Here is a 51,599-nt window from a genome sequence, read left to right on the forward strand (position 1 = left end):
ACATGAACTACCAGCGGTTCTTCGAAGAAGCGATCGACCAGCTCCATGCGGAGCGTCGCTATCGTGTCTTCGCCGACCTCGAGCGTATAGCGGGGAAGTTTCCGCGCGCCATATGGCGTTCCAATGGCCGCGCCGAGGAAATCACCGTCTGGTGCTCCAACGATTATCTCGGCATGGGCCAGCACCCCGATGTCATCGCCGCGTTCCAGAACGCGGCCGGCAAAATGGGTTCGGGCGCCGGCGGCACCCGCAATATTTCGGGCACCTCCAACCCGCTGGTCGAGCTCGAGCATGAGCTTGCCGACCTGCACGGCAAGGAAGCGGCACTGGTCTTCACCTCCGGCTTCGTCTCCAACGAAGCCTCGATCTCGACCATTGCGCGGCTTTTGCCCAACTGCCTGATCATCTCGGACGAGTTGAACCATGCCTCGATGATAGAAGGCGTGCGGCGCTCGGGCGCCGAGAAGAAGATCTTCCGCCACAATGACATCGCGCATCTGGAAAGCCTGTTGCAGGCGGCGGGACGCGAACGCGCCAAGCTGGTCGTCTTCGAAAGCGTCTATTCGATGGACGGCGACATCGCACCGATCAGAGAGATCGTCGAGCTCGCCGAACGCTACAACGCCATGACCTATATCGACGAGGTCCATGCCGTGGGCATGTACGGCCCACGCGGTGGCGGCATCACCGAGCGCGAGGGCCTGGCCGACCGCATCGACATCATCCAGGGTACGCTGGCCAAGGCGTTCGGCACGCTGGGCGGCTACATCACCGGCACCAGCGCGGTGATCGACGCGGTTCGCTCCTATGCGCCGGGCTTCATCTTCACCACGGCGCTGCCGCCGGCGATCGCCGCCGCCACCACCGCCTCGATCCGTCATCTCAAGCAATCGCAGGCCGAGCGCGACGCGCAGCAGCAGCAGGCGAGCCGGACCAAGCAGATCCTTTCGGCCGTCGGCCTGCCGGTGATGGAGTCGCCAACCCATATCGTGCCGGTGCTGGTCGGCGACCCCGAGCTTTGCAAGATGGCGAGCGACCGGCTGCTTGGCGTGCACGGCATCTACATCCAGCCGATCAATTATCCGACCGTGCCGCGCGGCACCGAGCGGCTGCGCATCACGCCGACGCCGTTCCATTCCGACGCGTTGATCGCGGGATTGCAGGACGCGCTGGTCGAGACATGGGATGCGCTCGGCATCCCCTACGGCTCCGCCGGCCGTCCGCCCGTGGCCAAGAGCGACCGGATCGTGCCTCTGCTGGTACCCAAGTCAGGCGGCTGAAACCCACCACCCGCTCAAGCGGTCGTCGTCCCCTTGGCCAGCCGCTGGTCGGTTCCTCGAGTTGATCGAGGCGGCGGTGGAAAACCAATCGGGAGGGGCACTTTTGGACGATTTGATCCTGCTCAATGCCCAAAGCTTCCCGATGCCCGAGGATGGAGTCAAATCTTCGAGGAGCATCGCCATGGGCCACATGTCCCACACGTCCTTTGGTAACTTCACACACGCTGGCCAGCAGGCGCAACAATGGGTCAAGGAGCTCGCCAAGGACCTCTACTGGAGCGAGCCGAGTGCCTGTCGTCTCTTGAGGTCAGTCCTGCACACGGTGCGCGATTGGCTGTCGCCAACGGAAATGGCCGATCTTGCGGCGCAACTGCCCGTTTTGGTTCGCGGCATCTATTTCGAAGGCTGGAACCCATCGATGCCTGTGCATGAGCGCACGAAGCGCGATTTCATCATCAGCGTCAGAAACAGTTTCGGCTATGATGACGATGTCGATTTCGATGTCGCGATCAGTGCCGTGTTCAATCTTCTCGACCATCACATTTCGCATGGTGAGATCGTGCAGGTTGGAAACTCGATGAAGAAGTCGCTTCGAAAACTGTGGCCGGTGGATTGACCGATGTTCCGCGACCGCGATGACGCTGGAGTGAAGCTTGGGCTGGAACTGAGCAGGCTTCAACTGCATCAACCCATCGTGCTGGCATTGCCGCGTGGCGGCGTGCCAGTCGCAGTGGAAGTGGCCAAAGCCCTCCACGCCCCTCTTGATCTGCTAATCGTTCGCAAAGTCGGCGCCCCGGGTAATCCCGAATTGGCTGTTGCTGCAATCGTCGATGGCGACCCTGGCGAAGTCGTCTTAAACCGAGAGATCGTCGAGACCTACGCACTCGGCGAAGGCGAGCTACGCGTCTTGATCGCAAACGAGCGTCCAGAACTTGAACGCCGGCGCGCTGTCTATCGAGGGAAGGCCAAACCGATGTCGATTGCTGGAAAGACCGCGATAATCGTCGATGACGGCGCTGCGACCGGTACGACAATGAAAATCGCGATCCGCGCCGTCAAGCGCCGGTCACCGCGGGAGATCGTCGTGGCAGTTCCCGTTTCACCGCAAGAGACGGTCGCCGCGCTAGAGCAGGAAGCGGACCGTGTGGTCTGCCTTAGTCAGCCAGGACAGTTCCGTGCCTTGGGCCATCACTATCTGCGATTCCCGCAGCTCTCTGACAACGACGTTCTCTGCGCTATGGACGAGGCTGCCCAGCTGTACAAGCGTAGTTCAAAAGCCTTGAAAAACAGGAGATCGCTCTGATGCAGATCCGCACCCTTTCTGCTTTGGAATGTACCAAATTGCTCACGGCCACTCGCGTGGGCCGCCTGGCATGTGCAAAGGACGGGCAGCCCTACGTCGTGCCCTTCTACTTCGCCCATTCGGATGCTCATCTTTACGCGTTTTCAATGCCGGGCAAGAAGATCGAATGGATGCGGGCCAATCCGCTGGTGTCCGTCCAGGTCGATGAACATGGCCAGGGGCGAGGATGGAAGAGCGTCATTGCCGACGGCCGATACGAGGAACTGCCTGACAGGATCGGCCACAAGCTTCAGCGGGATCATGCCTGGTCGGTCTTGAGCAAGCACACCGACTGGTGGGAACCCGGTGCACTCAAGCCGGTTCTTCCTCCCACAGCCGATAGTGCGCCGCACGTTTTCTTTCGGATACTGATCGAGCAAGTGTCCGGACGAGAAGCAAGCGAGTAGTCGCCCCGTCAAGTCTTGCGAGAAAAGGAAAGGGCCGGCGCAATCTGCACCGGCCCTGTCCTCTTTGACGTTGAATTGCTATCGCGCCATCAAGACCGGCAGCGATTGGCCCGCAAGCATCGACTTGGTGACCCGGCCGGCGGCAACTCCTGATTTCTATGAAGGCCAGTCGTGGTTCCAGCCATTAGCGAGGCCGCCAGATGCGTTCATTGCGCTGGATCAAGCGTCGTTACCGCAAGGGCATTTGATCCGCATCAACGCACCGCCGAACCAGGGCTTTAGATTTCAGCCGAACAATCGGGGAAATACATATGAGATTCCTGATCACATTGGCTCTGGCAGGATTGGCCTGCAACGCGGCCAGCGCCCAGGAACTCGGCGACGGCAAGGCCGAATACATGAACTCCTGCGCCGTTTGCCACGGTCCCGAAGGCAAGGGCGATGGTCCGTTGGGGGACGAGTTGTTGAAGCGGCCGAGCGACCTGACGCGCCTTTCAAGGCGCAATGGCGGCGAATTTCCTTACTGGCGCGTTTATGCCCTGATCGACGGCCGCGCCATGGTGCCGGCGCACGGCGAGCGCGACATGCCGGTGTGGGGCAGCCAGTTCCTGCCTGGCGACGTGAAGAAATACGGCCCAAACGCAGGCGAAATCGTCACAAGGGAACGGATCCATGATCTTGCCGGATATGTCGAGACGCTCCAGCAATGACAGCGAATGGTGCAAACAGTCTCCGCAAGACCCAGGCATTGAGGAGGCCGGCCATGGTTGTTGACGACCAACAACGCGTTACCGCATTCCTGCTTGATCCTGCCTCACATGGCACGACCGGACCGGTAGAAGCGATCGAAACCCATATCTCGCGCATTTTTCTGACTGGCGAACGCGCCTACAAAATGAAGCGGGCGGTCAAGCTGCCCTATGTCGATTTCTCGACGCCGGCACTGAGGCTGGCCGCTTGCGAGAAAGAGGTGGAACTCAACTCGAAAACCGCTCCCGGCCTTTATCTGAGGGTGCGCCGCATCACGCGGGAAGACGACGACAAACTGACTTTTGACGGTACCGGCCAAATGCTCGACGCGGCGATCGAGATGGTCCGCTTCGACCAGTCGAAGCTTCTCGACCGTATGGCCACCGCAGGAGAATTGACGCCGGCGCTGATGACCGCCGTCGCGCGGATGATCGTTGGATATCACCGCTCGGCGCCGGAGGTCCACAATGGCACCGGCTCGTTCAACTTGATGGGCGTGCTCGACATCAACGAAGCCGGCTTTGGCACCAGTCATGTCTTTACGAAACGGGAGATTGAGACGTTTGCCGGAGCCTTCCGCACCGCGCTTGCTCGGCATGCCGGATTGCTGGACAGCCGGGAGGCCGCGGGCAAGATCCGCCGGTGCCATGGCGATCTGCACCTGCGCAACATCTGCCTTTTCGATGGCGAGCCTCGCCTCTTCGATTGCATCGAATTCAATGACCAGATCGCCAGCATCGATGTCCTGTACGACCTCGCCTTCTTGTTGATGGACCTTTGGCATCGCGGGTTCCCAGAGCTCGCCAATCTCGTGATGAACCGTTACCTCGACGAAGCCGACGATGAGGACGGTTTCATCCTGCTGCCCTTCTTCATGGCCGTGCGGGCTGCCGTGCGCGCCCATGTCACCGCAACGCAGGTTGAGCAAGGCAACGCCGACAGCGAAAAGCTGACTGCCGAGGCGAGATCCTATTTCGAACTGGCCCTGACATTTCTCCAGGAGACCGAACCTCGGCTCGTTGCCATCGGCGGCCTCAGTGGTTCCGGTAAGACGACGATTGCCGAGGCGCTCGCTGCCTATGTCGGAGCGCCGCCCGGCGCACGTATTATCGAAAGCGACCGCATCCGCAAGGCAATGCACGGCGTGGCGGCCGAGACCAGGCTGCCGGACAAGGCCTATCGACCCGAGGTGTCCGAACGGGTCTACAACGAGATGGCATGGCGCGCCGGCCTCATCCTCTCCGAGGGCGGCTCGGTAGTAGCTGATGCGGTTTTCGACAGACCGGCCGATCGTGAGCGGATTGAAAAGGCAGCGCGAGATCGAGGTATCGCGTTCTCCGGTTTCTGGCTGGAGGCGGATCCACTCGTCCTTTGGCGGCGGATAAGTCAACGCAGAGGCGGTCCATCGGACGCCACGGTCGATATCCTGTCGCGCCAATTGGAGCGCAATCCCACACACGTGGAGCGCAAGCCCAGCCACGCCAGCTGGTGCAAGATCGACTCCGATCGAAAGCTCGTGGACATCGTTGCCGAATTGAAGGGATTTTGCGACCGCAATGCCTCCGAAGTCCTTCGCACAGCCTCCTGATTGGCTGAGCAATTCCCAACCCAGCCCGTGCCCCTGCAAGTCGGTCCGCACTACCGCCGCCCGCGTGCCCTTTTCAGCCAGGTCGCGCACCATGCCGGGAATTATTGTCTCAGGCTGAGTGACGATGACAGCAAGGTCTCGACAACATCGTCAGCGCTGCCTTCGAGGGCGAGATCCGGCCGGTCAACCCGAAATATTGCCAGATCGCCAGTCGGCAATGCTATGCCCAAGCGGCCAAGCCCTGATGTCCCGAAACGACCGACGGAGCCTTCGCGCACCGATGCACAGCGATGATCGCCCGCCGATCTTGCCCGTTCGTTGCGTTGGATCAAGGCGCTCTCCGGGTCTCGCTATTAGCTTTTGCCGAGTTCGGCGCGCCTCGTCAGCGCTGGCGATAATTGACGAGCATCGATCAAATCGGAAGGCATCGCATGAACGAGTCCACCCTGCGACGCGCATTGCTGGTCATTGCCATCCTGGGTCTGGCCATTGGGATCGGAGCGTGGCGAACCGGGCTCGGCCCGCTTGAAGCCAGCACGATCTGGACGGTGGCGACCTTGCCCGTGGTCGCGGCTCTCGCCATCTCCATCCTGCGCGATTTCTGGATCGGCCGCTTCGGTGTCGATGCGATTGCGCTGGTGTCGATGTCCGCCGCCCTGCTGCTCGGGCAACCCCTGGCGGCGGTGGTAGTCGCTATCATGTATGCAGGCGGGACCGTGCTTGAGGACTTCGCCCGCGGCCGCGCGGAACGGAACCTCAAGGCCCTCACCGACCGGTCGCCGCGTGTCGCACATCGCAAGTCGACACATGGGACAGAAATAATCCCCATCGGAGAAGTCGCTGTCGGTGACGCTCTCCTGGTGCGTGCCGGCGAACTGCTTCCCGTCGACGGTATACTGCTCGATGCTTCGGCCTCGCTCGACGAGTCGGCGGTCTCTGGCGAGCCATTGCCGGTGCTGCGCAGCGCCGGCGAGACGCTTCGTAGCGGCACGGTAAATGCGGGCGAAGCCTTCAGCATGCGGGCTTCTGCCCTGGCGGACCAGAGCACATATGCCGCGATCGTGCGCATGGTTGCGGCGGCGCAGACCGTCAAAGCGCCCTTTATTCGCATGGCCGACCGTTTCGCTCTGTTCCTGTTGCCGGCCACCTTGCTTGTTGCCGGCATCGCGTGGTTCATCTCCGATGATCCGATCCGGGCGCTTGCCGTGCTGGTCGTCGCAACGCCCTGCCCACTCATTCTCGCTGCCCCCGTTGCCTTCATCGGCGGTGTGTCGCGCGCCGCGCGCGCTGGCATCCTGATGAAAGGCTCGACCGCGCTGGAGGCCCTTGCGCAGGTTCGGACCGCGATCTTCGACAAGACCGGTACGTTGACCATCGGTGGTGCCGAGCTCATCGAGATCGAAGCGGCACCTGGCTGCGGCACCGATCATCTGCTGCGGCTTCTGGCATCCTTGGAACAGGCCTCGCACCATGTGCTTGCCGACTCGATCATCCGGGCGGCGCGCGGCAGGCAGCTGGTGCTTTCTCATCCACATGATGTCCGCGAGCATCGCGGTGCGGGCCTGAAAGGGCGCGTCGAGAACATGTCGATCGCGGCGGGATCGCGGGCTTTCGTGTTCGCCGACAAACCCCTGCCCAACTGGGCGAAAAACGGCGAAGATCGGTATCGGGACGTGCCGGTGTTGAGGGTTTTTGTTACGCTCGGAAAACATCTTGCCGGCGTTTTCACCTTCGGCGATGCACTGCGCGCCGATGCGCACGGCGCGCTTGCCAGCCTGCGCTCGGCCGGCATCACCCGCATGGTCATGCTGACAGGTGACGATGGTGCGGCGGCAATGCGTATTTCCTCCATGCTGGATCTGGATGTCATCGTCGCCGATGCTGTTCCCGCAGACAAAGTCGCGACGGTCGAGGCCGAGAAGACGACGGCCCCAACAATGATGGTCGGCGATGGCATCAACGATGCACCCGCGCTCGCCGCAGCGACGGTCGGCATAGCCATGGGCGCGCGGGGGGCGACGGCCTCTTCCGAGGCTGCGGATGTAATTGTTCTCGCCGACCGGCTGCAGCCTGTGGCCGAGGCGGTGCGGATAGCCCAACGCACGCGCGCGATCGCTCTGCAAAGCATCGTCGTCGGGCTCGCGCTCTCTGCCGCAGCGATGGTCGCGGCGGCCATGGGGCAGATAACGCCGGTGGCAGGCGCATTGCTTCAGGAAGGGATAGACGTGGCGGTTATTCTCAACGCGCTGCGCACCCTTGGCGATGGACGTCTCGGGCGCGCATAGTAGGCGACCGAAAATCGGGGAATGGTCATGGCACAGCAGAATCTGGTGGTTTGCAGCAAATGCGGCGGTGTCAACCGCCTGCCGCCGGGCCGCGCTCCCGGAGAGGCCAAATGCGGAAAGTGCGGGACCAGATTGTTTTCTGGGCACCCCCAGGATGTTGACGCCGAGATGTTCGATCGGCAGATCGCACGCAGCAGTATCCCCGTTGTCGTCGACGTCTGGGCACCATGGTGTGGTCCGTGCAAGATGATGGCGCCGGCATATGAGGCGGCGGCGAACGACCTGGAGCCGCTTGTTCGCCTGATCAAGCTCAATTCCGACAACGAACAGGCTGTGGCGGCAAGGCTCGGCATTCGCGGCATCCCGACGATGATCCTCTTTCATGGCGGGCGTGAAATCGCGCGCGCATCCGGCGCAATGACGGCAAGCCAGATCGTCAGGTGGGTTCGCGACCGCTTGCCGACGGTCGCCGCCTGAAGCCGCCTTACCATGGATCCGCTCATTGCCCGGCTCGGACTGGCGCTGGCCATTGGCCTGCTCGTCGGACTGGAGCGCGGCTGGCGAGAGCGGGATGCACCCGATCGCAGCCGTACAGCCGGCATTCGCACTTTTGGCATATCCGGCCTGCTCGGTGGGATTCTGGCCGCACTCGCCGAAGCGCTCAATACGGTGTCGGTTCTGGTCGGCGGGTTTATCGCATTCGCCGCGATCTTCGCCTGGTACAAGGCGCGCGAGGCTGCCCATGACGAGGATTTCAGCGTCACGAGCGTGATCGCCGGTCTCGGTGTTTTCGCACTTGGCGCGCTTTCCGTAGCAGGCAATTACACAGCAGCGGCGGCCGGTGGAGCGGCGTTGGCTGCAATTCTTGCCAGTAGAGAAATCTTGCACGGCCTCCTGCGGCAACTGACTTGGATCGAGCTGCGATCGGCGCTGATCCTGGCGGTGATGACGGCAATCGTGCTGCCCTTGCTGCCGAACCGAACGTTGGATCCCTGGAGCGGTTTCAACCCCTGGGAGGTCTGGTTTCTCACGGTGCTGATGGCCTCGATATCGTTCGCCGGCTATGTCGCTGTCCGCGTGCTTGGCGCCAAGCGCGGTCTGCTCGTCAGTTCGCTTGCCGGTGCACTGGTCTCTTCCACCGCCGTAACCGTGGCGCTGGCCCGCAACGCCGCATCGGCAAGCAATCCCCTGCCGCTCGCAGGCGCGGCATCGCTCGCGGCAATGGTTTCGGTGCTGCGCGTTTGCTTCGTGGTTCTGCTCATCGAGCCAAGCGTGTTCGTTTCGGTCGGCGTCCCGGCGATTGCCGCGGCGCTCGCCTTCGCTGTCTTCGGCATATTGCTTGTGGCTCGCGACAGCGGGAATCGCGAAGGCGACACGATCGCGCGCAATCCATTCGAGCTAGGCCCGTTGCTGCTCTTCGCCTTGCTCTTTGCCGTCGTCGCGACCGCAAGTGCCGCGCTGGCCGGTCAATTCGGCGGGCGCGGCCTTCTGGCGAGTTCGGCATTTGCAGCCACGTTCGATGTCGATGTCTCGGTGCTCGGCGCGTTGCGCCTCGTCAAACAGTCGGTCCCTGTGGGCACGGTGGGCCAGGCGGTGCTGGTGGCTCTGGCGGCAAATGCGATTGGCCGCCTGCTGCTCGCAATTTCCGCCGGTCCAATCAGGTTCTGGTTGTCATTGGCCGGCGCAACCCTGAGCGCCGCGACCGTGGGCGTCTGCGCCATGCTGTTGACCAGCCTTTGATGGAAGCGCGGTTCTCGAGCCTCCTTTGATGCGGATCAAGGGCCAATGCCTGCCCCCGTTCTATGGAACTCCCTGAAAGGAGTTCTCCATGACCGATTTGAAGGACCTTACCCCGAAATTCCGCAATGTCCGGCTGCTTCTCGCGCGCGAGAAAGGCCATCCGGAAGGCGACCGCGAGGAGGGCTATGACGTGCTCGCTCCCGTAACCGGCGAAGGCCGGCTCGATGCGGAAGAGTGGAAAACGCACAAGGCGGCTTGCCGTGTTCGCCGGTTTCGCACCGGGGAGGCCGACCTGATCGGCCGGCTCCGCCGCAAGCCTGGCGGACAGTGGTTCTTTGACTACGCCGAAGGAGATCGGGACGACGAGATCGGCTTTCATCTGGGCGACGAACGATTTGTGACCGGCGAGTATGTGTCGATCGAGCGCAATGGCACCATGCATACATATCAGGTTGCACGCGTCGAGAGGCCGTGACGCCAACGCTACAAGCGATCAGGCAGCGCCGACAGAGGGCGGACCAAGAAACAGAGCCCGCCGCGCCTATTGGCGTGGCGGGCTCCGTTGTCAGCCCAGATACTACTTGACCAGGATTGTCGCCCACATTCCATTCATGAAATGACCGGGGATATTGCAGAAGACGGCATAGCTGCCCGGCTTGAGGTCTAGTGTCAGCGATCCGATCTTGCCCGGATCAAGTTCGGACACCTCGCCGAGATGGCCCGCGGCATCCTCGTTGACACGATTTTCATTTGGCACGTATGGCAACGCCGTTTTCTTGGCATCCGTGACCGGCACAACGATCATCTCATGGACAGTGTCCTTGGAGGTATTAAAAACTTGGAAGGTGACCTCACCTGCCGGTACAACGGTCTGGTCCAGCTTAATCCTCATGCTTGCCATGCTCATGTTTGCAGGCATGCCCATTCCCATTTTGGCGTCGGTGTTCACGGTTCCGTCCTTGTCCCATAGTTTGACATTCACGGTCGTGTTGGCAAAGGCGGGCGCCGACGCGGTTAAGAGGACCAAGACCAGTCCGGACTTGAAAAGCTGCATGTTTAAAAAGCTCCTGTTCGCATGCGGCGACCCCGCAAACGATGGTTTTGGAGAATCATTCTGGTCGCGGTGCTCGGCTAGGACAGCCAGGCTGACAACACGCTGACAGAGAAAACAGGCGACCAAGGATGAGGCGGGGAACAGTGACCCCCTGAGAGGCAGCCTGCTTTGGCGCGTATCCGAGCCATCATCCTGCCGGCGTCGTCACCCACCGTCCTTGCGCCAGATCCAACCAACCGGCGGCAAGCCGATCGACAGGGTCGATGCCGCTGTCAGCCAGTTGTCAGGTTGAATTGGCTATCTCCCACCAATGACGGTCCTACCGCCGTCTGACCGAAACGGTCGAAATCCACCCTCGAGGCGCAAGATCCGCGCCCAACCTCCCGAATGGAGCCATCATGTATCGCACACTCGTCCTCGCCGCTCTCGCCGGCATGATTGCGGGACCGGCGCTCGCTGCTGGCGGCAGCTGCAGCACCGCCCCGAAATCACAGTTCAAACCCAAGACGACGCTCGAGGCGCAATTGGCCGGCGAAGGTCTCACCGTCCGCCAGATCAAGGTGGAAAAGGGTTGCTATGAAGTCTACGCCGTCGACAAGGCCGGCAAGAAAGTCAATCTGGCTTACAATGCCGAGACCCTTGAAAAGCTCGACAATGCCGAAGCCGGCGAAAACTGATCGGGCCGTTTCAATAGCGGCGGACGCGCAACCATCAACGGAGATGGTGCGCGTCTGGGATCGAGTCGTGCGGGGCTTTCACTGGGCGCTGGTGCTCAGCTTCATCACGGCCTGGCTCACCTCCCATTCTTCGGAGGACATTCACCATTGGGCCGGCTACGCCGCTGCCGGTCTGATCGTGACGCGGCTCTTATGGGGCGTCCTGGGCACGCCATATGCGCGCTTCTCGCAGTTCGTGCGTGATCCGGCGACGGTGCTGCGCTATCTTTGGGCGCTGCTGCTCGGTCGCGAAGCCCGCTACATCGGCCACAACCCGGCCGGCGGCGCAATGGTGGTCGCGTTGATCGCGGCGATGGGTTCAACCGCATTGACCGGTTGGCTGATGACGACAGACGCCTATTTCGGCGTGTCGTGGGTCGAAACGGCGCACAGCCTCAGCGCACATGGTCTGCTCGTGCTGGTCCTTTTCCATATAGGCGGCGTCGCGCTGGCAAGCTTTCGCCATCGCGAAAACCTTGTACGCGCAATGATCACCGGACGAAAACGCAGAGCTGAGCCGGCCGACATCGCCTGACGACCTATCAATAAACCAAAACCGATTTGCGCCCGCACGATTTCGGCAGCGCAAGTCGGTTCGTTCCCCGTTCGGCATGGCCCTGGCAGCGCGCGATGTGACACGGGCGAAGCGGTGCAACGACCCAGAAACCGGAACATCGACGCCACCCTTTTTCAGCAAACGCTTATTGACCCGCGTCAAAGCGGCCAGTCCTGGCTTGCTGTCTATTGCCTCCCATCAGAGCCTTCAAATTGGGGAGAGCATCATGACTACGGCTGATATCAACATCACTGCTCGGAAAGTCTCGACCGCGGCGCCAGCAAGGCTTCGTCTAGGTGCTCTGACCGCACTGGTCATTGGTTCGATGGTTGGCTCCGGTGTGTTCAGCTTGCCGCAGAACATGGCGGCTGGTGCTGGGCCCCTCGCAATCCTGATCGGTTGGGCGATCACCGCGGTCGGCATGCTGGCGCTGGTGTTCGTCTATCAATCGCTGGCGACCCGCAAGCCCGAGCTCGACGCCGGTCCCTATGCTTATGCCAAGGCCGGCTTCGGCCCCTTCATCGGCTTCAACAGCGCCTGGGGCTACTGGATCAGCGCCTGGGTTGGCAACGTTTCCTACGCGGTGATCGTGTTCAGCGCTCTGTCCTATTTCTTTCCAGCCTTCGGTGATGGAAACACCTGGCAGGCGGTGCTCGGCGCATCGATCCTGCTATGGCTGATCCACATCCTGGTTCTCGCCGGCATCCGGCAGGCCGCGGTCGTGAACCTCATCGTCACGGTGGCGAAGATCGCGCCGATCGTCCTGTTCGTCGGGGTGGCGGCCGTCGCGTTCAAACTGCAGGTCTGGTCCCTCGACTTCACAGGTCTCGGCAACGTCAGTCTCGGCTCAGTCACCGCGCAGGTGAAGAGCACGATGCTGGTGACGTTGTGGGTCTTCATCGGCATCGAGGGCGCCAGCGTCTTCTCCGGTCGGGCCGAACGCCGCAAGGATATCGCCACGGCGACAGTACTCGGCTTCTTCACTTGCCTCGCTCTCTATGCCCTGGTGTCGTTGCTGTCGCTTGGCATCCTAAGCCAACCCGAACTCGCCGCGCTGAAGAACCCATCAATGGCGGGTGTGCTGGAGGCGGTTGTCGGCCCCTGGGGGGCCATCCTGATCAACGTCGCGCTTGTCGTGTCCGTGGTGGGCGCCTTCCTCAGCTGGACGCTGCTGGCCGCCGAAATCCCGCATGTCGCCGCCAAGGATGGCACGATGCCCAAATTCTTCGGCCATGAAAGCGAGCGCGGCGTGCCGTCGACCTCGCTTCTGATCACCAATCTGCTCGTCCAGGCCTTTCTGGTAATCACGCTGTTCGCCCAAAGCACCTACCAGGCGCTGTTCTACATCGCGTCGGCCGCGATCCTGGTTCCTTACATCTTTTCCGGAGCCTACGCGGCCAAGCTCGCGTTGACGGGAGAGAGCTACGCGAGCGGCGAGCAGCGCGCCGGTCCGCTTTTTGCGGGATTGCTGGCGACGGTCTACGGGCTGTGGCTCGTCTACGCGGCGGGGCCGGCGTACCTGTTCATGTGCGCGATCCTCTATGCACCCGGCATCATCTTCTATGTCTGGGCGCGCCGCGAAACCAATCAGCGGGTCTTTCACCCTGCCGAGGCAGCAATCGCCGGAACCCTCGTCGCTGTCGCCATCCTTGCCGTCTACGAGATGTGGACCGGCGCGGTCAGCGCGCTGTGAGAGGATTTGCGAGATGATGAAACTGGGCGTCCACTCCGAGGTCGGTCGGCTGCGCGAGGTGATGGTCCATCGTCCGGACCTCAGCCTGCGCAGGCTCACACCGGAGAACTGCAAGGCGCTGCTGTTCGACGATGTGCTGTGGGTCAAGCGGGCGCGCCAGGAGCACGATATGTTCGTCGATGCATTGCGCGAACGCGGCGTGCTGGTGCATTCCTTCGGGGAGCTCCTGGCTGAGACAATGAGCCTGGCCAAGGCCCGCGACTGGCTTCTCGACCACCGGGTCCATCCCGGCGTCGTCGGGCTCGACATGGTCGATGAAATGCGCGGATGGCTCAAAGAGATGCCGTCGGAGCAATTGTCGTCTTACCTTGTGGGCGGCATTGCCCGGGCGGAGCTTCCTTTCGAACCCAAAGGGCTGACCGGAAGGACACTCGCGCCCCAGGATTTCGTGCTGCCGCCTTTGCCCAACCAGTTGTTCACCCGCGACAGCTCCTGCTGGATTTACGGCTCAGTGTCGGTCAATCCCATGTACTGGCCCGCGCGGCGCCCGGAAGCGGCCAATGTCGAAGCCGTCTACCGCTTCCATCCCCGCTTTCGCGATAGCGGCATACCTTTCGTGTCGCCAGACCTCGGCACCGGCACCAGCCTCGAAGGCGGCGATGTCATGCCGATCGGGGGCGGAACGGTTCTCGTTGGCATGGGCGAGCGGACCACGCCGCAAGCGGTAGGCGATCTCGCGCGCAACCTGTTCGCTGCCGGCGAAGCCACCCGCGTGATTGCCGCACTAATGCCCCGCGACCGCAGTTTCATGCATCTCGACACCGTCTTCACCTTCTGCGAGCGCGATCTTGTCACCCTGTATCCGCCGGTGGTCGACCGGCTGCGCACATTCTCGCTGCGGCCGGGCGACGGCGAGGTGTCGGTAGAGGTCACCGATGAGACAAAACCGTTCACGGCTGTGGTTGCCGAAGCTCTTGGACTGAAGGCGTTGCGCATCATCGCCACTGGCGGCGACCGCTACGAGGCCGAGCGCGAACAATGGGATGACGGCAATAATGTCGTTGCGGTCGAGCCCGGCGTAGTCATCGGCTACGACCGCAACGTCTACACCAACACGCTGCTGCGCCGTGCCGGAATTGAAGTGATCACGGTCGAAGGCGCCGAACTCAGCCGTGGCCGCGGCGGCGGGCACTGCATGACCTGTCCGATTGTCCGCGATCCGATTTGACCCGAAGGAAATCCTATGTCGATCAATCTTCATGGCCGCTCCGTCCTGACCCTGGACGATCTCACGGCAGAAGAAATCCGCTTTCTTCTGAAGCTGGCGGCAGATCTCAAGGCGGCCAAGCTCGCCGGACATGAGATTCCGCGTCTGGTCAGAAAAAATATCGCGCTGATCTTCGAGAAGGATTCGACGCGCACGCGCACAGGGTTCGAGGTAGCTGCCTATGACCAGGGTGCCCACGTCACTTACTTCGGCCCCAGCGGCAGCCATATCGGCCACAAGGAATCGATGAAGGACACCGCCCGCGTGCTCGGCCGCATGTACGACGCAATCGAATATCGCGGCTTTGGCCAGCACCAGGCAGAACTGCTTGCCGCGCATGCCGGCGTGCCGGTCTACAATGGTCTTACCGACGAGGCGCATCCGACACAAATCCTCGCCGATTTCATGACCATGCGCGAATTCACGCACAAGCACCTGTCGGATGTGACCGTCACCTTCGTCGGCGAGGGTCGTGACAACGTTGCGCTGTCGCTGGCACTTGGAGCAGCCAAGGTCGGCATAGACATGCGCATCGCTTCACCGAAAGAGCTCTGGCCGGACGAGGAATTCTGCGCCCATGTTCGCGACCTGGCGGAGCGCAGCGGCGGCCGTTTCCGCCTCGACGAGGATGTGACGGGCTGCGTCCAGGATGCTGATTTCATTTACACCGATGTCTGGATGTCGATGGGCGAGGACAAATCCGGCTGGACCGAACGTATCCGCCTTTTGACGCCCTACCGCGTCACGAGCGAGGTCATGGCTGCCGCCGGCAATCCGCACGTCAAATTCATGCATTGCCTGCCGGCGTTCCACGATACCGATACGGAGATCGGCGCCTTCGTTGCGAAGGAATACGGCATCGACTGCATGGAGGTCACCGACGAGGTGTTCGACTCGGCTGCGTCCATCGTCTTCGACCAGGCCGAAAATCGCATGCACACGATCAAGGCCCTGCTCGTCGCCACCATCGGCAGCTAAGATGCGCATCGTCGTTGCCTTGGGCGGAAACGCGCTGTTGCGGCGTGGCGAGCCGATGACAGCCGACAACCAACGCCACAATGTCAGGCGGGCCGCATCGGCGTTGGCAGCATTGATCGGCGAAGGCCATTCGATCGTCATCACGCATGGCAACGGCCCCCAGGTCGGGCTGCTTGCACTCCAGTCCGCCGCGGCCTCGGACGGCGGCTCCTTCCCGCTTGATGTCCTCGGCGCCGAGAGCGCCGGCATGATCGGCTACATGATCGAACAGGAACTCGGCAACCTCGTGAAGAACAGGTTGTTCGCGACCTTGCTGACTCAGGTCAGAGTCGACCCCGGCGATCCTGGGTTTTCCCATCCCACGAAACCGATAGGCCCCGTCTACAATGAGGAGACGGCTCGACACCTTGCCTCGCTGAACGGCTGGGCGATCGCACCCGACGGCGGCAAGTGGCGGCGAGTCGTGCCCTCGCCGCGGCCGCTTGAGATCCTGGAGGCCTCGGTCATTTCTTATCTGGTTGATCACGATGTCATCGTGATCTGCACCGGCGGTGGCGGGGTGCCGGTGATCGGGCGAGACGACGGCAGCCTCCGCGGCGTGGAAGCGGTCATCGACAAGGATCTGGCGAGTTCTCTTCTGGCATGGCAATTGAAAGCCGACATGCTGCTCATGTTGACTGACGTCGATGCGGTTTATCTCGGCTATGGCACCCCGGACGCGCGCGCGTTGCGCCGCGTCAGGGCAACGGAGATATCGGGGCGCGATTACGCAGCCGGCTCAATGGGACCCAAGATCGACGCCGCGATCGAATTCGCTCAGGCGACCGGCAAGTCTTCGGCCATCGGTCGGCTCGAGGATGCCGTCGAGATCGTCAATGGCCGGAAAGGCACCTGGTTCGAAATCTGAGCCGGTATGCGGTCTCTGAAACCAAGGCGGACGTCACCTGTCAGTTCGATCGAGGCTTTTGATATAGGCAATGATGCCGTCGATCTGAGTGGGGGTGGCGACAAACTCCGGCATATCGGGATGGCCGGTCGAAATCCCCTCGCCGAGCGCCTCCTCCAGATCCTCTATCGGGTAGCGGCTGGACAATGAGCGGAATGGGGGAGCATCTGGATGCGTACTCTTGTCCGTCAGGCCGACCGCATGACAACGAGCACAGTTCGTCTGCACAATCTCCTTGCCGCGCGCGATCTGCAGATCGTCATCCGCCCGTGCCGACGTCGCACAAGAAAGCGCCAAGGCAAACATGAAGGTTCCAGATTTGGGTAGCGCTTTCATCATCAATGCATAGGCGATGCGTTGACGCAGCGTTTTGATCTGGCGCAAGCCTGTCGCACGATCGCCTCAAAGGCCGACGCGCACAAACGGCAGGCGCTCGGCTGCCTTCGGTCGTCGCCGGCTGGCTGCGTGAATTTCTGCATTCCCCTTGGCAAAGGAAGCAATTCCATGACGCGAAGCTCTGCATTTGACGGCTGGAATTGGGTCTCCCACCACAAGTCATCATCTTCCTGCGAGGCTTGGCGTGCCGGGCTCCTCCGGTAGGGTGCCCGCGTTGTTGCGGGCGTGTGCCCCGTACGTAGTTTCCCTTAGGGACATAACCGAATTTCGCCAGATCCCAATTCGCGCGATTGCTGTTGTCACGGATCAACCGGGAACGCAGCCATGTATGCTCAACAGATCGCCCACATTGACGTGCCAGTGACGCAGAGCCCTTTTGCCCTCCTCGATGAGGGTTGGGCGCAGCCAGTCAGCTTCTTTCCGGCCGGTACGGAGATCTACGCCCAAGGCGAAAAGGCCGGACCTCTTTATCACGTCGAATTCGGCGCCGTGCGCGTGTACCGCCTGCTGGCTGACGGTCGACGGCAGATCAGCGCCTTCCATCTGGCTGGTGAGACATTCGGCTTCGAAGCCGACGCGACCCACCATTTCTTCGCCGAGGCGATCAATGCGACGGGTGTCCGTGTCTTGCGGATTGCCGGGGCCGCCGACATGTCCCGACAGTTGCTGCCACTGGCCCTCAAGGGCCTGATCAGAGCGCAGGAACATCTGCTGGTGCTTGGCCGCCAGAACGCCATAGAACGCGTGGCGGCCTTCCTTGTCGACATGGCCGAACGCCAGGGTGGATTGCGCCAGGTCGAACTGCCGATGTCTCGGATGGATATCGGCGATTACCTCGGGCTCACGATCGAGACGGTCTCGCGGGTCTTCACCCGTCTGAAGGACAAGGGGGTTATTCGGCTGCTCGGCCTACGCAGCCTCGAGATCCTTAAACAGGACGTGCTCCTGGACATGGGCGAATAGCGCCCACATCACCCTAGCGACACCGGGCAACGACGCCCAAAAAAGGCCCAAATATGGATCAGATGACGATGAGCAAGACCCTGACCACTCACACCGGATTCTGCTTTGAAGTGCGGACCGCACGACCTGAAGACGAGCCAGCATTGGCAGAGTTTTTCACCCATGTGACGCCTGAAGATCTGCGTTTCCGCTTTCTCGGCGCCGTGCGCGAGGTTTCGCACGAACGGCTGGTTGCGATGACCCGTTCCGACGACGCCCATATCCATAATTTCCTGGCGTTCGCACCGGGAGGAATGTTGATCGCGGTGGCGACGCTCGCCAGTGATCCGGCTGACCGGCGTGGCGAGGTCGCAGTCTGCATTCGCGACGATCGCAAACATTTGGGGGTCAGTTGGGAATTGCTCGGCCACATCGCGCGCTATGCGGATGACCATGGTCTGGAATCGATCGAATCGATCGAAAATCGGGAAAACCGTGCAGCCATCGAGCTCGAGCGCGAGATGGGCTTTACGGTCACCGCTGATCCGGACGATGCGACGCTGGTGCTGGTACGGCGCAAGCGAGGCGCCAAGTTGCCGCGGTAGAATGCCGGCAGCCGTCATAGTCACGGGCAACCCTCAGAACGTGAGCATGCTGCCCGGATGCATCGCCGATGACGTGACCGCGACAACGCGCGGTCACTCAATCAGCCTTCATGATCCGGGAAGAAGCAGATCACCCAAATCTGTCGCGGCTTAGCCGCTCGTTCCGGGGCCACCTTCCTGCAGCGTTCCAAGCCGAGATTCTTGTCGGGACAGTCACCACCTCGGCATCCACAAGCAGCGTCCCATGGCCTGGCGTGGCTTGCATCAATGCCTTTGACGCATCCTATGGATGACGATGGCGCCTTGCCGCAGCCGCCGATTGGAAGCGCAGTGATCGGGGTCCGCGCAGTTCACCCCACGTTGGTCAGTTGAAATTCGTCGGTAAGCATGCGCTCGTTGGGGTCTATTGGACCCAAGTTCTTTACGACCCGGAAGCGACTGCCATGCGCCTGCGCGATGTACATGTTCATGCGAACATGGTGCTGGCCGGGAACCATCTCCGCCGGGCCGCCCGGTCCCTCATTGAGCCGAGCGTGATCGAGCGCCCTGATGACCGCGTCGCGCTCAACCGTCCCGGCTTCCCTTACCGCAGCTTCCCACATCTTGATCGCCCGGTAATGCCCGGTGCAGCCGCTGCCCGCGGTCAACATCGCGCCGCCGGGGAAGCGACCATCGTAGCGGCGCAAGAGCTCGCGTCCAAACTGATCGTCGATCTCCTGGTAGTAGTCGAGACAACTGTAAAGGCCCTCGATCTGCTCGGAAGGCACGAGATTGAAGAAGTTCTCGTCGAAATAGGTGCAGACGATCTTGCCGCCGCGCTTGCCGAAACCGGCCTTGTGCAGTTCGTCGAAGAATGGCGTTAGGCCCGGCGGAACGATGGTATTGAACACGACCTCCGTGCCGCTAGCCATAATTTGCTGCACCGTCCGCCGAAAATCGACGGTGTCCAACGGAAAATATTCTTCGCCGACGATCTCGCCACCATTGGCGCGCACCAACCGGCTCGCGGCTTCATTCAACAAATGCGGCCAGATGTAGTCCGCGGACGGCAGGTAGAACTTTTTCGCTCCTGTGGTCTTCATCAGCCATGGGATCAGCGGCTCGACCTGCTGTGCCGGGACGGGGCCAGTGCAGAATATCAGCGGATCGTTTTCCTGCCCCTCATACTGTTCGGTATAGATGTAGAGCGTCCTGCCCCGGCTGACCGCCTCGCTCTTGATGGCCAGGCGGGTCGAACTGTAGATGCCGCCGATGACCACATCGACCTTGTCGGCGTCGACCAGTTTCGCGGCCTTTGCCTTGGCGACGCCGTCGATCGTCTCTCCATCCTCGATGACGAGTTCCACCGGCCGGCCGAGGAGGCCGCCCCGGGCGTTGATATCGTCGACGAGGATGGTGGTGAGGTTGGCGTTGGCGATGCCCATGAAAGACAATGGGCCGGTAAGTTCAGCGATGAGGCCGATCTTGATAGGTTTCGGGTCCATCTGATTTCTCCAATTCTGGGGTTTGTTCTTCTGGCGATTGTCGGGCGCGCCGCCGCCGACGGCAGGCGGCGCACAGCGTGGACGTCAGGCCTCGTAGTGGCCGAGCAGCAATGCCGCCTGCGGTTTGCCGACATGACCGGCTTCCTGCAGGATCGCGGGCACTTCAGGATCCGAAACGAAGTTCTTCCAGCCCTCGGCGTCCCAGTCGAAGATCGCCCAGACGCGGTCGGGCTCGCTGGGGTCGCGGAATACGGTCGCACCGTTCGAGCCGTGCAGCCGGCGCTTGTCGGCGCCCTTGGTCGAAAAGATACGCATGAAGTGGTCGACGTCCGCCACCTTGGTCGTTGCGAGAAGCATCGGATTTCCTCCTGTCGGTCGCGGCCACGATTGGTCCGTCGACAGGATCACGATGCGCGCGCCCGAGCGGGCGCACATGGGGTGGATTCCCTATGCCGGCGTTTCGCCCGGCCGGACAAGGCCATGCTCGACTGCATAGAGCGCGGCGGCGGCGCGGGTGGCCACGCCGATCTTGGCGTAGACGCTCTGGATGTGGTGGTCGGCGGTCTTGGGAGAGATATCGAGCTTGCGAGCCGTCTCCTTGGCGGTCAGGCCGGCGGCGATCAGGCGCAGTACCTCGATTTCGCGCGGCGTCATGCCGGCCAGCGCCCGCGGCACAATCCGGCGCGACTGTTGCCCGGCGAAGGACAATACGGCCTCGGCGGCGTCGGGGCAGACACAACCGTCGCGAACAGCCCCGCGCAACTGCGTCGCCGCCGCCTCGCTGGACAGCGCCTTGCGGTGCGGACGTTCCTCCCGCGATGTCTGGAAAGCTTCGGCGGCGGCGAGGATCCGTGCTGCCGGCGACAGGTCGAAGCCACCGACCTTGCGGTGATATCCCGAACCGTCCAGGCGTTCGTGATGGCGCAGCACGAGCGCACCCATCGCATCGCCGTCGTGGCCGAAGGAAGCCAGCGCCCGCTCACCGTAATAAGCGTGTAGCTGCGCCGCGTCGCGCTCGCGCACCGACAGCGGACCGTTGCGCATCCAGGTCGCCACCGGCACGACGAGCTCGCCGATATCGTGGATGCAGCCAGACCAGCGCAGCGCGCGTACGTCGGGATCGGGCAGCCCGATCCGTTTCCCCGCCCCCACGGCCAGTTCCGACACCATGCGCGAATGGCCCTGCGTGAACGGCATGCGCATGTCAATCATGTCGGCAATGGCGAGGAACGCCTCATCGCAAGCCGCCTCGTCCAACATCACCGGCGGATCGGGTTCCAGCGCCAAAATCGTTTCGCGGTCGACCGTCGCGCCGATGCCCTCCATGAGCACGGCAGCGTTGGCGGCGACGAGGCGGGCCAAGTCCGCTTCGTATGGACCATCGCCGCGGCTGGCGATGGTTTCGGCCATCGCATCGATCCCGGCCGCGTCGCTGAGCGCAACTACGTCCTGCGCCAATGTGATCAGTCGCACGGCCGGCAAGACATCCTCGCCGCTTAGCCCGTGCGGCAGACCCTTGCCGTCCCAGCGTTCATAGATCTGGCCAAGGTTGCGCCGGATATCCTCGGACAGGCCAAGCCGCTCGCCAATCCTCTGGGCGACCTCGCAATGCGCGGTGAGCACCGGGCGGGCCACAGCGAGCGCCTGCGACATCGCAGCCTCGATCGCCTTTCCCTGCGCGTCAGGCTCGAGATCGTAGTAGAACCGCTTGAATGCCTGTACGAAGACCCTGCCCAGTTCCGCACGATTGCCCATGTCGAGGCCGACGAGATCCTGGCGGAGCGCGATCTCATCACCGAAGGTGGCGGCCAGAAGGTCCGTGTCGGCGTTGCAGCCGACATAGCGCAGCATCGACTGGTGGTACGCATTGCGCCGAACGTGTTCGGGAAGGCCCGCAAGCTGGGCGATCCGCATTGCAAGCACACATGATTTCAGTGCGAAGTCGCGAGAATGGCCTGTAGCAAGGTCCGACGCATAGGCGAGGACCATCATGAAGTCCGCACGGCGTATCGAGACTTCTGCCATCGCACATCCCATCTGGCACATATGCTATCTCGGCGCGCCGCGAATACCTAGGGCAAAAAGTTGGAAGCCGGATTTGCAGCCATGATCCAAGCTGCGAAAGACGCAATTGATCGTTGCATCTGCGACGAAAAGGCCGTCGTCAGATGAGGCACCCGTCCGACAGCCTGCGACCCCAGCAGGCAGCAAAGCGCTTGTGTATTTGGTATGCTGGTATAATATGTACCTGACATGGCGTGATCCTCAGCAGATGCGCTACGTCCTATGGTCTTTCTGGGAGGAGATACAATGAAACGTTCAATCATGGCGGCGCTGGCCAGCGCCGCGCTGATCAGTGTTGTGACGCTGCCAGCAATGGCGTCGTCGGACAAACCGGTCATCGCGCTGACCAATGCCTATTACGGCAACACCTGGCGCCACCAGATGGTGGAAGCGTTCGAAGCCTCGGCCAAGGAAGCGAAGGCGGCCGGGCAGATCGACGATTACATCGTCATGAACGGCGATGGTTCGGTGGCGCAGCAGAACAGTCAGATCGCCGAACTGATCCTCAAGAAGGTCGACGTGCTCGCCGTCGACGCTGCCTCGGAAACCGCGGTCAACGGTATCATCGAAAAAGCCTGCAAGGCCGGCATCATCGTCGTCTCCTTCGATTCAGTCGCCTCTGCACCCTGCAACTACCAGCTCAATTTCGACTTCAAGGGCTACAAGGCGACCCAGGCCGAAGCAGTGTTCAAGATGCTCGGCGGCAAGGGCAACGTCATCCAGGTTCGTGGCGTCAAGGGCTCGGCGCCCGACAATGACATGTTCAACGCGCAGCAGTCGGTCCTGGCAAAGTATCCGGACATCAAGGTGGTCGCGACAGTCTACGGTCAGGCGACCGCCTCGGTGGCGCAAGCGGCGATCGCCAATGTGCTGCCCTCGCTGCCGCATGTCGATGCGGTGCTCGGCCAGGGCGGCAGTGACGATGTCGGCATCGCCCAGGCCTTCGTCCAGTATGGCGGCGAGTACAAGGACAAGATGCCGATCATCGAGGGCGGCGGCGGTACCGACTTCGTCAAGTGGTGGGCCGACGAGAACGCCAAGAACGGCTACCAGACCGTCTCCATGAACACGACGCCAGGCATTGGCGGCGCCGCTTTCTGGCTCGGCCTCTCCCTGCTCAAGGGCGCCAAGGCGCCCAAGATGATGATCATGCCGGTGGCAACCGTCGATGCGAGCAATCTCAAGGAATACGCCAAGCTGCCGGGCGGCCAGATCATCAGCCCCAGCTATTCGCTCGACTGGGTCAAGCAGAACCTGTTGAGCAAGTAACGCGACCAGCAATGGGTCGGGCGCCGAACGGCGCCCGATTCTTTGCCGCGAAGAAACGGAGGACGAATGTCCCACCTTGCCGTTGCCGATCAGAAGAGCGCGGTCGCAATGGCGCCCGCCATGTCGCTCCGGCAGGAAATCGTCGCGCTTTCACAGATCACCAAGAGCTTCGGGCCGACGCTGGCGAACGCCGAGATCGACCTCGCCGTTTCGGCCGGCGAGATTATCGGCCTCGTTGGCGGCAACGGCGCCGGCAAATCGACGCTGATGCGCATTCTCTGCGGCGCCATGTGGCCGACGCTGGGCTCGATCTCCTTCGCCGGCCAGACGATAGGCTTCGTAACTTACGACACGGCGGAAGCGCAACGGCGCGGCATCCGCATGGTGCACCAGGAACTGTCCCTGTGCACCAACCTGTCCGTCGCCGAGAACTTCTTCCTCGAAACGCCGGCGGACGCGGCGAGCCGGCCGGGCTGGCGTAGGCTTTACAGAACCCGCGCGCGCTCGGCGCTGGATGCCGTCTTTCCCGGCAACGGCATCGATGTGGATGCCGACGTCGGCCATCTGTCCATCGCTGAACGGCAGATGGTCGAGATCGCGCGCGCCGCCGCCACGCCGGGCGTCAGGCTCATCGTTCTCGACGAGCCGACCTCCTCGCTCGATCTGGATCGCTCCAAGCAGTTGCGGGCCTTCATCCGCGAGCGAGCCAAGGCTGGCCTCGCTTTCATCTTCATCAGCCACAAGCTGAAGGAAATCATCGACATCGCCACGCAGGTGGTGGTGCTGCGCAATGGCCGCACCTCCTGGCGAGGTGACGTCGCGGACACGTCGATCGACCGCTTGGTGCAGCTCATGGGCGGTGACGCCAATCCGGTCCATCAGCATGGCGCCGCCGTCGCCGGCGCCGGAGATGCCGTGGTCCGGCTGTCCGGAGCGCTGACATCCGAACTTGGCCGCGACGTCGAGATCGCGCGCGGCGAGATCGTCGGACTGGCGGGGCTCGAGGGCAGCGGCCAGAAAGATCTGCTGCATGCCATTTTCAAGCCTGGAAAGGATGGGCCCGTCACCCGGACCGGTGAAGCCGGCTTCATCGCCGGCGACCGCCAGAAGGAAGGCGTGTTCCCGCTGTGGAGCGTGCTGGGCAACATCTCCATCGGCAGCCTTGCGCGTCGTCCGTCGCTGGGCCTGGTCTCGGACCGGCTCAACCGTACGGCCGCGGGCGACGCCGCCGGCCGGCTGCGGCTCGACGAAAGCCGCTTTGGGTCCAACATTCTGGAGCTGAGCGGCGGCAACCAGCAAAAGGCGCTGGTTGCCCGCGCGCTCGTCGCCGATACGCCGATCATCCTGCTCGATGATCCGACGCGCGGCGTCGACATCGCCACCAAGCAGGATTTCTACCGGCTCTGCAACGACATCGCGCGCAGCGGGCGGACCCTCGTCTGGCACACCACCGAGGATGCCGAACTGCTGGCCTGCGACCGTGTGCTGGTCTTTGCCGGCGGACGGATAGTCAAGGAACTGAGCGGCGAGGCGATCACTGAAGCGGCTGTCGTTGGGGCGTCTTTCGTTCATCAAGTCGACAAGCGCGCCGACACGACGCACCGCACGGCCGGCGCGGCGGGGCTTGCCCGCCGGCTGGTGAACGCTGCCCCCTTCATCGGCCTTGCCGCCGTGCTGGCGGTGATGATCACGGCCAATCCCGCGGTCGCCTCGATCTTCGGCCTCGACCTGCTTTTGATGCCGGCGCTGTCGCTGGTGATGGTGACGGCGGCGCAGATGTTCATCGTGGGCGGCAGCGAAATCGACCTCGGCGTCGGCGCCTTCGCCGGCCTGGTCAGCGTGCTCAGCGCCACGCTGCTATACGATCAGCCGTGGCTTGGGGCGTTGGCGCTGTTGGCGGCGGTGGCTGTGTATGCCGGGCTCGGCGGATTGATCCAGGCACGCAAGATCCCGGCCATCGTCGTCACGCTCGGCGCCTCCTTCATCTGGGTGGGGCTGGGCTATGCGCTGCAGCCGACGCCAGGTGGCGCCAGCCCTGAATGGCTTACGGCGCTGTTCGGCTGGTCGCTCGACTTCCTGCCGACATCCATCATCCTCATCGCGGCTGTCGCCCTGGTGGTCTTGACGATCGACAGGTTGCCACTCGGCGTGGTGCTGCGGGGTTTCGGCAACAATCCGACGGCAATGATCCGCTCGGGCTGGTCGCCAACACGCTACGCGCTGATGCGCTATCTCATCGCTGGGCTGTTCGCCGCGGCCGCCGGCCTGTCGCTGACGGCGATCAACACGGCGAGCGACATCAATTCCGGCAGTTCGTTCACGCTGCTCAGCGTCGCCGCCGTGGTGATGGGCGGCTGCTCGCTGCTCGGCGGCGTCGTCTCGCCGGTCGGCGCCATCGCCGGCGCGGTGACGCTGTCGCTGATCGGCGCGCTGCTCGGCACGCTTAATGTCAGCAGCGACTACAACGCCGCGACGCAAGGCCTGATCCTGATCGCGCTGCTGACGCTGCGCGGCCTGACTGCCGACCGCGGGAGCGAACAATGAATACGCTGTCCGCCTTCACCATGTGGGCCCAGAAAAACCGCTGGATCTGGGCCGCGATCGGCGTGCTCCTGCTCTGGCTGGTGCTTTCCGTGGTCACCAATCGCTTCAGCCTCTCCAGCCTGTCGGGCATCATCCTGTCGGCATCGTTCCTGACCGTCGTCGGCATCGGCCAGATGTTCGTCGTCACCACCGGACGCGGCAACATCGATCTTTCCGTCGCTTCGGTCATCACACTCAGCGCCTTCGTCGCGCTGCTCACCATCAAGGGGCAGGACGCCAACCTCGCTATAGGTGTCGTCGCCGCTGTCCTGCTCGGCCTCGCGGTCGGCCTGCTCAATTCGCTGCTCGTCGTCGGCCTCGGCATTCCGGCGATCATCGCGACGCTCGCCACCGGCTATGTGCTGGCCACCGCGACGCTGCTTTCGAACAAGGCGATCCCCGGCTTCGCCGTCAGCCCGGCGCTGAAAGATCTGGCGACGGGCCGCATCTCGGGTGTTCCGATCATGGCCATCATCGCCATATCAGGGGTCGCTGCGACCTCCTTCGTGCTGCGCTACACCGTGTTCGGTCAGCTGCTGTCGGCGGTCGGCCAGAACCGCGCGGCCGCCAGGCTCGCCGCCATCAACAACGGCCGCGTGATCGCGGCGGCCTTTATCATCTCGTCGGTGCTGGCCTCGCTCGACGGCCTGCTGCTCGGCGCTTACATCGGCGGCGCCTTCCTCGAAATGGGCCAGCCCTATCTCTTGCAGTCGATCGCCGCCGTGGTGCTCGGCGGCACGCTGATCTTCGGTGGTTCGGCCACAGCGCTCGGCACTTTGCTCGCCAGCATCCTGCTCATCCTGATCGTGACGACCATGCAGATCATCGGGCTGCCGCCCGGCGCCCAGGACATCGTCCAGGGTATCGTCGTCATCTTTGTCCTGGCCCTTGCCGGTCGACAGGCATTGACGCGGCGAACCACTGCCGAGCCTGCAGATGGAGCGACGCCGAAGACGCAGGCAAAGGCGGCCGCGTCGTTGCCGGAGTGACCAGCAGGCCGACAATTCCACTTGCCAAGTTATGGTAGAGTGATCATACCAGTATATAAGATGACGATCGCGCGACGATCACCCAGGGTTCAAGGAGCAAGGGTCAGATGACAACGATTGCACTGTTCGGTGCGGGCGGGAAAATGGGCTACCGCCTGTCGACCAATTTTCGCGGATCGGACTACACGATCCGCCATGTCGAGATCAGCGAGGCCGGCAAGGAGCGGCTGAAAACCGGCCTGGGCTTCGATGCGGTCGGCGTCGATGAGGCGCTCAACGGTGCTGAGGTCGTGATCCTGGCGGTGCCGGACACACATATCGGCAAGGTCGCCGCCAGCATTGAAAGCAAGCTTTCGCCCGGCACGATGGTGATCGTGCTTGACGCGGCGGCCCCGTTCGCCGGCCATCTGCCCGATCGTCCCGACCTTACCTATTTTGTGACCCATCCCTGCCATCCGCCGATCTTCAACGACGAGACCGACATGGCCGCCAAGAAGGACTTCTTCGGCGGCGTCAAGGCCAAGCAGCATTTCGTCAGCGCCCTGATGCAGGGGCCGGAGGAAGACTACGCCAAGGGCGAGAAGATCGCGCAGATCATCTGGGCGCCGGTAATGCGCTCGCACCGCGTCACGGTCGAGCATATGGCGCTGCTGGAGCCCGGCCTTTCGGAGACAGTGTGCGCTTCGCTGCTCGTCGTCATGAAGGAAGCGCTCGACGAGGTCGTGGCACGCGGCGTCGACCGGCAGGCCGCCCTCGATTTCCTGCTCGGCCACATGAATGTGCTCGGCGCCGTCATCTTCGGCGAGACCAACGGCGTGTTCTCCGATGCCTGCAACAAGGCCATTGAATTCGGCAAGCCGGTACTGATGCGCGATGACTGGAAGCGTGTCTTCGAGCCGGAGGAGATTGCCGCCAGCATCCGTCGCATCACCTGAAGCGCGCATTTCCCTCCGCTGCGGTAAGGCGCACGGTTAGATACAGATCATCTGAATTAGTCGTTGACTCATCATACCAGTTGGCTAAGCTGCTGACGCACTCGAACTGATCATCCTCCACTAGGAGAGGGGATTGGAACGAGCGGAGAATGGCGGGGAACGGGCGCGAAAATAAGGTTAGGTCGAAAGCCGGCAAACGGCTTTGCCGATCCAGGCGGCGTTTTGCCCCGCCCTGTCTGACGATTTCAAAGGAGACAGTGGCCTCGACTGGTCGAGGCCCATGTTCTTAACGGGAGGACTTAATGAAACTTACTCGGAGAATGACACTTGCGGCTTTCGCCGGCGTACTGGCACTGGGCACGGCGGCGCCGGCCTTCGCGGCCGACCTGATCGCGATCATCACCCCCTCGCATGACAATCCGTTCTTCAAGGCCGAAGCCGTCGGCGCCGAGGCCAAGGCCAAGGAGCTCGGCTACGAGGCCTTGGTGCTGGTGCATGACGACGACGCCAACAAGCAGTCGCAGTTGATCGATACCGTGATCGGCCGCGGCGCCAAGGCCATCATCCTCGACAATGCCGGCGCCGACGCCACCGTCGCCGCTGTGCAGAAGGCCAAGGACGCCGGCATCCCCTCCTTCCTGATCGACCGCGAGATCAATGCCACCGGCGTCGCCGTGGCGCAGATCGTCTCGAACAACTACCAGGGCGCCCAACTCGGCGCGCAGGAATTCGTCAAGCTGATGGGCGAGAAGGGCAACTTCGTCGAACTGGTCGGCAAGGAATCCGACACCAATGCCGGCATCCGCTCCAAGGGCTATCACGACGTCATCGACGACTATCCGGACCTCAAGATGGTGGCGCAGCAGTCGGCCAACTGGAGCCAGACCGAGGCCTATTCCAAGATGGAATCGATCCTCCAGGCCAATCCCGATATCAAGGGCGTGATCTCCGGCAACGACACGATGGCAATGGGCGCCTATGCGGCGCTCGCCGCGGCGAACCGCAAGGATGTCATCGTCGTCGGCTTTGACGGCTCGAACGACGTGCGCGACTCCATCACATCAGGCGGCATCAAGGCGACAGTGCTGCAGCCGGCCTACGCCCAAGCGCAGATGGCGGTCGAGCAGGCCAACGACTTCATCAAGAACAAGAAGTCGCCCGAGAAGGAAAAGCAGCTGATGGACTGCGTGCTCATCAATGGAGACAATGCCGCCAAGCTGGAAACCTTCGCGCTGAAGAACTGAGCCGGCGCAACGCAAACAGCGAGGGGCGAACCTTGGGTTCGTCCCTCGCCTCCATTTCAATGGGAAGCTTTGACCGCCATGCTCAGTAAGCCGACCTGGCCGATTAAGGCAACTTGGCCGATCCTCGCGCTGGTCGCCGGCATCGGCCTCAGCGCCTGCAAGATCCTGCCGACACCATCGGCGCAAGGGGTTGCGGGCAACGCGTCGGGCTTCAACCCGGACAAGATGGTCGAGGAGATCTGGGCCTCGAAGGTCATCCCCTATTTGCAAGAGAAGGCCGGGCCATTTGCCGAGGTCCATGCGCTGGCGAAGACCGACCAGGCGGCGGCCGGCGCCAAATACGGCAATCCCAAGAAGCAGGCGAATTCGCCATGGACCTTCGCGGTCCGCTTCGAGGGCAAGATCGTCGCCGCCAACACGCAGTCGCGCGCGGCGACGATGGATATCGACGTCGACGGCGACGGCAAGGCGGATGCGCGCGTGCAGATCGGGCCGGCGATGCGTGGAACCGCACTGCGCGACAGCCTCGATTTCGTTCAATTCAACGATTTCACCAACCAGATCGACTTCGCCCAGTTCGGCAAGGCGTTCAACGCCTATGCCGACAAGACCGTGCTATCCAAGCTGCCGCGCGAAGCGCTGGAGGGCCGCACCGCCAAGGTGCTCGGGGCCTACACGATCGAAGGCGGCCAGGACCTGCCGTTGGTGACCCCGGCGGAGGCCGAGATCGGGCCCAAGCCATGAGCGCGGCGCTTGATCACGACGTCATCCTGAAGCTGGAAGACGTCTCGAAAGTCTATGCCGGCACCGTCGCGGTCAAGCAGGCCACTTTCGAGGTGCGCAAGGGCGCGGTCAATGTGCTCGTCGGCGAAAACGGTGCCGGCAAATCGACACTAATGAAGATCATCGCAGGCGTCGAGCAACCGACGGCCGGGCGCATCATGCTCGACGGCAACGAGGTTTCCTTCTCCTCCTCCGGCGATGCCGTGGCCCGTGGCATCGGCATGGTGTTCCAGGAGCTGAACCTGTTCGGAAACATGACGGTCGCCGAGAACATTTTCGCCACCCGCGAGATCACCAACCTGTTTGGCAAGATCGACCGCAAGACGCAGGAACTGCGGGCCGGCGAATTTCTCGATCGGCTCGAAGCCGGTATCCGGCCGGACACGCTGGTTGAGGATTTGCGCATTGGCCAGCAGCAGCTGGTCGAGATTGCCAAGGCCGTCTCGCTCGATGCGCGCATCCTGATCATGGACGAGCCGACCTCGGCGCTCAGTGCGGCGGAAGTCGAGATCCTGTTCAAGGTGATCGCCGACCTCAAGGCGCGGGGGGTGGCGATCGTCTACATCTCGCACCGGCTGGAAGAGCTGATCCGCATCGGTGACTACATCACAGTGCTGCGTGATGGCCGCATCACCGGCCAGGAGGAAGTGAAGAACGTCGACACGCAGTGGATAGTGCGGCAGATGATCGGCTCGGACGCCAAGGATTTCGCCAAGGCCGACGGCCATCAGCCGGGCGAGGAGATCTTCCGCGCCGAGGACATCTGCCTGCCGCGCGTCACCGGCGGGATGGCGGTCGACCATGTCTCACTGTCGCTGCGCGCCGGCGAGATTTTGGGTATTTACGGCCTGATGGGCGCCGGGCGCAGCGAGCTTTTCGATTGCATCATGGGCCGCCACGGCCATGCCAGCGGCGAGATTTTCATCGACGGAAAACATATCATGGAACGCGACACGACGCGGCGCATACGGCGCGGGCTGGCGCTGATTCCGGAAGATCGCCAACGCGAGGGATTGGTATCTATCCTATCCGTTGCCAGCAACCTGACGCTGGCCAGCCTGTCGCGCTTCGTGCGCCTGTTCCATATCCGTGGCGGCGCCGAGCGGCAGGCCGTGACCCAGATGGTGCGGGAGCTCGCGATCAAGGTCGCCGACCCGACGCAGGAAGTCTCATCGCTTTCCGGCGGAAACCAGCAGAAGGTGGTGATCGGCAAGGCGCTGCTCACCGGGCCGAAGGTGCTTCTGATGGACGAGCCGAGCCGCGGCATCGATGTCGGCGCCAAGGCCGACGTCTTCCGCACCATGCGCAAGCTGTCGCGCGATGGGCTGGGCATCCTGTTTGCCACCTCCGACCTCGACGAGGTGATGGCGCTGTCCGATCGCATCGCGGTGATGAGCAATGGCAGGCTGACCGGCATGTTCGACCGCACCGAGGCGAGCGAGGCAGCGATCGTCGCCGCGTCAGCGCTTGGCCATGGACCTGCCCCCGCACACCCTGCCCCGGTAAATGGAGAGCAAAGCCGATGACTGACATTCCAGCCAGGGCGGCTCCCACTACAGCCTCCGGCGGCTCCGCGCTGCTGACGCTGATGAAGCTCAGGACCTTCATCGCGCTGATCGCGGTGCTGGTGTTCTTCTCCATCGCGGCACCGAACTTCCTTTCGGCGGCGAACCTCATCCTGATGGCCAAGCATGTGGCGCTCAACGCCTTCCTCGCCATGGGCATGACCTTCGTCATCATCACCGGCGGCATCGACCTGTCGGTCGGTTCGATCGTCGGCCTGTGCGGCATGGTGGCCGGCTATCTCGTGCTCAACGGCATCGACCTGCATGTCGGCTACACCATCTATTTCAACGTGGTGGAGATCGCATTGATCACCCTGGCGGTCGGCATATTGATCGGCGCCGTCAACGGACTGCTGATCACCAGGCTCAACGTCGCACCCTTCATCGCCACGCTCGGCGTGCTCTATGTGGCGCGCGGCCTGGCGCTGCTGTCATCCGACGGCCGCACCTTCCCCAATCTGGTCGGCAAGCCGGAACTCGGCACCACCGGTTTCGGCTTCCTCGGCGCAGGGCGGCTCGCCGGCCTGCCGGTGTCGATCTGGATCCTGATCGTGGTGGCGCTGGGTGCGGCCTATCTCGCCCGGTACACGCCGCTCGGCCGCCACATCTTCGCCGTCGGCGGCAACGAGCGCGCGGCGCGCATTTCGGGCGTGCGCGTCAACATGGTCAAGATGTTCGTCTACATGTTCTCCGGCTTCTGCGCAGCTATCGTCGGCCTGATCATCTCGTCGGAACTGATGGCATCGCATCCTGCAACGGGCGAAAGTTTCGAACTGAATGCCATCGCCGCGGCGGTGCTTGGCGGCACTTCGATGTCGGGCGGTCGCGGCACTATCGGCGGCACCATTGTCGGCGCCTTCGTCATCGGCATCCTGTCGGACGGGCTGGTGATGATGGGGGTGAGCTCCTTCTGGCAGATGGTTATCAAGGGTCTGGTGATCATCGTCGCCGTCGTCGTCGACCAGGCGCAGCGCCGGCTTCAGCAGCGCGTCACGTTGATGCAGATGGCAAAGGCGGGTTGATCGTGGCGACTTTGAGTGGAGCGCTGATCGGCTGCGGCTTCTTCGCCGTCAACCAGATGCATGCCTGGCGCGATATCGAGGGCGCCGCGATCGTCGCCATCTGCGACCGCGACCCGGAGCGGCTCCGGATCGTCGGCGACCAGTTCGGCGTGGCGCGGCGCTATACCGAAGCCGAGGCGCTATTCGACGCCGAGACGCTCGACTTCGTCGACATTGCCACCACCGTGGCCAGCCATCGGCCGCTGGTCGAGATGGCGGCCGCCAACCGCGTCCCGGTGATCTGCCAGAAGCCGTTCTCACCGACGCTCGCTGACGCCAAGGCGATGGTCGCGGCCTGCGCCAAGGCCGGCGTGCCGCTGATGGTGCATGAGAATTTCCGCTGGCAGTCGCCGGTCCAGGCTGTGCGCGCCACGCTCGACAGCCGCGAAATTGGCACGCCCTTCTTCGGGCGTATCTCCTTCCGCTCGGCCTATGATGTGTTTTCCGGCCAGCCCTACTTGGCGACGGGGAAACGCTTCATCATCGAGGATCTCGGCATCCACATCCTCGACATCGCCCGTTTTCTGCTGGGCGACGTGTCGAGCCTCACCGCTCGCACCGCGCGTGTTAACCCGGCCATCGCCGGCGAGGACGTGGCCACCATGCTGATGGATCACAAGAGCGGCGCCACTTCGGTGGTCGATTGCAGCTATGCGACGCGGCTTGCCGCCGAGCCGTTTCCCGAGACGTTGATCGAGATCGACGGCAGCGACGGCACGCTCCGGCTGGCGCAGGGATACCAGCTGACCGTCACCGGCAAGAGCGGCACAACGGTCAGGGATATCTCGCCGCCGCTTTTGCCCTGGGCCTCACGGCCGTGGCACAACATCCAGGAAAGCGTGCTGGCGATTCAGCGGCACTGGGTCGACTGCCTTGCATCAGGCAAGGAGCCGGCGACCTCCGGTGCCGACAACCTCAAGACATTCGCGCTGGTCGAGGCTGCCTATACCGGCGCCGCAAGCCAGCAACCGGTGCGGATCGACGAACTGCTGAAATGACCGGTGATCGCTTCCTCCTCTGCGGCACAAGCGCGGCGGAAGCCGAACCGATTCGGCTCAACGCCGGACCGCTCAGCGCCGATTTCGTCAACGGCAATCTGCGCACGATCCGCCATGGCGGCACCGAGGTGCTGCGTGCCATCGCCTATATCGTGCGCGACCGCGACTGGGGCACCTACGAACCAGCGCTGACGAACCTGACCATCGCTCAGGACGCCGATGCTTTCTCCGTCGGCTATACGGCAAGCTGCACCGGGCCGCGCGGAAGCCGGCTCGCTTTCCGCGCCACCATCAAAGGCTCTTCTGATGAGCAGTTGGTCTTCGACGTCAGCGCGCTGCCCGACAGTGATTTCGAGACCAACCGCTGCGGCTTCTGCATCCTGCATCCGATCGCCGGCCTCGCCGGCAGACCGGTAACGGTGGAGCATACGGATGGCAGTGTGGTGGCGACGAAACTGCCTGACCTGATCGACCCCTGGCAGCCTTTCAAGGATTTGCGCGCCATCACCCATGAAGTGCGTCCCGGCGTCAGCGCCGAATGCCGCATGGAAGGCGACATTTTCGAGATGGAGGACCAGCGCAACTGGTCCGACGCCTCCTACAAGACCTATGTGCGGCCGCTGGCGCTGCCTTGGCCCTATGTGTTGCCTGCCGGCGAAACCAACCACCAGACGATCAGCCTGCGTATTGCCGGCGACGGCAGGACGCTGGCCGCCGCCGAGCCATCTGGCCCTATCCGCGTTAGGCTCGGCGAGCCCGGCCCGGCGCTTCCGGATGTCGGCGTGATCATCTATCCCGACGATGTCGAGACAGCGCTGGCTAACCTCGCCACCCTGTCCGTGCTCGGCCCGCGACAATTGCTGTTCCACTACGATCCGACGCGCGGCCATGGGCTCGATGCCTTGCGCTCCTTCGCCCGTCTCGCTGCTGCGTATCCCGCTCTGACAACGCTCGAATGCGTGGTTGCCTGCAGCGGCGATCTCGATGCCGAGCTCTCCGATGTCGCCGACATGGTGGGTCAGGCGGGTCTGCGGCTCGACGCCATCGCGGTTTCGCCTTCGGTCGACCGCCAGTCGACGCCGCCGGGCAGTGCCTGGCCGGCGTGCCCGCCGCTGGAAGATGTCTATGGCGCCGCGCGCTGCGCCTTTTCCGACATCCGTCTCGGGGGCGGCATGTTCAGTTATTTTACCGAGCTCAACCGCAAGCGCGTCCCGGCCGGGCTGCTCGATTTCGTCACCCATTGCACCTGCCCGATCGTGCATGCCGCCGACGATCTCAGCGTCATGCAGTCGCTGGAGGCGTTGCCGTTCATCACCCGGTCGGCGCGAGCGATGTTCGGCGACAAGCCCTACCGGATCGGACCCTCGACCATTGCCATGCGGCAGAACCCGTATGGCGGCGCCACCAAGGACAATCCGCGGGGAGAGCGCATCGCCATGGCGAACCGCGATCCGCGCCAGAATGGCCAGCTCGCCGCCGCCTGGACGATCGGCTATGCCGCGCGGGTCGCGCCGGCCGGCCTGGAGATGCTGACGCTGGCCGGCTTCACCGGGCCATTCGGCGTGCTGGCGGCATCCGGGGAACCCGTTGCGGAAGGGTCACCTCGGCCGATCTTCCAAGCCATCAAGGGGCTTTGCGAGCTGGCTGGCTTTAAACATGTCACGGCCAGAACGAGCGATGAGACCCGAGTACTGGCGTTGGCCGGGCGTTCATCCTCGGGCAAGACGGTCGTGTGGCTGACGAACCTGACGGCAAGCGACGTTGCGGTCGACCTTTCGGAGTTTGATCGAGGCCATCTTGTGATGACACCCTACGCGATCGCTCGGATCGGCTGAATCAGATTACTTTTCAGAATTCATCACATAGAGGGCGCGCGAGCGCTCCAGATGCTTGATCATCGCCTTCTCGGCGCCATCGGCATCCTTCTTCTCGATGCGGTCGATGATCTCTTCGTGCTCGGTCAGCGTGAACTGTTCCTTGCCGGTCCAGATCAGCATTTCGGTATGATATTCCTTCAGCCAGCCGAGCATCGCCTCGCTGACGGCGACATAGATCGGGTTGCCCGATATCGTCGCGATCTGGGTGTGGAATTTCATGTCGGCGGAAATGAAGGTTTCGGAATCACCTCGCGCGGCACGCTGCTCGGCAACGGTTGCCTTGAGCCGCTGCACATCCTCGACGGTGGCCTTCTCCGCAGCTTCCCTGACCATACCGCGCTCGAAGAAGATGCGCGCGGTCTTGAGGTGCTCTAGCGTGTCCCTCGACGAGGACAGGATGATCTTGGCCGCGCCGTCGACCTGTCTGATGATCGACTTGGCGGTGAGCTGCAGCACCTTGGCGCGCTCGCCATGCGAAATGGCGACGAGGCCCATATTGCTCAGCGCCTGCATCGCCTCGCGGATGGCAGGCCGACCAACCTCGAAGCGCTCCATCAATTCGCGCTCCGACGGCATGTCGTCGCCCGGCTGCAACTCGCCGCTGGTGATCAGCCGCTTCAGCCTTGCAAAGACTTCGTCGGAAAGTTTGCGCCGGACGATCGGCTCCGAACGGTTCATCGTGACGAATCACTCCCTGGCCCGGTTCCTGTTTAGCACTGCCGGTGCGATTCCCGGAATGCCTGCACTTTGCCCGCCCCTCGCTGCGCGAAGTGGGATATTTGCTTGCAATACTTATGTACTCATTATACCAGAATTCAGATGTGACGAAACTATTTTCGGACCCTTTTCGACCCGGCCGGCCTTCCCATGATCACCTTCACCTATCGCATCGAAACGCCAGGCAACATCGAAGCGCTGGCGGCCAAAATCGCCAGCGACCAGTCGACCGGCACCTTCGTTGCCCTACCCGGCGAGACCGAAGAGTTGAAGGCCCGCGTGGCGGCGCGAGTGCTGGCGATCCGGCCTCTGCCAGATGCGGAGCAACCGTCCATTCCCGAGGCCGGCGGCGGGCCTTTCAAGCGCGCCGATGTCGACATCTCCTTCCCGTTCGACGCGATCGGTACCGACCTGTCGGCGCTCATGACCATCGCCATCGGTGGAACGTATTCGATCAAGGGCCTGTCGGGCATCCGCATCGTCGACATGAGGCTGCCTGATGACTATCGCGGCGCCCATCCCGGCCCGCAGTTCGGCGTCGCCGGCAGCCGCAAGCTGACCGGCGTCGAGGGCCGTCCCATCATCGGCACCATCGTCAAGCCGGCGCTGGGGCTGAGGCCGCATGAGACAGCCGAGATGGTCGGTGAATTGATCGCCGCCGGTGTCGATTTCATCAAGGATGACGAAAAGCTGATGAGCCCGGCCTATTCGCCGCTGGCCGAGCGGGTGAAGGCGATCATGCCACTCATCCTCGACCACGAGCAGAAGACCGGCAAGAAGGTGATGTACGCCTTCGGCATCTCGCATGCCGATCCGGACGAGATGATGCGTAACCACGACGTGGTAGCGAAGGCTGGCGGCAATTGCGCGGTGATCAACATCAACTCCATCGGCTTCGGCGGCATGGCCTATTTAAGAAAACGCTCCAGCCTGGTGCTGCACGCCCATCGCAACGGCTGGGACATCCTCACCCGCCACCCCGGCCTCGGCATGGATTTCAAGGTCTGGCAGCAGTTCTGGCGATTGCTCGGCGTCGATCAGTTCCAGATCAATGGCATCTCTTCAAAATACTGGGAGCCGGATGCATCCTTCATCGAATCCTTCAAGGCAGTGACGACGCCGATCTTTTCGCCTGATGATTGTGCGCTGCCGGTAGCAGGTTCCGGCCAGTGGGGCGGACAGGCGCCCGAGACCTACGAACGAACCGGCCGCACGGTCGACCTGCTCTATCTCTGCGGCGGCGGCATCGTCAGCCATCCGGACGGGCCAGGCGCCGGCGTGCGCGCCGTCCAGCAAGCCTGGCAAGCGGCGGTCGACGGCATACCGCTGGCGAACTTCGCCCTGATCCACCCCGAACTGGCACGGTCGATCGAAAAGTTCGGCGACGGCAAGGCGGCCTGAGGTCATGCAGAACCTGCTGCTCAGCTACTATGGCGACGACCTCACCGGCTCAACCGACGTCATGGAAGCGCTGGAGCTCGGCGGCGTCCAGACGGTGCTGTTCATGAGGCAGCCGGACGAGGCTCTGCTTGCCCAATTCAAGCATTGCCAGGCGGTCGGGTTGGCCGGCACCAGCCGCAGCGAGACGCCACACTGGATGGACACGCATCTGCGCGACGCCTTCGCCTGGCTGAAGATGCTGAAAGCCGAAATCTGCCACTACAAGGTCTGTTCGACCTTCGATTCCAGCCCGACGATTGGCAGCATCGGCCTGGCGATCGAGATTGGCCGCGAGGTCTTCAAACAGGATAGCGTGCCTCTGCTGGTCGGCGCGCCGCAGCTCAAGCGATACACCGCCTTTGGCCATCTGTTCGCTGCCTATCGTGACCAATATTTCCGCATCGACCGCCATCCGGTGATGAGCCGCCACCCGACGACGCCGATGGATGAATCGGACCTGCTGATCCATCTGTCGCGGCAGACGGATCTCAAATCGGGGTTGATCGACCTTGCGACCCTGCAGTCGGAGCAGCGGTCGCAGGTATTCAATCGCTTCGTGGACAATGGCACGGCCATCGTGCTTGTCGACGTCGACAGTCGGGAGACTCAGGCCCTTGCAGGCAAAGAGATCTGGCGCATGCGCAAGCCGGGCGGCTCTTTTGTCGCTGGCTCGTCCGGCATCGAGTATGCATTGCTGGCCGAATGGGCGTCGAATGACATCGTCGGCGCCGGACCCGGCTTCACGCCGCCGGGCGCCGCGGACCGGATCGCCGTCGTGTCGGGCAGTTGTTCGCCGACCACCGAACGACAGATCCGCCATGCCCTGAGCGACGGCTTCGACGGCATCGAGGTCGATCCTGTCGAGCTGGTTTCGGAGGGTTCAGAGCCGGCGATCAAGCGTGCGGCGGCAAGCGGCCGCGCCAGCCTGCAAGCTGGGCGAAGCGTCATCCTCTACACCGCGCTTGGCCCCGCAGCCGACAGGGGCGCCGAAATCGACCGGCAGGAAGGCGCCCGCCACAAACTTGGCCGCGGCCTTGGTGCGCTGCTGCGCCAATTGACTGACGAGCAGAGCTTGCGGCGCGTGGTCATTGCCGGCGGTGACACGTCAAGCCATGCGCTAGGGCAAATGGGCGTCGACGCGCTGACCGTCAGGATGCCTCTGCCCGCCTCGCCTGGTTCACCACTTTGCGTTGCTCATTCGCACGTCAAAGCCATTGACGGGCTGGAGGTTGCGCTGAAGGGCGGGCAGGTAGGAACCGACCACTATTTCTCGTCCATCCGTGACGGCCTTCGCAGTTGACAGTGGCGTTGGGTTGGCAAACTGCGAACCTGAACATGTCGCCTGAAAGTGGACCAGCACAACCCTCCAACCAGGCCCTTGGGGACGGCGAGGTCCGGCAAACGGATCGATTCCGACCCCCTCGCCGAAACGCTCGCCATCCCGGCCGGGATCAGCCAGCTACCGGCGTGTTGAGAAGCTGCTGCTCCCAGAGATACGCTATGCCGCTGCCGCCGAAGTGCTGGATGAGAATCTCGGTCAACTCCTCGACATGCTCGGTGCGCGCCCAATCGCGTTGCCATTCGCCAGCGAGCGCCATCACGGTCATTACGTTCGCCCCGGCCGAGATCATTCGCTGGATGGCAACTTCGTGAGACTCCTTCGAAATCCCGCCCGACGCGTCGGTGATCACCGTCACGTCCCAGCCTTCGCCGGCGGCCTGGATCACAGGCATTGCGACGCAGACCTCGGTCCACAGACCGGCGATGAGCAGTTGCTTGCGGCCGGTCGCCTTGACGACGTTCACCACATTCTCGTCCTGCCAGGTGTTCACCCAGGTGCGATCGATGACTTCCTGATCCGGAAATACGTCGGTGATCTGCTTGAAGAGAAGCCCACCGCGCGCCGCGATCACGCTCGTGAGAATGGTCGGAACATTGAAAGCTTTTGCTAGCTTCGCCAGCGCGGTCGTGTTGTTGACGACCATATGGGGATCGTGGCTGTTCAGGTTTGCGAGCTGGTATGGCTGGTGGTCGATCAGAACGAGTACCGAGTCTTCAGGACGAAGAAGCGAATCGACGCCGTTACGAGGGGTCATCAGGACTTCCTTTCTTTGCCGCTACGGACGGCAATGGTTCACGGGAGACATGCGCCAGCAGGCGACGCTGCCTGACCCCAATTTGCTGTTCCTTTCGATGATGCGATAGTGCCATGATCAGGCAAGCTGTGTCGCGGAACGAGGAACGCGAAATGAATATCGAGGATCTACAGACATTCGTCGCAGTGGCCGATACGGGTGGCGTATCGGCCGCGGCGCGCCGGCTCGGCGTCTCAAAGTCAATCGTCAGTCGGCGGCTTTCCCGGATCGAGGCAGAACTCGGCGTTCAGCTTCTCGCACGAACGACCCGTGGCGCGGCGCTCACAGAAGCAGGGATCATATTCAGAGACCATGCGGCCCGAGCCAGCGCCGAGATCGACGCGGCGCGGGAAACCATCCTTCCAGCCGGTGAGCTTCGAGGCCGTCTGAGGGTTGCCATGCCGCTTACTTTCGGCCCCACCCACTTCGCCTCGGTGCTCGCGGAAATGGCGCGCCAGCACCCGCAGCTCTACATTCACACCTCCTATAGCGATCGCTTCGTCGATCTCATCGCAGAGGGTTTCGATTGCGCGATCCGGAGTGCCTACCTTTCGGACTCCAACCTGGTCGCGAAGCGCGTCGGGCCGATCCACGGAAAGCTTGTCGCAAGTCCGGATTACATCAAAGCGCACGGATCACCTGAGACTCTGGACGAACTCGTCATCCATCAGGCACTCATGCAAGGAACGGAAGCCTGGCAGTTCATGGATGGCAGCAAAATTGTTACCGTCCAGCCGCAGGGCAAGTTCAAGGCCGATAGTGCCACGGCGCTTGCCGCCGCCGCGGCAGCAGGTCTCGGCATTGCCTGGCTGCCCGATTGCATCACTCACGAATACGTGGTCTCCGGCGCGCTGGTCCCGATCATGACACGCTATCCGGTACCTCCGGGCGCAGCTTATGTCGTCCGCCCGCCGGGTCAGCGCCCCACGCGTAAAGTGCGAATGCTCACGGAGATGCTGATTGAGTATTTCAAACGGAACCCGGATCTTTGGGGTCTCGACCCCTAAAACGCGAACCGTTCAAGGCCTTACCAAGGAACCGACTTCCAACGCCCGGACAGAACCGGGCGGGCGCGGTGTCACCTATCCGGAGCGCACGTCAGGGGCCGCCCGAGGCGATGCTAACAGCCTGGTCGGGGTCCAGACAGGCTTTACCCAGGCCCCAACGGGCCGGTGCCTTCCTATGCTCCAGGACTAAGGGGCCATCGCTCCTGAGGATGATTGCCATGGCTGCCCTGTGAGCCATCGGGCGGCGTTCCTCCCCCCGCAACACGGTTTGGCATTTCTCGACACTAATTGGGACCGATGACGAACCTTAAATCCTTGATTAGGCCGTCGAGCGGGTGTCGCATCCTACGCGAACCAACTGGATGCCTGAAAAAAGTTGGAAAGGGCGGACACATGATCGATCTGAGTGGAAAGCGTGCATTGGTGACTGGAGGATCGCGGGGCATCGGGGCGGCGATCGCGTTAGCACTGGCGGAGCACGGCGCCGACGTAGCATTTGCTTATCGGCGCCCCGCCTGGTCACGCGTTTTGACCTGCAGGGCGGCATCTTTGGCGGCATTACCGGCCGTGTCCACGCGGTAGAGGGCGTTTCCTTCGACATTTTCCCCGGTGAAACGCTGGCTTTGGTCGGAGAATCGGGATGCGGCAAGTCGACTGTGGCGCGCAGCATCATGCAGTTGGACAGACCCGTGTCCGGCTCCATCCGCTATGACGGCCAAGAAATCATTGGCGTAGGGCGGGCGAAGTTGGCCGGCTTCCGGCGCGAGGTGCAGATGGTCTTCCAAGACCCTTTTTCCTCTCTCAATCCGCGCATGACCATTGGGCAGGCCCTGAAGGATCCCATGCGCGTTCACCGCATCGCGCGGGGCGCTGCGTTGCGGCAGCGGGCAGCGGGCAGCGGACCTGCTGGCCAAAGTGCATCTGCCGCCAGAACACCTCGAACGCTACCCCCATGCATTCTCGGGAGGCCAACGGCAGCGTATCTGTATCGCCAGGTCATTGGCGCTCGACCCTCGACTGCTCATCGCCGATGAGGCTGTCGCCTCGCTCGACGTTACGATCCAGGCCCAGGTCATCAACTTGCTGATGGATGTTGAGCGCGACATGGGCATCGCCATCCCTGTTCATCAGCCATGACATCGCGGTGGTCGAGCGCATCGCGCATCGCGTCGCCGTGATGTATCTGGGAGAAATCGTGGAGATCGGCGACCGCCGGTCAGTGTTCTGCAATCCTCAGCACCCTTACACGCGCAAGCTGCTCTCGACGGTTCCCGTCGCTGACCCAGCGCAAAGGCCAGTTGGACGCGAACCAATGTCTGACGAGATTCCAAGCGCGGTACGTGACGTCGATTTTGTTCCGGTCCGTCTGCGGATGAATGCGGTTTCACCAACTCATTTCGTGCGCGAGACGTCAACAGCCTGATCAAACCATTGTCAAAGCTGCGTAAGCCAAACTATAGCTTTCGGCTTGCCAATAATCACTGCTTCTATTTCGCCGGCATTTTGCGGCCAGCGACGCGCGATTGGCCTCGGGCCTACGCAATCCTCACGATGGCTGGCAACGACGACATCGCCTTACCACGACCGCCAGATGATGGTGCTGCGCCATGAGGATCGCTTGCAGTGGCTGGACATGACGGCTCCGGAACTTGAGTTCCTTCGCCCTCTTCTCGGGGCGAGTTGCAATTTCAATAGGCGAGGCGTGGAAGCCGGCGCCCTTGATGTTCTTCTTCGCCTCGCGCCAACATGGACCTGCTACGCCCCCAATAGTTGGTGGGCCCGGAGGACCGTTTTCCCAGCTACGCCTCTCCAACTTCCCCGTGAACGTGATGCCGTCTCTTGGCCGGCATGTCCGGGTACTTGGGTAGGTCGGGTGGCGGCTCGGCTTTGTCGCAATCTGGCGGACGATCCGCCGCATGACACTCCCGTTGGCGTCGCGACAGACACCTACTCACATAAGAAAATTTGCGGCGTCACAGAGGATTGAGGGACCACAAACCCCTACAGCCTGTTCATGGCGCTTTGGTCAGGTGCTTCGGCGATTGAGTACGATGCAGATAGATATATATCTGTTTCTTTGCCGAGGTCTTCCATGAGCGAGCAAAATCGATCTCCTTGGCGGGAGCGCATGACGATCCTCGGCGATGTCGAGGCGGCATCCTTCCTTCCCTGGATCGAACGCCATGCCGCCAAGCTCGGGCTCGCGCATGCTATATGCGTTGGCGGTCCCGGCCGCATCGAACTCGAGATTGCCGGTCCGGCCGAGCTCATCGACATGATGGAGATGGGATGCTCGCTTGGGCCAATCGATGTCTGGGTCGACGCCATCCATCGGGCGCCGGTCGCCGGCGAATCAGGCTAGTTTTCGATCCGCAGCCTCTGCCTGCAAAGGTGCCATGCCCTATTTTTGGGCATTATTGCCAGTGACGAAATATTGTGCAAACGTTACCCCGCCTATTGGCATGAGCTTGACCGGGCGGTCGCGTTCGGGAAGATGGCGGGATTGTTTGAAAGTTGATGTATGCCGCCTTATCCGACCGGCTCCTGGATGCCTGTAGCCCTCTCCGCGGACTTGCCGGCGGGAACCGTAATGCCCGCGCAATCGCCGGCCGGGCGGGTCGCGCTTTGGCGAGGCCGTTCCGGCCGCGTATCCGCCTTTGCCGACAGATGCCCCCATCGCGGCATGCGCCTTTCCCACGGCTTCGTTCGGGGTGAAACCCTGTCCTGCATCTATCACGGCTGGGGCTATGCCCAGGCCGGAAATTGCGTGCGCATTCCGGCTCATCCAGCGCTGACCCCGCCGGAGACGGTTCGTGTCGCCACGCAGCACGTCGAGGACGGCGGCGGCATCATCTGGATCTCCGCCGGCGAACCCACTGGCGGGCCGCCCCGGTTCGAGGGGCTCGCGCCGGTCCGCTCCATGACGGTTGAAGCAGGCATCGTTGCGCTGGAGGAGGCCACGGGTACCAGCATCGCTGGAGGCCTGCTCGACTACACGAATGCTGACACGTCCGTCCGCCTGCTGCTTGCCCCCGAAAGCCCGGCGCGCACGCTTATGCATGTTCTGATCGACGAAGACAGCAACCCGGACGAGCGCATCACCGCGTCGAGGGCCGCCGAGGCGCTGCGGCGGGCGGCCGAGCATATCGAGCGCGGCGGGACAGGCCGATGACCCGCAACGCGATGATGGACGAATGGTATCCCGTCGGCCTTGTCAGCCAGCTCGATGCGCACGGGCGCAGCACGGCCCTGATGGGCGAGCCCATCGAGGTGAAGCGCGGCGATGACGGAACTGCGACCGTCGCAAGGAGCGACGGACGTCATCTTCCGGTCTGCATCCGCTATGGCCATGTCTGGTCGTCGCTCGGCGATCCGCAAAAGCCGCTGTTTGCGATCCCCGAGGCCGACCAGCCCGGCCGCCGGCTTGTAGATGTCGGCGTGGTTCGCGTGCGCTGCTCGCCACTGCGCGCGGTGGAGAACTTTCTGGACATTGCGCATTTTCCGTTCGTCCACACCGACATATTGGGCTCCGAGCCGCATACCGAGGTCCAGAACTACAAGGTCGAAATCCGTGAGGACGAAGACGAGGTTTGGGCGACCCAGGTGAGATTCTACCAGCCGCAGGCCGCCAAGTCGGCGGAAGGCGGCATAACGACGGAATACATGTATCGCGTGCCGGCGCCGACATGCTCGATCCTCTACAAGACCTGTCCGCCGCGTCCGGGTGAATGGGACGTGATCACGCTTTTCGTGCAGCCGCTCGCCGAGGACCTGTGTGACGTGTGGCCCTGGATGGCGCTGTTCGACGACGAGACACCGATGACGGACCTGATCCATTTCCAGCAGACGATCTTCGTCCAGGACCGGTCGATCCTCGAAAACCAGATTCCGGGGTTGCTGCCGCTCGACCCCGGCATGGAAATTCCCACGCGAGCCGATCTGACCTCGGTTGCCTACCGGCGCTGGCTGAAGCGCCATGGCTATACCTACGGCGCGCAACTGGTGGCGCAATGAAGCTCTACGACTATGTGCTGTCGCCCAGTTGCTACAAGGTGCGCCTGATGGCCGCGCTTGCTGGAGTGAAGCTCGACATCTGGCCCGTCGATTTCCATCCGGGGGCCGAGCATCGCGGCCCTGAACTCATGGCGCTTAATCCGGCCGGTTCGATCCCTATCTTCGAGGACGGCGACCTTGTCCTGACGGAATCCTCTGCCATGCTTGTCTACCTTGCCGCGAAGGCGGCACAGCAATGGCTGGGCAACGATACGGCCATGCCGGCGGCGCGCGTCCAACAATGGCTTTCGTTCTCGCACCGACTGACGGCAAGCCTGGGGGCGGCGCGCCTGCACGAGATGCTGCTGCGCCCGGGCAATATCGATGCCCTTCGGGGGCAAGGAACGGTGGCCCTGCGGGAACTGGAAGCCGGTCTTATCGAACAGCGTATCCGAGGCCAAAACTTCTTGGCTTCGGACCGGCCGACGGTCGCGGACATCGCCTGTTTTCCCTATGTGGCGCTGGCGCCCGACGGCGGAGTTTCGCTCGATCCCTATCCCGCGATCCGCCTATGGTCACGGGCGGTCCGCAGTCTCGACGGCTTCATCGAGATGCCTGGCATCCACCGGTTGCACGAGCTCAAACCCGAGCCCGGCCCTGAAGGAGGCGAGGCCTGACGTGGCGGGTTATCTGTTGAAGAACTGCGCTGCGGTCATCGTGGACGATGGCAACGGTCCGCACGTCCGCCGCAATGTCGATGTGTTGACCGACGGCCCGGCGATACGCTCCATCGGCGAAGCCCTCGACAAGGGGGAGTTGCCGGTCGGGACCATCGCGCGGGACGCCACCGGCTGGTTCGTCTATCCCGGTCTCGTCAACACCCATCACCATTTCTTCCAGTGCTTCGTGCGCAACCGTGCTGATCTGGACTGGACGAAGCTGTCGGTCATCGAATGGCTCGACCGCATCTATCCCATCTTCTCGCGGCTGACCGAGGAGTGCTTCTACCACGCATCGGTCACGGCCATGGCCGAGTTGATCAAGCATGGCTGCACCACGGCCTTCGACCATCAGTACTGCTTTCCGCGGCATGCCGGCAAAAGGCTGATCGACCGGCAATTCGAGGCGGCAGAGCTGCTCGGCATGCGCTTCCATGCGGGACGTGGCGGCAACACGCTGCCGAAATCGGAAGGCTCGACCATCCCCGACGCCATGCTGGAAACAACGGACGAGTTCATCGCCGACTGCGCCCGGCTGATCGACACCTACCATGATGACGGTAGGTTCAGCATGCGCCAGGTCGTCGTCGCGCCCTGCCAGCCGGTCAACTGCTATCGCGAGACCTTCGTGGAATCGGTGGCGCTGGCGCGCGACCGCAAGGTGCGCATGCACACCCATGTCGGCGAAGGCGAAAGCCCGGTCATGCAAGCCCGCCACGGCCTGCGCACGGTGGACTATTGCGCGGAGATCGGGTTCAGCGGATCGGATGCCTTCTATGCCCATTGCTGGGAACTGAGCCACGACGAACTGCGCAAGATGGCCGCTACCGGCACCGGCGTCGCGCACTGCCCGGAGCCGGTCTATCTCGTCGGCGCCGAAATCACCGACATACCGGCGATGTCGGCCCTCGGCCTCATCGTGGGGCTGGGTTGCGACGGCGCCGCCTCGAATGACAATTCCAACCTGATGCACTGCATCCATTCCGCCTACATGCTGCAGTGCCTTGCGGCGTCGACACGCGACCACCCTGTTCCGCCGCCGGCCGACTTCCTCGGCTATGCGACGACCGGTGGCGCGGCGCTGCTCGGGCGCAGCGACATCGGCAGGCTTTCGCCCGGCATGGCGGCTGATCTTTTCGCCATCGATACGCGGCGAATGGACTATGTCGGCACGCGGCATGATCCGCTGAGCCTGCTTGCCAAGGTGGGCATCGGCACGCCGACCGACATGACGATGATCAACGGCCGCATCGTCTGGGCCACGGGAGAGTTACCGGGGCTCGACGAAGCGAGGCTGTTCGCGCAAGCCGAGGCGGCGCTCGCCACCGTGGAATTCTAGCAGCCAAAACCAAAAGCAAGGGGAACCGACATGCTGACAAATCTTACCCGCAGAACATTGATGAAGGGCGCTGCCGCTACCGGGCTTGTCGCAGCGGTGGGCAGCCGCGTGCTCGCCGCCGACGGACCGCTGGGCATCGTGCTCGTGGTCCCCTCGCCGGTCGGCGACGTCGGCTGGGGCCGTGCGCTGGCCGACGGGCTCGAACCGGTCAAGGCTGCTTACGGCGACAAGGTGAAGGTCACCATCCTCGAAAACATTCAGGAAGGCCCTGACGCCGACCGAATCATGAACAAGGCGGTCGCGGACGGGAACAAGTTCCTGATCGCCGGCTCCTTCGGCTATCAGAACGGCGCCCTACAGATCGCGCGTCGCAATCCCGACGTCACCGTGCTGCACGCTTCAGGATTTCAGGTAGCGCCGAACTTCTCACCCTTCGCGGCCCAATATTCGCAGGGCACCTACCTGATGGGCATGGCGGCGGCCGCGCTTTCGAAGACCGGCAAGCTCGCCTCGGTTTCGGCCTTCGCCATTCCTGAACTGATCACCTCCATCAACGCGTTCGCGCTCGGAGCTCAGGCCGTGAAGCCAGATGTCGAGGTCTCCGTCGTATGGGTGAACTCCTGGTTCGACCCGGCCAAGGAGCAGGAAGCCGCCAAGGCGCTGTTGGCGCAGAAATGCGACGTCATCTTCTCCAACGCGCAGGACACGCCTTCCGTCGTTGCGGCTTGCGAAGAGGCTGGCATTCCGTCCTTCAACCTCAACTCGTCGATGAAGAAATACGCGCCAAAGGCCTATCTTGGCTGCGTTGCGACCGATTGGTCGCCCTTCTTCAAGGCCTCGGTCGACGCCCACCTTGCCGGTACCTTCAAGGGCGCCAGCGCCTTCCTGGGTGTCGGGGAGAAGGTCGTCGAAGTCGTCGACTGGAACCCAGGCATCCCGGCCGACACCATGACCAAGATCAAGGAAATCGAAGCCAAGATCGCCGACGGCAGCTTCTCGCCCTTCACCGGTCCGATCGCCAAGGCCGATGGCAGCGAAGGTGTCCCCGCCGGCAAGACGATGACCGTGGCCGAGGTCGTGGCCATGGACTGGCACGTCAAGGGTGTCACCACGCCGTTACCAAAGTAACCATGACCGCTCCACTCCTGTCGCTGCGCGGCATTTCCAAGAGCTACGGCCAGATCCATGCCAATCAGGACATCGATCTGGACGTGGCTCCGCGCTCGATCCATGCGATTCTGGGAGAGAATGGGGCGGGCAAGTCGACGCTGATGAAGCTGATCTACGGTCTCGAGCAGCCGGACGCCGGAACGGTGAACTGGAAAGGAGAGCCCCTGGCGCTCGCGTCCCCGGCGGATGCGCGGCGCAAGGGGATCGGCATGGTCTTCCAGCACTTCTCGTTATTCGAGACGCTGACGGTGGTGGAGAACGTCCGGCTGGTCGTGCCCGGGAGGAAGTCGGACCTCGCACAAGGCATAAGCAAGCTTGGCCGCGACTTCGGTCTGGAGGTCGATCCGTTCGCCCATGTTCACGCGCTTTCGGTCGGTGAGCGGCAGCGGGTGGAGATCATCCGCTGCCTGATGACCCAACCGCAGCTGTTGATCCTCGACGAACCGACCTCCGTCCTGCCGCCGCAATCGGTGGAGAAGCTTTTCGAGACATTGCGGCGGCTGCGCGACGGGGGCGTGTCCATTCTTTTCATCTCGCACAAGCTGGACGAAATCCGCGCGGTCTGCGACCGCGCGACCATCCTGCGCGGCGGTCGCATCACCGGCAATGTGGATCCCCGCGACCACGACGCGCACGACCTTGCCCGCATGATGATCGGCCGCGACATGCTGCAGCCCATGCCGGCTGTCGCACATTCCGGCGGGGAAAAGCGCCTTGAAATCGTCGGTCTCGACCATCGGCCCGACGATCCCTTCGCCGCGGCGCTTTCCGATGTCAGCCTGACGGTCCGGGCGGGCGAGATCCTCGGCATCGCCGGCATCTCGGGTAACGGACAAAGCGAACTCGCCGCGCTGATCTCGGGCGAGACGATGCTGCCGCGAGAAAAGTCACAGCGTATCTTCATGATGGGAAAGGATGTCGGCGCGCTCGATGCGGCAGCCCGCCGGCGGCTGGGCTTCGCCTTCGTTCCGGAGGAACGGCTGGGCCGTGGCGCGGTGCCCGAAATGTCGCTCGTCCTCAACAGCCTGCTGACCGCCCATCCCTCGGGTCTCTTGAGACGCGGCCTCGTCGACACGGCCCGTGCGAAGGCCTTCACAGAAGAGTGCGTGCGGCAGTACGACGTGCGCACACCGGGTCCCGAAGCCGAGGCCGGGGCGCTTTCGGGAGGCAATCTCCAGAAATTCATCGTGGGCCGCGAGATCATGTTGTCCCCGAAACTACTCTTTGTGGCGCAACCAACCTGGGGCGTCGACGTCGGCGCGGCATCCGCCATCCGCCAGCGCCTTGTCGCCCTGCGCAACGAAGGCATGGCCATTCTGGTCATCTCGGAGGAACTCGAGGAACTGTTCGAGCTTTGCGATGCGATCCAGGTGATCCATCAAGGCCGGCTGAGCGCGCCGCTGGTGACGCGCGACACCAGGCCCGAGGAGATCGGCCGTTACATGATCGGCGCTCATTCGACGGCCGAAAAGATCCCCGCATGAACGCTTCGTTGCGACTTTCCCTTCCCGTGTTGGTTCGACGTGAATCCGCCTCGCCGGCAATCAAGCTCGTCGCACCGGCCGTGGCGCTCGGCCTGGCGACGCTGCTCAATCTCGGGCTTTACATGCTGATGGGCCGCGATCCGGGCGCCGTCTTCCATGCGATGCTTCTGGAGCCCTTCCTCTCCTGGACCTCATTCTCGGAAGTCCTGCTCAAGATGGGGCCCCTGCTTTTGATCGCGCAGGGGCTTGCCATCGGCTTTCGGGCCAAGGTCTTCAACATCGGCGCCGAGGGCCAGTTCATCCTCGGAGCGATCTTCGCGTCAGCCATTCCCATTTGGTTCCCGCAGGCAACCGGCCAGTGGATCTGGCCCGCCATGCTCATCCTTGGCGCACTGGGCGGCGCGCTTTGGGCCTCGATAACGGCGTTCTGGCGCGTGCGGCTCAATGCGAACGAGATTCTCGTCTCTCTCATGCTGGCGCTCGTTGCCGCGCAACTGCTCAACTATCTGCTTCTCGGTCCCTGGAAGGACCCTGCCGGCTTCAATTTCCCGCAGTCCGTGATGTTCCAGTACGACGCGATGGTGCCGATCCTGATCCCTGGAACCCGGGTCAACGTCTCGCTGCTTATCGCATTCGCGTTCTCTGTCGCGGCCTGGATTTTCATGCAGAGGAGTTTCGCCGGCTACAAGCTGCAGGTTGGCGGCCTTGCGCCGCGCGCCGCGGGATACGCCGGGTTTAGCGAAGGACGTGCGATCTGGCTTTCTCTCCTCGTAGGCGGCTTTGCCGCAGGCCTCGCAGGGGCGGCCGAAGTGGCCGGGCCGCTCGGCCAATTGCAGCGCTCCATCTCGACCGGCTACGGCTATGCCGCCATTATCGTCGCCTATCTCGGCGGCCTTCACCCGATAGGCATCATTTTTTCCGCGTTGCTCATGGCGGCCCTCTACATTGGCGGCGACAACGCCATGGTCTCTGCAAATCTCCCGATCGCCGCGGTACGGGTCTTCCAGGGCAGCTTGCTGCTCGCCTATCTCGTCGCCATCGCCTTCGTCCGCTACCGGTTCGAATGGCGCCAAGCGGCTCAAGGAAACGCTCCATGAATGCCATCGAATTCATCGTCGCCGGAATGCTGGCCGCGGCCACGCCGTTCCTTTTGGCGGCACTGGGCGAGATGGTAGCCGAGCGGGCTGGCGTCCTCAATCTCGGCGTGGAGGGACTGATGGCCATGGGGGCGGTCATCGCCTTCATCATTGTCTATCATGGCGGCGGTCATTTCCTGGGCTTCCTCGCCGCCGGCCTCGCCAGCGCGGCTCTTTCCCTCGTCTTTGCCATCATCGCGCTGGGATTCCGCGCCAACCAGGTCGCGGTGGGTCTCGCCATCGGCATACTCGGCCAAGGCCTTTCGGCACTGTTCGGCAAGAGCTATGAGAGCCTCACGGTCAAAGGCCTGCCGAAACTTGCACTGCCATGGCTTTCGGATATCCCGGTCGTTGGCGGCCTGTTCGCCGAGGATGTGGTGGTGTGGCTCTCGCTTGCCGCGACCGTCGCCATCTGGGCGACATTCGCCTACACCAAGACCGGCCTTGTCTTGCGGGCGGTCGGCGAGAATCCCAAGGCGGTCCATGCACTGGGGTATCCGGTGATCGCCGTGCGTTTCGCCGCCGTCGCCTTCGGCGGCGCGTTTGCAGGGTTCGCCGGTGCCTATGCGTCGGTGGTCTACACACCGCTGTGGGCCGACGGCATGATCGCCGGACGCGGCTGGATCGCGATCGCGCTGGTGGTCTTCGGCACTTGGCTTACCGGCCGAATCTTCCTCGGTGCCTGCCTCTTCGGCGCCGTCTCCCTCGCAAGCCTCGCGGCCCAGGCGACCGGGCTCGACATTTCCTCGCAACTTCTGTCGAGCCTGCCTTATCTCGTGACAATCGTAGTGCTGGGCGTCATTTCCTCGAACCGGCGCCTGCTCAAGCTCAACGGCGTGGCTTCGCTGGGAGAGCCTTTCGAACATTAGTCGCCACGCGTGGCAACACGCTGGGCTCAGTGCTGAACTGGATTTTTGGTCGTGGCATCGACACGCTGCAGACTAGATGTTTGATCCCAGGCTTTGATGGGGCATCCTTATCTTCCGAATCAAAGGATGCGCTATGGGCCAGGTTCTGCATGGGAGCGCCACAACGACAGAGGCGGTCCGTCGAGCGATACAG

49 protein-coding genes and 3 pseudogenes are annotated in these 51,599 nt (G+C 62.8%); 44 read left to right on the forward strand and 8 right to left on the reverse strand.

Annotated elements, in window-relative coordinates; translation table 11 throughout:
* Nucleotides 1-2 precede the first annotated feature (2 nt).
* From hemA to A3AU_RS0125615, 10 genes are all read left to right on the forward strand, one after another.
* Nucleotides 3-1,280 carry a 5-aminolevulinate synthase gene (gene hemA, locus A3AU_RS0125570; protein ID WP_027054424.1) on the forward strand — a complete coding sequence of 426 codons (1,278 nt, stop codon included), beginning with the start codon at nt 3-5 and terminating at the stop codon, nt 1,278-1,280.
* Nucleotides 1,281-1,461: 181 nt separating this feature from the next.
* Nucleotides 1,462-1,896: a DUF2267 domain-containing protein gene (locus tag A3AU_RS0125575; RefSeq protein WP_081709672.1), complete on the forward strand. Its 435-nt coding sequence runs from the start codon at nt 1,462-1,464 to the stop codon at nt 1,894-1,896.
* 3 nt (nt 1,897-1,899) lie between these two features.
* Nucleotides 1,900-2,583: a phosphoribosyltransferase gene (locus tag A3AU_RS0125580; RefSeq protein WP_027055416.1), complete on the forward strand. Its 684-nt coding sequence runs from the start codon at nt 1,900-1,902 to the stop codon at nt 2,581-2,583.
* Nucleotides 2,583-3,029 carry a pyridoxamine 5'-phosphate oxidase family protein gene (locus A3AU_RS0125585; protein WP_027055417.1) on the forward strand — a complete coding sequence of 149 codons (447 nt, stop codon included), beginning with the start codon at nt 2,583-2,585 and terminating at the stop codon, nt 3,027-3,029. The genes A3AU_RS0125580 and A3AU_RS0125585 overlap by 1 nt, the downstream gene beginning before the upstream one ends.
* A gap of 311 nt (nt 3,030-3,340) precedes the next feature.
* The gene (locus A3AU_RS0125590; RefSeq protein ID WP_027055418.1) at nt 3,341-3,739 is read left to right on the forward strand and encodes a c-type cytochrome; all 399 of its coding nucleotides are present in this window, start codon (nt 3,341-3,343) and stop codon (nt 3,737-3,739) included.
* A 53-nt stretch (nt 3,740-3,792) separates the two neighbouring features.
* Nucleotides 3,793-5,367 (forward strand): bifunctional aminoglycoside phosphotransferase/ATP-binding protein, encoded by a 1,575-nt coding sequence (locus tag A3AU_RS01000000136105; RefSeq protein WP_032918131.1) that lies wholly within the window; start codon nt 3,793-3,795, stop codon nt 5,365-5,367.
* Nucleotides 5,368-5,798: 431 nt separating this feature from the next.
* Entirely contained in the window at nt 5,799-7,652 is a 1,854-nt protein-coding gene (locus tag A3AU_RS0125600) for a heavy metal translocating P-type ATPase (RefSeq protein WP_027055419.1), read from the forward strand.
* Between the two features lie 27 nt (nt 7,653-7,679).
* Nucleotides 7,680-8,129, forward strand: a complete 450-nt coding sequence (gene trxC, locus A3AU_RS0125605) for a thioredoxin TrxC (RefSeq protein ID WP_027055420.1) — start codon at nt 7,680-7,682, stop codon at nt 8,127-8,129.
* 12 nt (nt 8,130-8,141) lie between these two features.
* On the forward strand, nt 8,142-9,392 hold the full coding sequence (locus tag A3AU_RS0125610) for an MgtC/SapB family protein (RefSeq protein ID WP_027055421.1): 1,251 nt from the start codon (nt 8,142-8,144) through the stop codon (nt 9,390-9,392).
* 88 nt (nt 9,393-9,480) lie between these two features.
* On the forward strand, nt 9,481-9,867 hold the full coding sequence (locus A3AU_RS0125615; protein ID WP_027055422.1) for a hypothetical protein: 387 nt from the start codon (nt 9,481-9,483) through the stop codon (nt 9,865-9,867).
* A 102-nt stretch (nt 9,868-9,969) separates the two neighbouring features.
* Here A3AU_RS0125615 and A3AU_RS0125620 read toward each other — a convergent pair whose 3' ends face one another.
* Nucleotides 9,970-10,446, reverse strand: coding sequence for a plastocyanin/azurin family copper-binding protein (locus tag A3AU_RS0125620; RefSeq protein WP_032918136.1), 477 nt, complete (start codon nt 10,444-10,446; stop codon nt 9,970-9,972).
* Between the two features lie 398 nt (nt 10,447-10,844).
* On the opposite strand from A3AU_RS0125620, the gene A3AU_RS0125625 reads away from it, so the two are divergent.
* From A3AU_RS0125625 to arcC, 6 genes are all read left to right on the forward strand, one after another.
* The gene (locus tag A3AU_RS0125625) at nt 10,845-11,123 is read left to right on the forward strand and encodes a PepSY domain-containing protein (RefSeq protein WP_027055424.1); all 279 of its coding nucleotides are present in this window, start codon (nt 10,845-10,847) and stop codon (nt 11,121-11,123) included.
* A 43-nt stretch (nt 11,124-11,166) separates the two neighbouring features.
* Nucleotides 11,167-11,697, forward strand: coding sequence for a cytochrome b/b6 domain-containing protein (locus tag A3AU_RS0125630; RefSeq protein WP_027055425.1), 531 nt, complete (start codon nt 11,167-11,169; stop codon nt 11,695-11,697).
* Between the two features lie 247 nt (nt 11,698-11,944).
* The gene (gene arcD / locus A3AU_RS0125635; protein ID WP_027055426.1) at nt 11,945-13,411 is read left to right on the forward strand and encodes an arginine-ornithine antiporter; all 1,467 of its coding nucleotides are present in this window, start codon (nt 11,945-11,947) and stop codon (nt 13,409-13,411) included.
* A gap of 13 nt (nt 13,412-13,424) precedes the next feature.
* A complete protein-coding gene (locus A3AU_RS0125640) occupies nt 13,425-14,639 on the forward strand; it encodes an arginine deiminase (protein WP_027055427.1) in 1,215 nt (404 codons plus the stop codon).
* A gap of 15 nt (nt 14,640-14,654) precedes the next feature.
* Entirely contained in the window at nt 14,655-15,656 is a 1,002-nt protein-coding gene (gene argF / locus A3AU_RS0125645; protein ID WP_027055428.1) for an ornithine carbamoyltransferase, read from the forward strand.
* A gap of 1 nt (nt 15,657) precedes the next feature.
* Nucleotides 15,658-16,563: a carbamate kinase gene (arcC, locus tag A3AU_RS0125650; protein ID WP_027055429.1), complete on the forward strand. Its 906-nt coding sequence runs from the start codon at nt 15,658-15,660 to the stop codon at nt 16,561-16,563.
* A 33-nt stretch (nt 16,564-16,596) separates the two neighbouring features.
* Here the strand turns inward: arcC and A3AU_RS0125655 are convergent, their stop codons facing one another.
* Nucleotides 16,597-16,986, reverse strand: coding sequence for a c-type cytochrome (locus A3AU_RS0125655; protein ID WP_418001079.1), 390 nt, complete (start codon nt 16,984-16,986; stop codon nt 16,597-16,599).
* A 336-nt stretch (nt 16,987-17,322) separates the two neighbouring features.
* Here A3AU_RS0125655 and A3AU_RS0125660 point away from each other — a divergent pair, with 336 nt between their 5' ends.
* Nucleotides 17,323-17,961 carry a helix-turn-helix domain-containing protein gene (locus tag A3AU_RS0125660; protein ID WP_027055431.1) on the forward strand — a complete coding sequence of 213 codons (639 nt, stop codon included), beginning with the start codon at nt 17,323-17,325 and terminating at the stop codon, nt 17,959-17,961.
* A 68-nt stretch (nt 17,962-18,029) separates the two neighbouring features.
* On the forward strand, nt 18,030-18,545 hold the full coding sequence (locus A3AU_RS0125665) for a GNAT family N-acetyltransferase (protein ID WP_027055432.1): 516 nt from the start codon (nt 18,030-18,032) through the stop codon (nt 18,543-18,545).
* Nucleotides 18,546-18,895: 350 nt separating this feature from the next.
* On the opposite strand, the gene A3AU_RS0125670 is transcribed toward A3AU_RS0125665, so the two are convergent.
* The 3 genes from A3AU_RS0125670 to A3AU_RS0125680 form a co-directional block, all read right to left on the reverse strand.
* Nucleotides 18,896-20,029: a substrate-binding protein gene (locus A3AU_RS0125670; protein ID WP_027055433.1), complete on the reverse strand. Its 1,134-nt coding sequence runs from the start codon at nt 20,027-20,029 to the stop codon at nt 18,896-18,898.
* An 84-nt stretch (nt 20,030-20,113) separates the two neighbouring features.
* Nucleotides 20,114-20,386, reverse strand: a complete 273-nt coding sequence (locus A3AU_RS0125675) for a hypothetical protein (protein ID WP_027055434.1) — start codon at nt 20,384-20,386, stop codon at nt 20,114-20,116.
* A 90-nt stretch (nt 20,387-20,476) separates the two neighbouring features.
* Entirely contained in the window at nt 20,477-22,054 is a 1,578-nt protein-coding gene (locus tag A3AU_RS0125680) for an HD domain-containing phosphohydrolase (RefSeq protein WP_027055435.1), read from the reverse strand.
* 285 nt (nt 22,055-22,339) lie between these two features.
* Here A3AU_RS0125680 and A3AU_RS0125685 point away from each other — a divergent pair, with 285 nt between their 5' ends.
* From A3AU_RS0125685 to apnL, 10 genes are all read left to right on the forward strand, one after another.
* On the forward strand, nt 22,340-23,362 hold the full coding sequence (locus A3AU_RS0125685) for an ABC transporter substrate-binding protein (RefSeq protein WP_027055436.1): 1,023 nt from the start codon (nt 22,340-22,342) through the stop codon (nt 23,360-23,362).
* 66 nt (nt 23,363-23,428) lie between these two features.
* On the forward strand, nt 23,429-25,906 hold the full coding sequence (locus A3AU_RS0125690; protein ID WP_027055437.1) for an ATP-binding cassette domain-containing protein: 2,478 nt from the start codon (nt 23,429-23,431) through the stop codon (nt 25,904-25,906).
* Nucleotides 25,903-26,934: an ABC transporter permease gene (locus A3AU_RS0125695; protein ID WP_027055438.1), complete on the forward strand. Its 1,032-nt coding sequence runs from the start codon at nt 25,903-25,905 to the stop codon at nt 26,932-26,934. Before A3AU_RS0125690 ends, A3AU_RS0125695 begins: the two co-directional genes overlap by 4 nt.
* Nucleotides 26,935-27,041: 107 nt before the next feature.
* A complete protein-coding gene (locus A3AU_RS0125700; RefSeq protein WP_027055439.1) occupies nt 27,042-27,869 on the forward strand; it encodes a phosphogluconate dehydrogenase C-terminal domain-containing protein in 828 nt (275 codons plus the stop codon).
* A gap of 302 nt (nt 27,870-28,171) precedes the next feature.
* A complete protein-coding gene (locus tag A3AU_RS0125705) occupies nt 28,172-29,113 on the forward strand; it encodes a D-ribose ABC transporter substrate-binding protein (RefSeq protein ID WP_027055440.1) in 942 nt (313 codons plus the stop codon).
* 78 nt (nt 29,114-29,191) lie between these two features.
* Nucleotides 29,192-29,857 (forward strand): DUF2291 family protein, encoded by a 666-nt coding sequence (locus tag A3AU_RS0125710; protein WP_032918139.1) that lies wholly within the window; start codon nt 29,192-29,194, stop codon nt 29,855-29,857.
* On the forward strand, nt 29,854-31,422 hold the full coding sequence (locus tag A3AU_RS0125715; protein ID WP_027055442.1) for a sugar ABC transporter ATP-binding protein: 1,569 nt from the start codon (nt 29,854-29,856) through the stop codon (nt 31,420-31,422). Before A3AU_RS0125710 ends, A3AU_RS0125715 begins: the two co-directional genes overlap by 4 nt.
* Nucleotides 31,419-32,483 (forward strand): ABC transporter permease, encoded by a 1,065-nt coding sequence (locus A3AU_RS0125720; protein WP_027055443.1) that lies wholly within the window; start codon nt 31,419-31,421, stop codon nt 32,481-32,483. Before A3AU_RS0125715 ends, A3AU_RS0125720 begins: the two co-directional genes overlap by 4 nt.
* A 2-nt stretch (nt 32,484-32,485) precedes the next feature.
* Nucleotides 32,486-33,520 (forward strand): Gfo/Idh/MocA family protein, encoded by a 1,035-nt coding sequence (locus A3AU_RS0125725; RefSeq protein ID WP_027055444.1) that lies wholly within the window; start codon nt 32,486-32,488, stop codon nt 33,518-33,520.
* Nucleotides 33,517-35,355, forward strand: coding sequence for a D-apionate lactonase (apnL, locus tag A3AU_RS0125730; protein ID WP_027055445.1), 1,839 nt, complete (start codon nt 33,517-33,519; stop codon nt 35,353-35,355). The genes A3AU_RS0125725 and apnL overlap by 4 nt, the downstream gene beginning before the upstream one ends.
* A gap of 6 nt (nt 35,356-35,361) precedes the next feature.
* On the opposite strand, the gene A3AU_RS0125735 is transcribed toward apnL, so the two are convergent.
* Nucleotides 35,362-36,075, reverse strand: coding sequence for a transcriptional regulator NanR (locus tag A3AU_RS0125735; RefSeq protein ID WP_027055446.1), 714 nt, complete (start codon nt 36,073-36,075; stop codon nt 35,362-35,364).
* A gap of 189 nt (nt 36,076-36,264) precedes the next feature.
* Between A3AU_RS0125735 and oiaX the strand changes: the two genes are divergently transcribed.
* Together oiaX and A3AU_RS0125745 are read left to right on the forward strand one after the other, a co-directional pair.
* Nucleotides 36,265-37,515, forward strand: coding sequence for a 3-oxo-isoapionate-4-phosphate decarboxylase OiaX (oiaX, locus tag A3AU_RS0125740; protein ID WP_027055447.1), 1,251 nt, complete (start codon nt 36,265-36,267; stop codon nt 37,513-37,515).
* A 4-nt stretch (nt 37,516-37,519) separates the two neighbouring features.
* A complete protein-coding gene (locus A3AU_RS0125745; protein ID WP_027055448.1) occupies nt 37,520-38,854 on the forward strand; it encodes a four-carbon acid sugar kinase family protein in 1,335 nt (444 codons plus the stop codon).
* A gap of 151 nt (nt 38,855-39,005) precedes the next feature.
* Here the strand turns inward: A3AU_RS0125745 and A3AU_RS0125750 are convergent, their stop codons facing one another.
* Complete coding sequence (locus A3AU_RS0125750) at nt 39,006-39,650, reverse strand: hydrolase (RefSeq protein WP_027055449.1); 645 nt, start codon at nt 39,648-39,650, stop codon at nt 39,006-39,008.
* A gap of 152 nt (nt 39,651-39,802) precedes the next feature.
* On the opposite strand from A3AU_RS0125750, the gene A3AU_RS0125755 reads away from it, so the two are divergent.
* The 4 genes and pseudogenes from A3AU_RS0125755 to A3AU_RS1000000140805 form a co-directional block, all read left to right on the forward strand.
* Complete coding sequence (locus tag A3AU_RS0125755; protein WP_027055450.1) at nt 39,803-40,696, forward strand: LysR family transcriptional regulator; 894 nt, start codon at nt 39,803-39,805, stop codon at nt 40,694-40,696.
* Nucleotides 40,697-41,089: 393 nt separating this feature from the next.
* Nucleotides 41,090-41,212 (forward strand): annotated as a pseudogene (locus tag A3AU_RS1000000139130) (SDR family NAD(P)-dependent oxidoreductase); the annotation flags it as partial.
* A gap of 107 nt (nt 41,213-41,319) precedes the next feature.
* Nucleotides 41,320-41,478, forward strand: a pseudogene (locus A3AU_RS1000000140800) (ATP-binding cassette domain-containing protein); the annotation flags it as partial.
* Between the two features lie 133 nt (nt 41,479-41,611).
* Nucleotides 41,612-41,677, forward strand: a pseudogene (locus A3AU_RS1000000140805) (hypothetical protein); the annotation flags it as partial.
* A 15-nt stretch (nt 41,678-41,692) separates the two neighbouring features.
* Here the strand turns inward: A3AU_RS1000000140805 and A3AU_RS1000000140505 are convergent.
* Nucleotides 41,693-41,854, reverse strand: a complete 162-nt coding sequence (locus A3AU_RS1000000140505; protein WP_245235574.1) for a hypothetical protein — start codon at nt 41,852-41,854, stop codon at nt 41,693-41,695.
* Here A3AU_RS1000000140505 and A3AU_RS1000000140510 point away from each other — a divergent pair.
* From A3AU_RS1000000140510 to A3AU_RS0125815, 10 genes are all read left to right on the forward strand, one after another.
* Nucleotides 41,841-42,119: an ABC transporter ATP-binding protein gene (locus A3AU_RS1000000140510; RefSeq protein ID WP_245235573.1), complete on the forward strand. Its 279-nt coding sequence runs from the start codon at nt 41,841-41,843 to the stop codon at nt 42,117-42,119. The two genes, A3AU_RS1000000140505 and A3AU_RS1000000140510, sit on opposite strands and share 14 nt — an antisense overlap.
* Before the next feature lie 669 nt (nt 42,120-42,788).
* Nucleotides 42,789-43,058 carry an acylphosphatase gene (locus tag A3AU_RS0125775; RefSeq protein ID WP_027055452.1) on the forward strand — a complete coding sequence of 90 codons (270 nt, stop codon included), beginning with the start codon at nt 42,789-42,791 and terminating at the stop codon, nt 43,056-43,058.
* Nucleotides 43,059-43,217: 159 nt separating this feature from the next.
* Nucleotides 43,218-43,868, forward strand: coding sequence for a Rieske 2Fe-2S domain-containing protein (locus A3AU_RS01000000136110; protein WP_027055453.1), 651 nt, complete (start codon nt 43,218-43,220; stop codon nt 43,866-43,868).
* The gene (locus A3AU_RS0125785) at nt 43,865-44,710 is read left to right on the forward strand and encodes an aromatic ring-hydroxylating oxygenase subunit alpha (RefSeq protein WP_027055454.1); all 846 of its coding nucleotides are present in this window, start codon (nt 43,865-43,867) and stop codon (nt 44,708-44,710) included. The genes A3AU_RS01000000136110 and A3AU_RS0125785 overlap by 4 nt, the downstream gene beginning before the upstream one ends.
* Complete coding sequence (locus A3AU_RS0125790; protein ID WP_027055455.1) at nt 44,707-45,366, forward strand: glutathione S-transferase family protein; 660 nt, start codon at nt 44,707-44,709, stop codon at nt 45,364-45,366. The genes A3AU_RS0125785 and A3AU_RS0125790 overlap by 4 nt, the downstream gene beginning before the upstream one ends.
* A gap of 1 nt (nt 45,367) precedes the next feature.
* Nucleotides 45,368-46,747, forward strand: coding sequence for an amidohydrolase (locus tag A3AU_RS0125795; protein ID WP_027055456.1), 1,380 nt, complete (start codon nt 45,368-45,370; stop codon nt 46,745-46,747).
* A 33-nt stretch (nt 46,748-46,780) separates the two neighbouring features.
* A complete protein-coding gene (locus tag A3AU_RS0125800; RefSeq protein ID WP_027055457.1) occupies nt 46,781-47,875 on the forward strand; it encodes a BMP family ABC transporter substrate-binding protein in 1,095 nt (364 codons plus the stop codon).
* 2 nt (nt 47,876-47,877) lie between these two features.
* On the forward strand, nt 47,878-49,401 hold the full coding sequence (locus A3AU_RS0125805) for an ABC transporter ATP-binding protein (RefSeq protein ID WP_027055458.1): 1,524 nt from the start codon (nt 47,878-47,880) through the stop codon (nt 49,399-49,401).
* Nucleotides 49,398-50,498: an ABC transporter permease gene (locus tag A3AU_RS0125810; RefSeq protein ID WP_027055459.1), complete on the forward strand. Its 1,101-nt coding sequence runs from the start codon at nt 49,398-49,400 to the stop codon at nt 50,496-50,498. Before A3AU_RS0125805 ends, A3AU_RS0125810 begins: the two co-directional genes overlap by 4 nt.
* Nucleotides 50,495-51,406 carry an ABC transporter permease gene (locus A3AU_RS0125815; RefSeq protein WP_027055460.1) on the forward strand — a complete coding sequence of 304 codons (912 nt, stop codon included), beginning with the start codon at nt 50,495-50,497 and terminating at the stop codon, nt 51,404-51,406. Before A3AU_RS0125810 ends, A3AU_RS0125815 begins: the two co-directional genes overlap by 4 nt.
* The last annotated feature ends 193 nt before the right edge of the window (nt 51,407-51,599 follow it).

Source organism: Mesorhizobium erdmanii USDA 3471, from assembly GCF_000472705.1.
GTDB classification, from domain to species: Bacteria; Pseudomonadota; Alphaproteobacteria; order Rhizobiales; family Rhizobiaceae; genus Mesorhizobium; species Mesorhizobium erdmanii.

Excerpts from the sequence above, each read along its gene's own strand:
- A3AU_RS0125675 (WP_027055434.1), bottom strand. The coding sequence starts at position 20,386 with ATGCTTCTCGCAACGACCAAGGTGGCGGACGTCGACCACTTCATGCGT.
- A3AU_RS0125695 (WP_027055438.1), top strand. The coding sequence starts at position 25,903 with ATGAATACGCTGTCCGCCTTCACCATGTGGGCCCAGAAAAACCGCTGG.
- A3AU_RS0125615 (WP_027055422.1), top strand. The coding sequence starts at position 9,481 with ATGACCGATTTGAAGGACCTTACCCCGAAATTCCGCAATGTCCGGCTG.
- A3AU_RS0125720 (WP_027055443.1), top strand. The coding sequence starts at position 31,419 with ATGACTGACATTCCAGCCAGGGCGGCTCCCACTACAGCCTCCGGCGGC.
- A3AU_RS0125640 (WP_027055427.1), top strand. The coding sequence starts at position 13,425 with ATGATGAAACTGGGCGTCCACTCCGAGGTCGGTCGGCTGCGCGAGGTG.
- A3AU_RS0125710 (WP_032918139.1), top strand. The coding sequence starts at position 29,192 with ATGCTCAGTAAGCCGACCTGGCCGATTAAGGCAACTTGGCCGATCCTC.
- A3AU_RS0125700 (WP_027055439.1), top strand. The coding sequence starts at position 27,042 with ATGACAACGATTGCACTGTTCGGTGCGGGCGGGAAAATGGGCTACCGC.
- A3AU_RS0125785 (WP_027055454.1), top strand. The coding sequence starts at position 43,865 with ATGACCCGCAACGCGATGATGGACGAATGGTATCCCGTCGGCCTTGTC.
- A3AU_RS0125685 (WP_027055436.1), top strand. The coding sequence starts at position 22,340 with ATGAAACGTTCAATCATGGCGGCGCTGGCCAGCGCCGCGCTGATCAGT.
- A3AU_RS0125590 (WP_027055418.1), top strand. The coding sequence starts at position 3,341 with ATGAGATTCCTGATCACATTGGCTCTGGCAGGATTGGCCTGCAACGCG.
- A3AU_RS0125805 (WP_027055458.1), top strand. The coding sequence starts at position 47,878 with ATGACCGCTCCACTCCTGTCGCTGCGCGGCATTTCCAAGAGCTACGGC.
- A3AU_RS0125610 (WP_027055421.1), top strand. The coding sequence starts at position 8,142 with ATGGATCCGCTCATTGCCCGGCTCGGACTGGCGCTGGCCATTGGCCTG.
- apnL (WP_027055445.1), top strand. The coding sequence starts at position 33,517 with ATGACCGGTGATCGCTTCCTCCTCTGCGGCACAAGCGCGGCGGAAGCC.
- argF (WP_027055428.1), top strand. The coding sequence starts at position 14,655 with ATGTCGATCAATCTTCATGGCCGCTCCGTCCTGACCCTGGACGATCTC.
- A3AU_RS0125580 (WP_027055416.1), top strand. The coding sequence starts at position 1,900 with ATGTTCCGCGACCGCGATGACGCTGGAGTGAAGCTTGGGCTGGAACTG.
- A3AU_RS0125690 (WP_027055437.1), top strand. The coding sequence starts at position 23,429 with ATGTCCCACCTTGCCGTTGCCGATCAGAAGAGCGCGGTCGCAATGGCG.
- A3AU_RS01000000136110 (WP_027055453.1), top strand. The coding sequence starts at position 43,218 with ATGCCGCCTTATCCGACCGGCTCCTGGATGCCTGTAGCCCTCTCCGCG.
- A3AU_RS0125575 (WP_081709672.1), top strand. The coding sequence starts at position 1,462 with ATGGGCCACATGTCCCACACGTCCTTTGGTAACTTCACACACGCTGGC.
- A3AU_RS0125600 (WP_027055419.1), top strand. The coding sequence starts at position 5,799 with ATGAACGAGTCCACCCTGCGACGCGCATTGCTGGTCATTGCCATCCTG.
- A3AU_RS0125810 (WP_027055459.1), top strand. The coding sequence starts at position 49,398 with ATGAACGCTTCGTTGCGACTTTCCCTTCCCGTGTTGGTTCGACGTGAA.
- A3AU_RS0125620 (WP_032918136.1), bottom strand. The coding sequence starts at position 10,446 with ATGCAGCTTTTCAAGTCCGGACTGGTCTTGGTCCTCTTAACCGCGTCG.
- arcC (WP_027055429.1), top strand. The coding sequence starts at position 15,658 with ATGCGCATCGTCGTTGCCTTGGGCGGAAACGCGCTGTTGCGGCGTGGC.
- A3AU_RS0125705 (WP_027055440.1), top strand. The coding sequence starts at position 28,172 with ATGAAACTTACTCGGAGAATGACACTTGCGGCTTTCGCCGGCGTACTG.
- trxC (WP_027055420.1), top strand. The coding sequence starts at position 7,680 with ATGGCACAGCAGAATCTGGTGGTTTGCAGCAAATGCGGCGGTGTCAAC.
- A3AU_RS0125745 (WP_027055448.1), top strand. The coding sequence starts at position 37,520 with ATGCAGAACCTGCTGCTCAGCTACTATGGCGACGACCTCACCGGCTCA.
- A3AU_RS0125815 (WP_027055460.1), top strand. The coding sequence starts at position 50,495 with ATGAATGCCATCGAATTCATCGTCGCCGGAATGCTGGCCGCGGCCACG.
- A3AU_RS0125680 (WP_027055435.1), bottom strand. The coding sequence starts at position 22,054 with ATGGCAGAAGTCTCGATACGCCGTGCGGACTTCATGATGGTCCTCGCC.
- oiaX (WP_027055447.1), top strand. The coding sequence starts at position 36,265 with ATGATCACCTTCACCTATCGCATCGAAACGCCAGGCAACATCGAAGCG.
- A3AU_RS0125715 (WP_027055442.1), top strand. The coding sequence starts at position 29,854 with ATGAGCGCGGCGCTTGATCACGACGTCATCCTGAAGCTGGAAGACGTC.
- A3AU_RS0125790 (WP_027055455.1), top strand. The coding sequence starts at position 44,707 with ATGAAGCTCTACGACTATGTGCTGTCGCCCAGTTGCTACAAGGTGCGC.
- A3AU_RS0125665 (WP_027055432.1), top strand. The coding sequence starts at position 18,030 with ATGAGCAAGACCCTGACCACTCACACCGGATTCTGCTTTGAAGTGCGG.
- A3AU_RS0125670 (WP_027055433.1), bottom strand. The coding sequence starts at position 20,029 with ATGGACCCGAAACCTATCAAGATCGGCCTCATCGCTGAACTTACCGGC.
- A3AU_RS0125775 (WP_027055452.1), top strand. The coding sequence starts at position 42,789 with ATGAGCGAGCAAAATCGATCTCCTTGGCGGGAGCGCATGACGATCCTC.
- A3AU_RS0125755 (WP_027055450.1), top strand. The coding sequence starts at position 39,803 with ATGAATATCGAGGATCTACAGACATTCGTCGCAGTGGCCGATACGGGT.
- arcD (WP_027055426.1), top strand. The coding sequence starts at position 11,945 with ATGACTACGGCTGATATCAACATCACTGCTCGGAAAGTCTCGACCGCG.
- A3AU_RS0125630 (WP_027055425.1), top strand. The coding sequence starts at position 11,167 with ATGGTGCGCGTCTGGGATCGAGTCGTGCGGGGCTTTCACTGGGCGCTG.
- A3AU_RS01000000136105 (WP_032918131.1), top strand. The coding sequence starts at position 3,793 with ATGGTTGTTGACGACCAACAACGCGTTACCGCATTCCTGCTTGATCCT.
- A3AU_RS0125660 (WP_027055431.1), top strand. The coding sequence starts at position 17,323 with ATGTATGCTCAACAGATCGCCCACATTGACGTGCCAGTGACGCAGAGC.
- A3AU_RS0125625 (WP_027055424.1), top strand. The coding sequence starts at position 10,845 with ATGTATCGCACACTCGTCCTCGCCGCTCTCGCCGGCATGATTGCGGGA.
- hemA (WP_027054424.1), top strand. The coding sequence starts at position 3 with ATGAACTACCAGCGGTTCTTCGAAGAAGCGATCGACCAGCTCCATGCG.
- A3AU_RS0125735 (WP_027055446.1), bottom strand. The coding sequence starts at position 36,075 with ATGAACCGTTCGGAGCCGATCGTCCGGCGCAAACTTTCCGACGAAGTC.
- A3AU_RS0125585 (WP_027055417.1), top strand. The coding sequence starts at position 2,583 with ATGCAGATCCGCACCCTTTCTGCTTTGGAATGTACCAAATTGCTCACG.
- A3AU_RS0125750 (WP_027055449.1), bottom strand. The coding sequence starts at position 39,650 with ATGACCCCTCGTAACGGCGTCGATTCGCTTCTTCGTCCTGAAGACTCG.
- A3AU_RS1000000140505 (WP_245235574.1), bottom strand. The coding sequence starts at position 41,854 with ATGCGCTCGACCACCGCGATGTCATGGCTGATGAACAGGGATGGCGAT.